Annotated in this window: 57 protein-coding genes (2 of these 57 only partly in view); 21 read left to right on the top strand and 36 right to left on the bottom strand. The window is 68.6% G+C overall.

Annotated elements, in window-relative coordinates:
* Both ACZ3HV_RS37095 and ACZ3HV_RS37090 read right to left on the bottom strand, forming a co-directional pair.
* On the bottom strand, positions 1-1,049 hold the 5' portion of the coding sequence (locus tag ACZ3HV_RS37095) for an ArsR/SmtB family transcription factor (protein ID WP_465691495.1). It extends 7 nt beyond the left edge of the window; only the first 1,049 of its 1,056 coding nucleotides appear in the window; it begins with the start codon at positions 1,047-1,049; the stop codon falls past the left edge of the window.
* Positions 1,050-1,523: a GyrI-like domain-containing protein gene (locus ACZ3HV_RS37090; RefSeq protein WP_465691494.1), complete on the bottom strand. Its 474-nt coding sequence runs from the start codon at positions 1,521-1,523 to the stop codon at positions 1,050-1,052.
* A gap of 173 nt (positions 1,524-1,696) precedes the next feature.
* Between ACZ3HV_RS37090 and ACZ3HV_RS37085 the strand changes: the two genes are divergently transcribed.
* A complete protein-coding gene (locus ACZ3HV_RS37085; protein ID WP_465691492.1) occupies positions 1,697-2,989 on the top strand; it encodes a glycoside hydrolase domain-containing protein in 1,293 nt (430 codons plus the stop codon).
* Positions 2,990-2,993: 4 nt separating this feature from the next.
* Here the strand turns inward: ACZ3HV_RS37085 and ACZ3HV_RS37080 are convergent, their stop codons facing one another.
* Complete coding sequence (locus ACZ3HV_RS37080) at positions 2,994-3,365, bottom strand: cupin domain-containing protein (RefSeq protein ID WP_465691490.1); 372 nt, start codon at positions 3,363-3,365, stop codon at positions 2,994-2,996.
* 63 nt (positions 3,366-3,428) lie between these two features.
* Here ACZ3HV_RS37080 and ACZ3HV_RS37075 point away from each other — a divergent pair, with 63 nt between their 5' ends.
* The gene (locus ACZ3HV_RS37075; protein ID WP_465691488.1) at positions 3,429-3,893 is read left to right on the top strand and encodes a MarR family winged helix-turn-helix transcriptional regulator; all 465 of its coding nucleotides are present in this window, start codon (positions 3,429-3,431) and stop codon (positions 3,891-3,893) included.
* Here ACZ3HV_RS37075 and ACZ3HV_RS37070 read toward each other — a convergent pair.
* From ACZ3HV_RS37070 to ACZ3HV_RS37060, 3 genes are all read right to left on the bottom strand, one after another.
* Positions 3,890-5,161, bottom strand: a complete 1,272-nt coding sequence (locus ACZ3HV_RS37070) for a serine hydrolase domain-containing protein (RefSeq protein ID WP_465691486.1) — start codon at positions 5,159-5,161, stop codon at positions 3,890-3,892. The two genes, ACZ3HV_RS37075 and ACZ3HV_RS37070, sit on opposite strands and share 4 nt — an antisense overlap.
* A 72-nt stretch (positions 5,162-5,233) precedes the next feature.
* The gene (locus ACZ3HV_RS37065) at positions 5,234-8,050 is read right to left on the bottom strand and encodes a DEAD/DEAH box helicase (RefSeq protein WP_465691484.1); all 2,817 of its coding nucleotides are present in this window, start codon (positions 8,048-8,050) and stop codon (positions 5,234-5,236) included.
* 90 nt (positions 8,051-8,140) lie between these two features.
* Complete coding sequence (locus tag ACZ3HV_RS37060; RefSeq protein ID WP_465691482.1) at positions 8,141-9,040, bottom strand: alpha/beta hydrolase; 900 nt, start codon at positions 9,038-9,040, stop codon at positions 8,141-8,143.
* Positions 9,041-9,130: 90 nt separating this feature from the next.
* On the opposite strand from ACZ3HV_RS37060, the gene ACZ3HV_RS37055 reads away from it, so the two are divergent.
* A complete protein-coding gene (locus tag ACZ3HV_RS37055) occupies positions 9,131-9,619 on the top strand; it encodes a MarR family winged helix-turn-helix transcriptional regulator (protein WP_465691480.1) in 489 nt (162 codons plus the stop codon).
* Between the two features lie 55 nt (positions 9,620-9,674).
* On the opposite strand, the gene ACZ3HV_RS37050 is transcribed toward ACZ3HV_RS37055, so the two are convergent.
* From ACZ3HV_RS37050 to ACZ3HV_RS37030, 5 genes are all read right to left on the bottom strand, one after another.
* The gene (locus ACZ3HV_RS37050) at positions 9,675-10,502 is read right to left on the bottom strand and encodes a chitosanase (RefSeq protein ID WP_465691479.1); all 828 of its coding nucleotides are present in this window, start codon (positions 10,500-10,502) and stop codon (positions 9,675-9,677) included.
* A gap of 108 nt (positions 10,503-10,610) precedes the next feature.
* The gene (locus ACZ3HV_RS37045; protein WP_465691476.1) at positions 10,611-11,483 is read right to left on the bottom strand and encodes a diacylglycerol/lipid kinase family protein; all 873 of its coding nucleotides are present in this window, start codon (positions 11,481-11,483) and stop codon (positions 10,611-10,613) included.
* Positions 11,484-11,601: 118 nt separating this feature from the next.
* The gene (gene tatC, locus ACZ3HV_RS37040) at positions 11,602-12,357 is read right to left on the bottom strand and encodes a twin-arginine translocase subunit TatC (RefSeq protein ID WP_465691474.1); all 756 of its coding nucleotides are present in this window, start codon (positions 12,355-12,357) and stop codon (positions 11,602-11,604) included.
* Between the two features lie 85 nt (positions 12,358-12,442).
* The gene (locus ACZ3HV_RS37035; RefSeq protein WP_360368394.1) at positions 12,443-12,736 is read right to left on the bottom strand and encodes a twin-arginine translocase TatA/TatE family subunit; all 294 of its coding nucleotides are present in this window, start codon (positions 12,734-12,736) and stop codon (positions 12,443-12,445) included.
* A gap of 60 nt (positions 12,737-12,796) precedes the next feature.
* A complete protein-coding gene (locus ACZ3HV_RS37030; RefSeq protein ID WP_465691472.1) occupies positions 12,797-12,988 on the bottom strand; it encodes a hypothetical protein in 192 nt (63 codons plus the stop codon).
* A 136-nt stretch (positions 12,989-13,124) separates the two neighbouring features.
* Here ACZ3HV_RS37030 and ACZ3HV_RS37025 point away from each other — a divergent pair, with 136 nt between their 5' ends.
* Complete coding sequence (locus tag ACZ3HV_RS37025) at positions 13,125-14,333, top strand: winged helix DNA-binding domain-containing protein (RefSeq protein ID WP_465691470.1); 1,209 nt, start codon at positions 13,125-13,127, stop codon at positions 14,331-14,333.
* Here ACZ3HV_RS37025 and ACZ3HV_RS37020 read toward each other — a convergent pair.
* Positions 14,330-15,301, bottom strand: a complete 972-nt coding sequence (locus ACZ3HV_RS37020; RefSeq protein ID WP_465691468.1) for a helix-turn-helix transcriptional regulator — start codon at positions 15,299-15,301, stop codon at positions 14,330-14,332. The genes ACZ3HV_RS37025 and ACZ3HV_RS37020 overlap by 4 nt on opposite strands.
* Positions 15,298-16,254 (bottom strand): helix-turn-helix transcriptional regulator, encoded by a 957-nt coding sequence (locus ACZ3HV_RS37015; protein WP_360368382.1) that lies wholly within the window; start codon positions 16,252-16,254, stop codon positions 15,298-15,300. The genes ACZ3HV_RS37020 and ACZ3HV_RS37015 overlap by 4 nt, the downstream gene beginning before the upstream one ends.
* Before the next feature lie 87 nt (positions 16,255-16,341).
* On the opposite strand from ACZ3HV_RS37015, the gene ACZ3HV_RS37010 reads away from it, so the two are divergent.
* The 3 genes from ACZ3HV_RS37010 to ACZ3HV_RS37000 all read left to right on the top strand — a co-directional run bounded on the left by ACZ3HV_RS37010 (position 16,342) and on the right by ACZ3HV_RS37000 (position 18,945).
* Positions 16,342-17,415 (top strand): DUF3866 family protein, encoded by a 1,074-nt coding sequence (locus tag ACZ3HV_RS37010; RefSeq protein WP_465691466.1) that lies wholly within the window; start codon positions 16,342-16,344, stop codon positions 17,413-17,415.
* On the top strand, positions 17,412-18,404 hold the full coding sequence (locus ACZ3HV_RS37005) for a hypothetical protein (protein ID WP_465691464.1): 993 nt from the start codon (positions 17,412-17,414) through the stop codon (positions 18,402-18,404). Before ACZ3HV_RS37010 ends, ACZ3HV_RS37005 begins: the two co-directional genes overlap by 4 nt.
* A gap of 76 nt (positions 18,405-18,480) precedes the next feature.
* The gene (locus tag ACZ3HV_RS37000) at positions 18,481-18,945 is read left to right on the top strand and encodes a hypothetical protein (RefSeq protein ID WP_465691462.1); all 465 of its coding nucleotides are present in this window, start codon (positions 18,481-18,483) and stop codon (positions 18,943-18,945) included.
* A 33-nt stretch (positions 18,946-18,978) separates the two neighbouring features.
* Here ACZ3HV_RS37000 and ACZ3HV_RS36995 read toward each other — a convergent pair whose 3' ends face one another.
* From ACZ3HV_RS36995 to pafA, 3 genes are all read right to left on the bottom strand, one after another.
* Positions 18,979-19,950 carry an FKBP-type peptidyl-prolyl cis-trans isomerase gene (locus ACZ3HV_RS36995; protein WP_465691460.1) on the bottom strand — a complete coding sequence of 324 codons (972 nt, stop codon included), beginning with the start codon at positions 19,948-19,950 and terminating at the stop codon, positions 18,979-18,981.
* A 146-nt stretch (positions 19,951-20,096) separates the two neighbouring features.
* Complete coding sequence (locus ACZ3HV_RS36990) at positions 20,097-21,392, bottom strand: GNAT family N-acetyltransferase (protein ID WP_465691458.1); 1,296 nt, start codon at positions 21,390-21,392, stop codon at positions 20,097-20,099.
* 52 nt (positions 21,393-21,444) lie between these two features.
* Positions 21,445-22,806: a Pup--protein ligase gene (gene pafA / locus ACZ3HV_RS36985; protein WP_465691456.1), complete on the bottom strand. Its 1,362-nt coding sequence runs from the start codon at positions 22,804-22,806 to the stop codon at positions 21,445-21,447.
* Between the two features lie 150 nt (positions 22,807-22,956).
* Between pafA and ACZ3HV_RS36980 the strand changes: the two genes are divergently transcribed.
* From ACZ3HV_RS36980 to ACZ3HV_RS36965, 4 genes are read left to right on the top strand one after another with little or no spacing between them, the layout of a single operon-like run.
* Positions 22,957-23,874 (top strand): hypothetical protein, encoded by a 918-nt coding sequence (locus ACZ3HV_RS36980; RefSeq protein WP_465691454.1) that lies wholly within the window; start codon positions 22,957-22,959, stop codon positions 23,872-23,874.
* Positions 23,875-23,934: 60 nt separating this feature from the next.
* Positions 23,935-24,603: a response regulator transcription factor gene (locus ACZ3HV_RS36975; RefSeq protein ID WP_465691452.1), complete on the top strand. Its 669-nt coding sequence runs from the start codon at positions 23,935-23,937 to the stop codon at positions 24,601-24,603.
* A complete protein-coding gene (locus ACZ3HV_RS36970; RefSeq protein ID WP_465691450.1) occupies positions 24,600-25,979 on the top strand; it encodes a CHASE3 domain-containing protein in 1,380 nt (459 codons plus the stop codon). The genes ACZ3HV_RS36975 and ACZ3HV_RS36970 overlap by 4 nt, the downstream gene beginning before the upstream one ends.
* Before the next feature lie 23 nt (positions 25,980-26,002).
* Positions 26,003-26,404, top strand: coding sequence for a response regulator transcription factor (locus ACZ3HV_RS36965; protein ID WP_360368356.1), 402 nt, complete (start codon positions 26,003-26,005; stop codon positions 26,402-26,404).
* Between the two features lie 39 nt (positions 26,405-26,443).
* Here the strand turns inward: ACZ3HV_RS36965 and ACZ3HV_RS36960 are convergent, their stop codons facing one another.
* Genes ACZ3HV_RS36960 through ACZ3HV_RS36950 form a run of 3 tightly spaced genes read right to left on the bottom strand, consistent with a single transcriptional unit; the run spans position 26,444 to position 29,588 of the window.
* The gene (locus ACZ3HV_RS36960) at positions 26,444-27,718 is read right to left on the bottom strand and encodes a sugar ABC transporter permease (RefSeq protein WP_465691448.1); all 1,275 of its coding nucleotides are present in this window, start codon (positions 27,716-27,718) and stop codon (positions 26,444-26,446) included.
* Complete coding sequence (locus ACZ3HV_RS36955) at positions 27,715-28,485, bottom strand: ATP-binding cassette domain-containing protein (protein WP_465691446.1); 771 nt, start codon at positions 28,483-28,485, stop codon at positions 27,715-27,717. The genes ACZ3HV_RS36960 and ACZ3HV_RS36955 overlap by 4 nt, the downstream gene beginning before the upstream one ends.
* Positions 28,482-29,588 (bottom strand): sugar ABC transporter substrate-binding protein, encoded by a 1,107-nt coding sequence (locus ACZ3HV_RS36950; protein WP_465691444.1) that lies wholly within the window; start codon positions 29,586-29,588, stop codon positions 28,482-28,484. The genes ACZ3HV_RS36955 and ACZ3HV_RS36950 overlap by 4 nt, the downstream gene beginning before the upstream one ends.
* A 185-nt stretch (positions 29,589-29,773) precedes the next feature.
* On the opposite strand from ACZ3HV_RS36950, the gene ACZ3HV_RS36945 reads away from it, so the two are divergent.
* Positions 29,774-31,423 (top strand): APC family permease, encoded by a 1,650-nt coding sequence (locus ACZ3HV_RS36945; protein ID WP_465691442.1) that lies wholly within the window; start codon positions 29,774-29,776, stop codon positions 31,421-31,423.
* Between the two features lie 206 nt (positions 31,424-31,629).
* On the opposite strand, the gene ACZ3HV_RS36940 is transcribed toward ACZ3HV_RS36945, so the two are convergent.
* The 7 genes from ACZ3HV_RS36940 to ald all read right to left on the bottom strand — a co-directional run bounded on the left by ACZ3HV_RS36940 (position 31,630) and on the right by ald (position 38,438).
* The gene (locus tag ACZ3HV_RS36940) at positions 31,630-32,364 is read right to left on the bottom strand and encodes a pseudouridine synthase (protein ID WP_465691440.1); all 735 of its coding nucleotides are present in this window, start codon (positions 32,362-32,364) and stop codon (positions 31,630-31,632) included.
* On the bottom strand, positions 32,354-33,718 hold the full coding sequence (gene scpB / locus ACZ3HV_RS36935) for an SMC-Scp complex subunit ScpB (protein ID WP_465691438.1): 1,365 nt from the start codon (positions 33,716-33,718) through the stop codon (positions 32,354-32,356). Before scpB ends, ACZ3HV_RS36940 begins: the two co-directional genes overlap by 11 nt.
* Positions 33,715-34,686 (bottom strand): segregation and condensation protein A, encoded by a 972-nt coding sequence (locus tag ACZ3HV_RS36930; protein ID WP_465691436.1) that lies wholly within the window; start codon positions 34,684-34,686, stop codon positions 33,715-33,717. The genes scpB and ACZ3HV_RS36930 overlap by 4 nt, the downstream gene beginning before the upstream one ends.
* 2 nt (positions 34,687-34,688) lie before the next feature.
* Complete coding sequence (locus ACZ3HV_RS36925; protein ID WP_465691435.1) at positions 34,689-35,042, bottom strand: hypothetical protein; 354 nt, start codon at positions 35,040-35,042, stop codon at positions 34,689-34,691.
* Positions 35,039-36,082, bottom strand: coding sequence for a ParA family protein (locus ACZ3HV_RS36920; RefSeq protein WP_465691433.1), 1,044 nt, complete (start codon positions 36,080-36,082; stop codon positions 35,039-35,041). The genes ACZ3HV_RS36925 and ACZ3HV_RS36920 overlap by 4 nt, the downstream gene beginning before the upstream one ends.
* Positions 36,083-36,381: 299 nt before the next feature.
* Positions 36,382-37,317 (bottom strand): site-specific tyrosine recombinase XerD, encoded by a 936-nt coding sequence (gene xerD, locus ACZ3HV_RS36915; protein WP_465691568.1) that lies wholly within the window; start codon positions 37,315-37,317, stop codon positions 36,382-36,384.
* Between the two features lie 5 nt (positions 37,318-37,322).
* On the bottom strand, positions 37,323-38,438 hold the full coding sequence (gene ald, locus ACZ3HV_RS36910) for an alanine dehydrogenase (RefSeq protein ID WP_360368332.1): 1,116 nt from the start codon (positions 38,436-38,438) through the stop codon (positions 37,323-37,325).
* A gap of 356 nt (positions 38,439-38,794) precedes the next feature.
* On the opposite strand from ald, the gene ACZ3HV_RS36905 reads away from it, so the two are divergent.
* From ACZ3HV_RS36905 to ACZ3HV_RS36895, 3 genes are all read left to right on the top strand, one after another.
* Positions 38,795-39,541 carry a phosphotransferase gene (locus ACZ3HV_RS36905; protein ID WP_465691431.1) on the top strand — a complete coding sequence of 249 codons (747 nt, stop codon included), beginning with the start codon at positions 38,795-38,797 and terminating at the stop codon, positions 39,539-39,541.
* Positions 39,542-39,646: 105 nt separating this feature from the next.
* Positions 39,647-40,477 carry an LLM class F420-dependent oxidoreductase gene (locus ACZ3HV_RS36900; protein ID WP_465691429.1) on the top strand — a complete coding sequence of 277 codons (831 nt, stop codon included), beginning with the start codon at positions 39,647-39,649 and terminating at the stop codon, positions 40,475-40,477.
* A gap of 127 nt (positions 40,478-40,604) precedes the next feature.
* A complete protein-coding gene (locus tag ACZ3HV_RS36895; protein ID WP_360368323.1) occupies positions 40,605-41,300 on the top strand; it encodes a hypothetical protein in 696 nt (231 codons plus the stop codon).
* Between the two features lie 42 nt (positions 41,301-41,342).
* On the opposite strand, the gene ACZ3HV_RS36890 is transcribed toward ACZ3HV_RS36895, so the two are convergent.
* Both ACZ3HV_RS36890 and ACZ3HV_RS36885 read right to left on the bottom strand, forming a co-directional pair.
* Positions 41,343-41,762, bottom strand: a complete 420-nt coding sequence (locus tag ACZ3HV_RS36890) for a cupin domain-containing protein (protein WP_465691427.1) — start codon at positions 41,760-41,762, stop codon at positions 41,343-41,345.
* Positions 41,763-41,766: 4 nt separating this feature from the next.
* Positions 41,767-42,135, bottom strand: a complete 369-nt coding sequence (locus tag ACZ3HV_RS36885; protein ID WP_360368317.1) for a BlaI/MecI/CopY family transcriptional regulator — start codon at positions 42,133-42,135, stop codon at positions 41,767-41,769.
* A 142-nt stretch (positions 42,136-42,277) separates the two neighbouring features.
* Between ACZ3HV_RS36885 and ACZ3HV_RS36880 the strand changes: the two genes are divergently transcribed.
* Positions 42,278-42,895 (top strand): hypothetical protein, encoded by a 618-nt coding sequence (locus tag ACZ3HV_RS36880; RefSeq protein ID WP_465691425.1) that lies wholly within the window; start codon positions 42,278-42,280, stop codon positions 42,893-42,895.
* Here the strand turns inward: ACZ3HV_RS36880 and ACZ3HV_RS36875 are convergent.
* The 3 genes from ACZ3HV_RS36875 to ACZ3HV_RS36865 are packed head-to-tail and all read right to left on the bottom strand — an operon-like array spanning position 42,850 to position 45,705.
* Complete coding sequence (locus tag ACZ3HV_RS36875) at positions 42,850-43,800, bottom strand: AAA family ATPase (RefSeq protein WP_465691423.1); 951 nt, start codon at positions 43,798-43,800, stop codon at positions 42,850-42,852. The two genes, ACZ3HV_RS36880 and ACZ3HV_RS36875, sit on opposite strands and share 46 nt — an antisense overlap.
* The gene (locus tag ACZ3HV_RS36870; protein ID WP_465691421.1) at positions 43,801-44,226 is read right to left on the bottom strand and encodes a ribulose bisphosphate carboxylase small subunit; all 426 of its coding nucleotides are present in this window, start codon (positions 44,224-44,226) and stop codon (positions 43,801-43,803) included.
* Positions 44,227-44,244: 18 nt separating this feature from the next.
* Complete coding sequence (locus ACZ3HV_RS36865; RefSeq protein ID WP_465691420.1) at positions 44,245-45,705, bottom strand: form I ribulose bisphosphate carboxylase large subunit; 1,461 nt, start codon at positions 45,703-45,705, stop codon at positions 44,245-44,247.
* Between the two features lie 99 nt (positions 45,706-45,804).
* On the opposite strand from ACZ3HV_RS36865, the gene ACZ3HV_RS36860 reads away from it, so the two are divergent.
* On the top strand, positions 45,805-46,707 hold the full coding sequence (locus ACZ3HV_RS36860; RefSeq protein ID WP_465691419.1) for a LysR family transcriptional regulator: 903 nt from the start codon (positions 45,805-45,807) through the stop codon (positions 46,705-46,707).
* A 35-nt stretch (positions 46,708-46,742) separates the two neighbouring features.
* Positions 46,743-47,738 carry a class I fructose-bisphosphate aldolase gene (locus ACZ3HV_RS36855; RefSeq protein ID WP_465691418.1) on the top strand — a complete coding sequence of 332 codons (996 nt, stop codon included), beginning with the start codon at positions 46,743-46,745 and terminating at the stop codon, positions 47,736-47,738.
* Position 47,739: 1 nt separating this feature from the next.
* On the opposite strand, the gene ACZ3HV_RS36850 is transcribed toward ACZ3HV_RS36855, so the two are convergent.
* Together ACZ3HV_RS36850 and ACZ3HV_RS36845 are read right to left on the bottom strand one after the other, a co-directional pair.
* Entirely contained in the window at positions 47,740-48,891 is a 1,152-nt protein-coding gene (locus ACZ3HV_RS36850; RefSeq protein ID WP_465691417.1) for a GAF domain-containing sensor histidine kinase, read from the bottom strand.
* A complete protein-coding gene (locus tag ACZ3HV_RS36845; RefSeq protein ID WP_465691415.1) occupies positions 48,888-49,544 on the bottom strand; it encodes a response regulator in 657 nt (218 codons plus the stop codon). Before ACZ3HV_RS36845 ends, ACZ3HV_RS36850 begins: the two co-directional genes overlap by 4 nt.
* A 136-nt stretch (positions 49,545-49,680) precedes the next feature.
* Here ACZ3HV_RS36845 and rpe point away from each other — a divergent pair, with 136 nt between their 5' ends.
* The 3 genes from rpe to ACZ3HV_RS36830 are packed head-to-tail and all read left to right on the top strand — an operon-like array spanning position 49,681 to position 52,987.
* Positions 49,681-50,391, top strand: a complete 711-nt coding sequence (gene rpe / locus ACZ3HV_RS36840) for a ribulose-phosphate 3-epimerase (RefSeq protein WP_465691413.1) — start codon at positions 49,681-49,683, stop codon at positions 50,389-50,391.
* A complete protein-coding gene (gene tkt / locus ACZ3HV_RS36835) occupies positions 50,391-52,304 on the top strand; it encodes a transketolase (protein ID WP_465691411.1) in 1,914 nt (637 codons plus the stop codon). The genes rpe and tkt overlap by 1 nt, the downstream gene beginning before the upstream one ends.
* Positions 52,301-52,987: an HAD family hydrolase gene (locus tag ACZ3HV_RS36830; RefSeq protein WP_360368285.1), complete on the top strand. Its 687-nt coding sequence runs from the start codon at positions 52,301-52,303 to the stop codon at positions 52,985-52,987. The genes tkt and ACZ3HV_RS36830 overlap by 4 nt, the downstream gene beginning before the upstream one ends.
* A gap of 49 nt (positions 52,988-53,036) precedes the next feature.
* On the opposite strand, the gene ACZ3HV_RS36825 is transcribed toward ACZ3HV_RS36830, so the two are convergent.
* The 3 genes from ACZ3HV_RS36825 to ACZ3HV_RS36815 form a co-directional block, all read right to left on the bottom strand.
* Positions 53,037-53,525 (bottom strand): MSMEG_0572/Sll0783 family nitrogen starvation response protein, encoded by a 489-nt coding sequence (locus ACZ3HV_RS36825; protein WP_360368282.1) that lies wholly within the window; start codon positions 53,523-53,525, stop codon positions 53,037-53,039.
* A 72-nt stretch (positions 53,526-53,597) separates the two neighbouring features.
* Complete coding sequence (locus tag ACZ3HV_RS36820) at positions 53,598-53,855, bottom strand: hypothetical protein (RefSeq protein ID WP_360368280.1); 258 nt, start codon at positions 53,853-53,855, stop codon at positions 53,598-53,600.
* Between the two features lie 9 nt (positions 53,856-53,864).
* Positions 53,865-54,878, bottom strand: partial view of an FAD-dependent oxidoreductase gene (locus ACZ3HV_RS36815; protein ID WP_465691408.1) — the 3' portion only. Its footprint extends 309 nt past the window's final position; 1,014 of the gene's 1,323 nt are visible here — the last part of the coding sequence; the start codon falls outside the window, past its right edge — the gene reads right to left on this strand; its stop codon occupies positions 53,865-53,867.

Below are 54,878 nucleotides of genomic sequence, written 5' to 3'. Positions count from 1 at the left end.
ATGATGAGGGTGAGGAGGTCTGTGCCGAGGGTGGTGAGGGCGGACTCGTCGAGGCGGTAGGCGACGAAGCGGCCTTGGCGTTCGGCGGTGACGAGGCCGGCTCGGGTGAGGGCGCGCAGATGGCGGGTGACCTGGGTGGGGTGAAGGCTCCAGAGAGCAGCGATCTCGCCGGCGGTGCGAGGTTCGCTGGCGACTGCCCGGCAGACCTGGAGGCGGTCGGGAGCAGCGAGCGCCTCCAACCGAGCGCGCACCTGCTGCGCGGTAGGTACGGCGGCCCCGCGACCACCCGCGGGATAGATGATCGTGAGCGGCTCACCTGGGATCTCGCCGAGGAACAGATGCGGTGCGATGAAGTTGCTCGGCACAAGCAACACCGACCGCGAGGCCAGCTCGATGCGCTTGCTCTGCACCTTCTGCACCACCACGCTGTCCGGATCGCGTACGGCGACGGACCCGTCCAGCGACCGCAGCATCGCCCCGACCCCGTCCCGCACCGCCAGGTCCCGGTCCTGCCGCCCACGCGCCGCCAGCGACTCCCGCGACTCCTCCCACACGTCCCGAAACCACTCGACCCAACAAGCGTCCAACAGCTCGACAAACCGACGTACCGGCTCGGCCGGCTCGGTCAGCAACGCCTCGACCAGCGAAGCGACACCGCGACCCCGGCTACGTGCCCAGTGCAGTACGGCGTCCGCGTCCGTGGTCCGACTGCTCAACGGACGACCCCGCAACGGCCGGACCAGCTCAGCAGCCAACTCGGCCGGCGAACGCGAGCGCAGTGCGCGAAGCTCGTCCTCCCACGAGGGCACGCCGGTCGCGCCACTGGTCGCGAAGAACCGAGCGCGGACAGCCCGCACAGTCCAGGTCCACTGCGCCAACTCCGAGCGCAGTACGGCGGGCAGACGGACCGCGGCCGCCCATTCGACCCGATCGTGGTGCCGGGGCTCGGCCAGCACATGCAGCGCACACCCGAGCTCGATCAGCGGTGAGGCGACGTGCCGGATCCGCTCGGGGTCGAGCCGGCTCAGCCCCGCGAGAACTGTGGGCACTTAGTCCTTCAGCTTGAACTGGAGCTCGGTGTCCCAGTCGGCCATGTCCGGGACCTCGCGGGGATCGGATTTGTAGATCTCCAGGCGGGCGGTCCAGTTGTCGCCGTGCGCGTCCCACTCCAGCCCCTCGGCGGCAGCCCAGTCGAGCAGGTCGCGGGTGGCGTTGAGGAGGCCGTCGGGGTGGCCGTGGTAGTTCACGCTCGCGTAGCGGCCGGCCGGGAGTACGCCGGTGACGATCTCCCCCTCGCCGTGGTGCAGGTCGTCCACCGGGAAGCCGATCTCCATCACCAGCCCGGCTTCCATGTCGACGACGTCGTACTTGAAGAACGGCGCGTCGTTCGGCGCGATCTCGCGCGCGGCGAGCCAGTCGATCACCTCGCGCATCCGGTCCGCGAACGCCGCGATCCCGTCCATCGCGACCTTGCTCCGCAGCGCCACGTACGGGCGCTCTCCGACTTCCACGATCTCCGGCATGCGATCCTCCCAACTCGGCGTTGGCCTCAACCTAACGCCTACTGGATCGCATACGTGTCCTGGTACTCGCGGCCACCCCTCAGTCAGCCCGTCCCGCGGGGCCGCCGGCGGTGATCTTGAGGGGTCTTGCCGCAGTGGACGACTGAGCGTCTACTGAGAACTGAGGTGGCGCCATGGTCAAGGTGAAGATTGTCGTAGCTGCTCTTGCCACACTGGTGGCAGGCCCGTCCATACCCGCTGTGGCCGAGCCGATCACTCCCCTGCCGTACCCGGCCGGTACGACGGCCACGAGGTTCACAGGACTCGCATTCGACACGTGTACGGCGCCCACTCTCGCGCAAATGACCGCGTGGAAAGCCTCACCCTACAAGGCGATCGGCATCTACCTGGGCGGAGTGAACCGGAGCTGTGCACAGCCACGCCTCACCCCGAGCTGGGTTACGGCCGTCACCGCGATGGGCTGGCGGCTCATCCCGATCTACCTCGGACTGCAGGCGCCGTGCAGCACCCGGGCCACTGCGGTGAAGATGTCGGCGACCTCCTCCAACCGCCAGGCAGTGCGCGAGGCAGCCGATGCGGTCGCGAAGGCGAGGGCGTTGGGACTCCTGCCAGGCAGTGCGATCTACAACGACATGGAGCACTACGACAACACCAACGCCGCCTGTCGTTCCGCCGTACTGCACTACTTGTCGGCCTGGACTCGCGAGGTGCACCGGCTGTCGTACCTGTCCGGCGTCTACGGACATCAGAACTCGGGTGCGCCGGACCTGTCCGCCGCTTACAACTCCACGTCGTACGCGCGACCGGATGCACTGTGGATCGCCCGCTGGGACCTCAGCAGCTCGCTGACCGGGTGGCCGACCGTCCCCAACACCTTCTGGGCGGTCGGCCAGCGCGGCAAGCAGTACCGGGGCGACCACACCGAGACGTATGGCGGAGTGACGCTCAACATCGACAACGACCGCTTCGACGCACCGGTCGCGTCGGTCGGGTACAACTACACCGTCAGGACCGGTGTCTACGCCTATAGCGGCCCGTCGACGGCCTACCCAGTCCGGGCGACTATCGCCAGGAACGCGACAGTGCGGATCGCATGCCAGACCTTCGGACCGAAATTCGGCAACACCACCGTCTGGGACCAGCTCACCAACGGGACCTATGTCACGGACTACTTCGTCAGGACGCCGAACAAGCCCGGCTACAGTCCACCCATTCCGGGCTGCAGCCTCCCGTTCCAGACAACCATCAACAACCTGACCCGACGGCACGGCCCGGGCACGTCGTTCGCGGCGTACCCAGGCCGGCTGCCGATCGGCTCACTCGCGTGGGTGACGTGCCAGCGAGCGGGAACGAAGGTCGGCACCACCAGCGTGTGGAACCGGCTGTCCGACGGAAGCTGGGTCACCGACTACTACGTCGCCACGGCGAGCAACACGACCTACACCCCACCGATCCGGCGCTGCTGACCGACTATTGCGCCCAGGGCGGCTGGATCGTCGTCCCGTCGGCCATCGTGCCGGTGAAGCCGGCCGTGATGGCGACGTACAGCTCGGCGGTGCCAGAGCCCAGGTTGGTCAGCGAGATCGGCTCGCCGGCCGGTACGACGACCGCGTCGCCGGCACCGAGCTTGTCGCCGTCCGGGGTGATCTGGACCGTGCCCGTGAGCACCATGAACACCTCGTCCCGGTCGAGCGTGTGCGCTTCACCGCCGCCGTGGCCGGGATCGACGGTGAGCTTCCAGGTGCAGAGGCCGGCGGACCCACGGCTCGGCGCCGCCAGTCCGGTGAACTCGACGCCGTGCAGCTGGAATCGCGGCGCCTCGGCCGCGCGAATGACCTGCATGATTCCCCCCATTCCGAATAGTCAAGCTGACTTGACCAAGCCAACTTGACTATCATCGCCTGCATGACGCGATCGGGCAAGCCGGATTTCGGGATCTTGTTACTGCTGGCCGACCAGGAGTTCGTCCGTGCGCTGCGGGCGGCCACGTCCGAGCAGGGGTTCGACGACCAGGGCCGGTCGGACGGATTCGTGCTGCGCACGCTCGGCGCCGGGCCGACCACGATCAGCGGGCTCGCCGAGCGGCTCGAGATCACCAAGCAGGGCGCGAGCCAGATCGTCGACGACATGGAGCGCCGCGGGTACGTCGCACGCCACCCCGACCCCGCCGACGCCCGCGCCAAGCTGCTGCACCTCACCGCCAGAGGCGAGGCAGCATTACAGGCCGCGCGGAAGTTCCACCAGTCCTACGAACGCAAGCTCCGCAGACGGTTCGGCGACGACGCGATCGACACCGTGCGCGGCGTACTGACCGAGATGGCCGGCGAGGCCCAGATCAGTACGCCGCACTTCCGCGCGTTGATGTTCTAAACGAAGTACTTCGGGAACTGGTCGGTGGTTGGCCAGGCCTTCACGCCGTTGGCCGCGGTCCACAGCGCCGCGTCGATGTCGCCGTACGACTTGCCGCTGGCGTCGTCACGACGGTTGAACAGGGCGGCCCAGCTCATCCCGTTGTAGGTCCGGACCACGATGGTGAACGTGCCCGGCAGGCTTCCGGTGTGCCAGGTGTTGCGTCCTGTGCCGCCCGACGTGACCGGACGGACCTGCCAGCCGAGGCCGTAGTACCAGCCGTCCGGGTTCACACCGGTCGAAGGCTTCGACCAGAAGTGGCTGAGCGAGGTGCTGTTCAGCACGCTCGTCGGCGCGTCGAACATCTTCGCCCACCGGACCAGGTCCGGAGCGCTGGCGATCCAGCCGCCGTTCGCGTCGTGGAGCCGCATGCTGAACGAGCCGTACGGCGCGGCGACGGTCTTTCCCGACATGTCCAGCACGGTCGGTGCGGTGTACTGCGACTCGTACGACGTCTCGCCGGAGTGCTTCGCGATCGTGTAGCCCTGCGCCATCCGGGTGATCTTCAGCGGCGCCATCAGCTTCTGCTTGACGTAGTTCTCGTAGCTCAGGCCGCTCAGCTTCTCGATCACGCGGCCGGCCAACAGGTACCCGAAGTTCGAGTAAGCGACCTTGGTGCCCGGAGCGAAGTCCAGCTTCTGTCCGGCCATGTACTTGATCACGTCGGCGTGCTGCAGCTCCATCGGTACGCCGAGCGTCCGGGAGATCACCGCGTCCTTGGCCAGCGGGTCACCGGAGACGTCCCGGTCCCAGCCGCCGAGGTGCTGCAACAGCTTCCACATCGTGATCGTCGACCAGCGCGAGTCCCGGGTCAGGCCGGTCGCCGGCTTGATGTCGAGAATGCTGGTGACCGGCGTCGACAGGCTCAGCTTGCCGTCCTGCACCAGTTTCACGATCGCGGCGGCGGTGAACGACTTCGTCAGGCTCGCGACCCGGAACAGTGAGGTCGGGTTGACGGTCAGCGCGGTCGACGTACTGTAGCCGCGGGCAAGCACCAGCCGGCCCTTGTAGGTGACCGCGAGCTGGCCGGCCGTCACGCCGCGGGCCTGCATGAAAGTCTTCATCTGGTTGTCGAAACCGGCCAGCGCCGAGACCGCGGTCCCGGTCGTCGTCCAGGTGGTGGCGGCATCGGCGGAACGACTCAGGGCAGTGCCCACTCCGGTTCCGGCGGCGGCGACCGCCCCGGTGGCGACAGCAAGCTTGCCGAGGTTCCGGCGCGTCAGCTCCACAGACGTGTTCTCCTTCAGGTGTTCAAGGCAGGGGGTAGTTCCTGAGGAGTCTCTCACCGCAGAGGTTCGTTCTCAGACCTCGTCGACCATAGACGCGTAGGAGATGACTCCACGACGGATTTCGTCGACGACGGATCGAGCAGTGGAGCGCAGTGGCGTCGCTCCGGCGGCATCGGCAACCTGCTCGGTCAGGTCGATCAGTTGCTTCACCCAACGAACGAAGTCACCCGCGGCCAGGTCGGATTCGTAGAGCACCTCGGCCAGTGACGCGCCCGACGCCCACCGGAACGCGGGCCAGCAGAACCCGAGGTCCATCGACCGCAGGAAGTCGACCCGCATGTCCCGCTCGAGCGCGGACAGGTCGCGCCAGATCGCACCCATCCGCTCCAACGCCAGCCGTACGTCGCCACGCGGCAACCGCGGTGACGTGGGCTCGTCCTTCGACCGCGCCTCGTACACCAGTGCCGCCAGACACGCCGCGAGCTCAGGCACCGTCAGGTCGTCGAAAACTCCTTGCCGAAGGCACTCAGCCGCGACCAGGTCGAGTTCGGTGTAGATCCGCGCCAGCCGGTCACCGGCCTCGGTGGTCTTGTCGCCGTCGAGGTAGTGCAGCGCGTCGAGGACCTGGCAGACCCGGTCGAACTGGCGGGCGATCGTGTTCGTCCGCTGCTCGATCTTGCGCTGCACGTCCCGGTTCTCCCGGTCGAGCCGGAAGTACCGCTCGGCCCACCGGGCGTGATCCTCGCGGTCGGAGCATCCGTGGCACGGGTGCGCACGGAGCTGAGCCCGCATCTCCTGCAGCTCCGGATCGTCGGCATGCGGGACGGCATCGCGGCCGCGGGTGCGCGACGGCGGGCCGTCCTCGCCCAGCATGTCGGTGCGGCTGCGCAGAACCTGCGCCAGCTCACGCCGCTGCTGCGGGTTGCGCGGGTTGAACTTCTTCGGGATCCGCAGCGTGCTGATCGCCTCGACGGGCGTCGGGAAGTCGACCATCGACAACTTCCGCACCTGACGATCCAGAGTCAGCACGGTCGGCCGCGGGCCTTCGCGCTCCGAGCGCATGCCGGCGTCGAGCACCAGCGCCCAGCCCGCGCTCCGCCCGGCCGGGATCCGGATGACGTCGCCGATGCGCAACTTCTCGATCGACTCCTGCGTCTCGATCCGCCGGTCCTGTTTGCGCGCCTTCGAGCCCGAGGACTCCCGATCCCCGATCCGCCGGCGCAGAGCGGCGTACTCGAGGAAGTCGCCGAGGTGGCAGTCAATGGACTCCTTGTAGCCCTCGAGCGCCTCGGTGTTGCGCTGCACCTGCCGGGCCAGACCGACGACGGCCTGGTCGGACTGGAACTGCGCGAACGATAGCTCGAGCATGTCACGGGCCCTGGTCCGCCCGACCTGGCGGACCAGGTTGACGGCCATGTTGTACGACGGGGAGAACGACGAGCGGAGCGGATACGTACGGGTGCTCGCCAGACCGGCCACGGCCCGCGGGTCGAACCCGGGCTGCCACAGCACGACCGCGTGCCCCTCGACGTCGATGCCACGACGCCCGGCCCGGCCGGTCAGCTGGGTGTACTCCCCCGGGGTGATGTCGACGTGCGCCTCGCCGTTCCACTTCGAAAGCTTCTCCAGCACGACCGTACGGGCCGGCATGTTGATGCCCAGGGCAAGCGTCTCGGTGGCGAACACGACCTTGATCAGGCCGCGCGCGAACAGCTCCTCGACGACCTCCTTGAAGGCCGCCAGCATACCCGCGTGGTGCGCCGCGATCCCGCGGCTGAGCGCCTCGGCGAAGTCGTGGTACCCGAGCACGCCGAGGTCCTCGTCCGGCAGGTCCGCGGTCCGCTCGGCCAGCACCCGCTTGATCTCGTCCCGCTCCGACGGCTTGGTCAGCCGCAGCCCCGACCGCAGGCACTGCAGCATCGCGTCCTCGCAGCCCTTGCGGGAGAAGATGAAGTAGATCGCCGGCAGCAGCGCGCCCGCGTCCAGCTCCTCGACCACATCGGACCGGTACGGCGTGAAGTGCGTCCGGGCCGGCCGGCTCTTCGGGAGGTCCCGGCGCCGGCGGGGTTTGCGCGAGTCGTCGCGAAAGATCCGGTTGTCGTCGCGGGCGATCCGGACCAGCTGCGGGTTGACCAGGTCCTTGAGGTCGACCTGGTTGGCCTTCGCGGGGTTCCCGGACTTGTTCGCGGGGGCGCCGACCCGGGCGGTCGGCGCCTCACCGGCGAACAGGTCGTGCAGCCGCTTGCCCACCATCACATGCTGGAACAGCGGCACCGGCCGCTTCTCCTCCAGGACGACGACGGTGTTGCCGCGGACCGTCTCCAGCCAGTCGCCGAACTCCTCGGCGTTACTCACGGTCGCGGACAACGAGACCACCGAGACCGAGTCCGGCAGGTGGATCAGCACCTCTTCCCACACCGCGCCGCGAGCCCGGTCGGCCAGGTAGTGCACTTCGTCCATCACGACGTACGACAGACCGAGCAGCGTGCTCGAACCGGCGTACAGCATGTTCCGCAGGACCTCGGTCGTCATCACGACGATCGGGGCTTCTGAGTTGATCGAGTTGTCGCCGGTGAGCAGGCCGACCTTGTCGGAGCCGTAGCGGCTGACCAGGTCGGCGTACTTCTGGTTGCTCAGGGCCTTGATCGGGGTCGTGTAGAAGCACTTCTGCCCGCGCTGCAGGGCCAGGTGGACGGCGAACTCGCCGACCAGCGTCTTCCCGGAGCCGGTGGGCGCCGCGACCAGCACCTGGTGACCGTCCTCGAGGGCGGCACAGGCGCGCAGCTGGAAGTCGTCCAGCTTGAAGTCGTAGAGCGCCCGGAACTCCTTCACGGCGGGATGCTCCTGGTCCGAGCGGAAGACGGCATATTTCTCGGACGGGGTGCTCATCCACGTCCTCGCTTCGCTCCGGGCGCGGATGAGACACGACATGCGCTGTGCTTGATGGTGATCTCGCTCCGCTCGCTCACGCCCCCCAATCTATGCGACGCCACCCCCAGACTCGTCCCGGAGGCGGTTCTTGATGAACGTCGCGGCGTGATCGAGCGCCTCTTCGGCTTCCGGCATCATGCCGGCGAAGTACTGGTACACGTGCGGGGCTCCGGCGACCACGTCCAGGCTGACGTCGACCTCTTGCTCGGCGGCACGGGCGACGAGCCGCAGCGAGTCGTCGAGCAGGACCTCGGCCGAGCCGACCTGGACCAGCAGCGGCGGCAGACCGGTCAGGTCCGCAAACACCGGGCTGGCCAGTTCGTTGCGCGGGTCCGCGCCACCCAGGTACAGCGCGGCGGACTCAGCCATGTGCGCCCGGCTGAAGAGCGGGTCGTAGTCACCCCGGGTGTCCATGCTCGCGCTGGCCAGGGTGACGTCGGTCCACGGCGAGAACACGACCGCACCGGCAGGCTGCGGCAGTCCCTCCGCGCGAGCGGCCAGCAGAGTCGCGAGCGCGAGTCCACCACCGGCCGAATCCCCTGCGATCACGACGTTCTGGCCGGCCTCGCACAGCTCCCGGTACGCCGCCACCGCGTCGTGGACGCCCGCGGGGAACGGGTGCTCCGGCGCGAGGCGGTACTCCAGCGAGACCGCCGGCACGCCGGACCGGCGCGCGAGTGGAGCGGCCAGGTTGGCGCCCGTGCGGGCCGAGCCGATGACGAAGCCGCCACCGTGCAGGTACAGGATCACGCCCTTACCGTCCGAGCCGTCGACGTGCACATCCAGCGCCTGTACGCCGCCAAGCCTGCGCTGGGTCAGCTTGACGTCCGCACCGAGCGGCAGCTCGGCGAACTGGTCGTCGAAGTCGGCGCGCTGCTGGACCGGTGACCGCCCGAGCTCGCCCTTCTGCATCGTGCCGCGGGCCATCTCGCGTTCTACTCGACTCATCGTCAATCTCCCAGTGATAGATTCCGAGGAATATAGTTCGCCATAACTAGATTCCGAGGAATCCAATTCCGTGATTGGCTGGATCTGCCTGTGACTGATCTCACATCATTGTTCACGGACCTGGCCCGGCTGGAGACCCGGCTCTACAACGTGCTCGACGCCCGGCTGAAGGCGGAGCACGACCTGCCGCTCGGCCAGTTCGAGTTCCTCCGCCTGATCGCGGCCCGTGGGACCGCGCGGGTCTACGACCTGGCCCACGACATCGCGATCACGGTCGGCGCCACCAGCAAGGCCGTCGACCGCATGGAGTCCGCCGGCCGCTGCCGCCGTACGGCGAATCCGCACGACCGGCGCTCCTCGCTGATCGAACTGACGCCGGAGGGCGAGCGCATGCTCGCCGCAGCGACCCCGACGGTCGAGGCTGAGCTCAACACCTGGGTCGGTTCGGTTCTCCCGGCCGAGAACCTCGAACAGCTCGCCACGATGCTCTCGATGCTGCGCCAACGCGCCGAATCCGACCACCGCACCGACCGCGTCGACCCGGCGACGGCCCCGCGGCCGGAATCGCCCCGGACATGACGCAGCCGGGCTCCCTTCCCTGGTGGTCAATGGGAGTCCGGCTGCGGGTCTCGGGTCAGCCGATGTGGTACGGGTCGCCGTACACCTTCCAGTCGAGCGGAGTGTTCAGGTCGAAGTTGCCGTTCCGCAGGAAGACGCGCTGAGCAGTGTCGACGCGGCTGGTGTCGCTGTGCGCTTCTTCCTGCTTCATAGCCCAGACGCGGGCGTCAAGGAAGGCGTTGAGGTAGGTCGTCTCGTTGCCACCCTGCGACGGCGGCTTGGCCTTCCCCAGCGCGCGCTTGCGAATCCCGCCGAAGCTGGTCGAGTCGCTGCCCGGGCCGTGCATGACGATGGCGTCGTAGTAACAGAACTGACCGAGCGTACGGATCCCGTCGGACTCGCCCTGGGCGACCGCCGGGTTGAAGTAGACCCGGTCGCGCTCGTCGTTCTGGCACTGCTGGAAGACGCTGTCCTGGGCGGCGGTCCTCCAGTCCTTGGTGTAGTTCGGGTCCAGGCCGGAGTGTGAGTCGCTGCCGTTCACCCGGCGCAGGGCCGGCAGGTACTTGTGCAGCACGTTGTTCGGCTTGCGGTCGGCGTACAGCTCGACCAGCTCGAGCATGTCGCCGGTGCCCGAGCAGAACCCGATGATGCCGGCGGTGTAGCCGCGGCCGTCGTCGATGTCCTCGATGTACTTGTACTGCGCCTTCCAGTCCAGCGAGGAGTTCTCCGCGCTGCAGACGATCTTCATCGCGATCTCCTTCTTCGCGGGATCGTCGAGGCCGGTCGCCTGGATCGCCGCATCGGCGTGCGGTGCGTAGCGGGTGGCGACCAGAGCGGTCGCCGGGGCGGCCGCGAGGGTCAGTCCGAGCAGGAGTGTGGTCCTGCGAGTGGGGCGGTTCGGCACGATCTCCTCCGGTGGGCGTCCGAGAGATGAACTGTTAGGAAGCTTTCCTATCAGACCAATCTCAGCACGACCAGAGGTGAGAGAGCTTCAGAATATGAAGGTTCTATGTCAGGCGAAGACGGTGAGCGCACCGGGCGCGATGGTGACGTCGACCGGGAGCGGGCCGAGGATCTCGCCGTCGGCGTACGCCGTGATGCCCGCCGACTCGATCCGGACCGAGCGGCCGCGCAGCGCACGGACCCGCGGATGGCCGACGTGGGTGCCCTTGGACAGCTTCGGGAACAGCTGCAGCAGGGTCAGCCGCGAGACCGGCTCGATGATCGTGATGTCGAGCAGGCCGTCGTCGATCTCGGCGCCGGCGCAGATCTGCAGTCCCCCGCCGTACGTCGGCCCGGTGCCGACCGCGACCAGCATGGCCTTGGTCTCGATCACCTCGTCGTCGACGGTGACGACGTACTCCAGCGGGCTGAAGGTGCGCAGCTCGGCGAGCGTCGCGAGCGTGTAGCGGGAGTTTCCCTTCGGCCAGCTCATCGCGTTGGCGCGCTTGTTCACCAGGGAGTCGAAGCCGCCGGCCACGACCGTGGTGATGAACTTGCCCTCGGCCACCGCGAGGTCGACCGTCCGGGTCTTGCCGGCCACGATCAGGTCGGCCGCCGCGGCCGGGTCCTTCAGCGGTACGCCGATACCGCGGGCGAAGTCGTTCCCGGTGCCGGCCGGGATCACCCCGAACGGCATCCCGGACTTGGCCAGCACCTGCGCGCCGAGGTGGATCGTGCCGTCACCGCCGATCAGCGCGACCGCGTCCGCACCGGACGCCACCACCTCGGCCGAGATCTTCCCGACGTCCTCCGCACACGTGGTGGCATGGACGTCGACCGTCAGCCCGGCGGCCGCGAGCCGCTCCCGCACCACGGGGGCGATTCGGGCACCCAGACCCCGGCCGGAGGTCGGATTCACCACCAGCGCGACACGCCTGGTCATGGGGCCTCGCGGCCTGGACTGAGGAGTGAAGGGAGCGAAGCGACTCGAACGACAAGGGAAGGCCTGGAGTCAAAGCCCCATGACCCGCCGCGCCGGAGGTGCGGCAATGACACAGCCATCAGTCGGCCAGGAGTTCCTCGGTGTGGCGCGCGCGGCGCTTGTCGTTGACCCGCGAGATCACCTCGGCGGCGAAGAACAGCAGGCACATCGGGACCGCCAGCAGGCACATCGTGAACGGGTCACCGGACGGCGTCGCGACCGCGGCGAACACGAAGATCACCAGGATGATGTAGGGCCGGAACTTGCTCAGCGCCTTGGCCGGGACGATGCCGACCATGTTCAGCAGCACCACGACCAGCGGAATGAGGAACGCGACGCCGAAGACCAGCATCGTGCGGATCACGAAGTCCAGGTACGTCGGCAGCTCGATCAGGTTCTGGATGTCGAGCGGCGTGAAGCTGATCAGGATCGCGATGCCCTTCGGCAGCGTCCAGTACGCGACCGCCATGCCGCCGGCGAACAGCGGTGCCGCGATCGCGGAGAAGATGTAGGCCCACTTGCGCTCGTTGCGGTGCAGACCGGGCGCGACGAACGCCCAGAGCTGGTACAGCCAGACCGGGCTCGCCAGCACGAGGCCGAACAGCGCGGAGATCTTGATCCGGAACGTCAGCGCGTCACCGACACCCGGGAACGTCAGGATCGGCTCCTTGCCCTGCTCCCGGGCCAGGTCGCCGACGCTGGTGTGGAACGGCTGGGTCAGGAACTTGAAGGCGTCGTTGTAGAAGATCCAGCCGAGCACCGTGCAGACCACGATCGCGAGCACGCTGATGAGCAGCCGGTTGCGCAGCTCGACAATGTGCTCGCGCAGGGTCATCCGACCCTCGTCGTCTTTCGGGAGACGCTCTTTCTTTTCCTTACGCCGCCCGAACTTCACCATTGACACAAGCGGGGCGCTTGGCTCAGTTGGCCGTGTGGGTCGGCGGCAGGCCGTCGCCCGGCGCCTGGCCGTTCACCTGGTTCGGCTGCTGGGCCGCCTGCGGCTGGGCCTGCGGGGCCGGCTGCTGGGTCGTCTCCTGGGTGCCTTCGGTCAGCTCCTGGTCCTTCTTCTTGGGGCCGACCTCCTCTTCCCAGATCTTCTTCGACTTGCCGAGCTGCTTCACCAGGGCCGGCAGCTTCGCCGATCCGAACAGCAGCACGACGATCGCGAGGATGACGAGCCACTCTGCGCCCTGGGGCATGCCGAGGAGTGCCATGTCGATCTCCCTTTCACAAACATCTACTCGTGGCTCAAGCGTGAGAACGTGGGCCGAATACTACGCCGGAGTGTGCTCGTCCTGGCGGGTCTGTCCAGACCCGGCCGCGGACTGTGCGGCGTCCAGCTTGGACTGGGCGGCGACCAACTCACGCGTCAGCGCCTTGCCCTGGCCCCAGACCTTCTTCGCGAGGAGGGCGAGGACCAGAAGCCACACCGCCAGCACCGCCAAGAAGAGCAGGAACCAGTACATACCCAGGAGCCTAGCCGGTCACCGGCCAGAGCCCACGCCCCGTGGGGAGTCTCAACGGACAACGGTGTCGGAACGTGATGGTAAAACCGTGTGTCCGCGGAGTCTGTCCGCGCGGCGAGGGTTCGGTGGGTATTCGGTGAGCAAGGGGCTGCGGATGTTGCGGATCGGGGTGGACGAGCGGCGGGCACGGCTCGGGCGGCGGCATCGGCTCGGTTCGGGCTGCCAGGCGGGCAACCCGGTCGAGGCGGCCACCTCGCTGGTCGCGCTGCACGCCACCGACCCAGCCACGGTTCACCTCAGTGTCGCCGCGCGAGTACCAGGTAGTGACGTCGCGGACACAGAGCGTGCGCTGTACGACGATCGCTCGCTGATCCGGATGCTCGGGATGCGCCGGACGGTGTTCGTCGTACCGACTGCGTTCGCGCCGGTCGTGCAGGCGGCGTGCACGGACGACATCGCGATCAAGCAGCGGAAACTGCTGGTCAAGCACCTGACCGAGGCCGGGGTGGCGGCGGATGCGGACGCGTGCGGGAAGTGGCTGCGGGCGGTCGAGGAGTCGACGGCAACCGCGCTGGCGCTGCGTGGATCGGCGACCGCGCAGGAGCTGTCCGCGGACGAGCCGCGATTGCGGACCCGGCTGAGCATGGCCGAGGGCAAGGCGTACGCCGCTCAGCCGTACGTGACCAGCCGGGTCTTGTTCCAGCTGTCGGCCGACGGTCGGATCGTGCGTGGCCGGCCGCTGGGGACGTGGCTGAGCGGTCAGCACCAGTGGTCACCGGCGGAGAACTGGCTGCCCGGCGGCCCGAGCGACAAGCCGACGGCCGACGACGCGCGCATGACGCTGGCGCGTGCGTGGCTGTCGTCGTTCGGCCCGGGTACGGCGGCGGATCTGCAGTGGTGGGCCGGGTGGACGGCCGGTCAGACGAAGAAGGCGCTGACCGCGGTCGAGGCGGTCGCGGTCGACCTCGACGGGCAGGTCGGCTACGTACTCCCTGGCGACGAGGCCCCGGAGGTGCCGGTGGAGCCGTGGGTCGCGTTCCTGCCCGCGCTCGACCCGACCCCGATGGGCTGGAAGGAACGCGACTGGTACCTGGGCGCCCACAAGGCCAAGCTCTTCGACAACACCGGCAACATCGGACCCACCATCTGGGCCGACGGCCGCATCGTCGGCGGCTGGGGCCAACCCGAGTCCGGCGAAGTCCGCTACCAACTCCTGGACGACGTCGGCACGGAGACCACGGCCCTGATCGACGCCGAGGCCGCCCGCTGGACCACCTGGCTAGCCGGCGTCCGCGTAACCCCCCGCTTCCGCGCTCCCCTGGAAAAGCAACTCAGCCAGAGCTAGTCGTCGTAGGCCGAGAGGGCTTCGCGGGCGGTGGCGGCGATCTGGGTGGTGAGGTTGGGTGGGTCGAGGACGGTGGCGGCGCCGCCGAGGCGGAGGACGAGGCGCTGCAGCCAGGCGGTGTCGGCGACGCGGAGTTTGACGATGAGGGAGTTCTCCGGACCCTCTTCGACGGACTCGTTGGGGTAGTACTCGGCGACCCAGCGAGCCGGCGGCGCCAGGCGGACGGTCGCGAGCAGGTCGCGCTCGGACGGTTGGAACATGCCGTTCGAGAGATCGCGCGGGGTCGCTTCGGGCGGCGGTTCGCTGGGGAGGTCGAGCAGTTTGACGGCGGCGATCCGGTCCAGGCGGAACAGCCGGACGTCCTCGGCCAGCCGGCACCAGGCCTCGAGATAGGTCCGGCCCTCCGACACGACCAGGCGCATCGGGTCCACGTCCCGCTCGGTGGTCTCGTCGCGCGACGGGACGTCGTACGTGAGGTGCAGCCGCCGTTGGCCCGCGAGGGCTCGGTTGACCGTCTCGGCGATCTCCGGATCGGCCGGCTCGACGTGGACGTGCGCCGCCGCGCCCTCGCTCGCCGCGGCCGCCTCCCCCGCGGCGCGCTCCAGCTTGGCGATCGCCCGGTCGACCGCGTCCCGGTCCTGCCCGGCGGTCACCTCGCGCAGCGTGCGCAGCGCGGTCAGCAGCGCGAGCGCCTCGTCGGCCGCCAGCCGCAGCGGGCGGGCCAGGTAGTCGGCGTTGTTGAGGTGGATGACGCCGTCGCCCTCGGCCGCCTCGATGTCGATCTCGATCAGATCGCCCATCTGCGCCCCGGGCAGACCGCAGAACCACAGCACCTTCAGGTCCGCGATGATCTGCTTCGGTCGTACGCCGAACTCCGCGGCCACGTCGTCGACCCGGGCACCGTCGTTCTCCCGGAGGTAAGGCACCAGCGCGAGAAGTCGCTGCACCTGGTCACGGGCGTTACTCATACGCCGGCCACCGTCCGGAGCCTCCAGAGCACTCCGTCGAGCACGTCACCAGGTCCCTCGACGACCGCATCCGGGCCGTACGACGCGATCTCTTCGGCCAGGACGCCGGAGTCGGCGTACGGGACGTGCAGCAGGTCCCAGCCCTCCTCGTACGGCTCGATGGCGTTGGCGCGGCGGCGCAGGCTCACACAGGACCCGGTGCGGGCCCGGACCTTCGCCTCCGACGTCGGCCGCGGCGGCCCCAGCTCCGACACCAGCGAACGCAGGTCGGTCCCCTCCGGCACGGTGAACGCGCCGGCTTCGCCGACCGTCTTCACGTCCCCGCCGATCCGCGACAGCCGGAACATCCGGGTGGCCTGACGGTCCCGGTCGCGGCCGACGACGTACCAGCGGCCGTGCCAGGACACGATGCCCCAGGGCTCCAGGGTCCGCGTGGTCGGCTCGGACGCGCCACTGCGCAGGTGCTGGAAGCGCACCACGGTCCGGCTCACCACAGCCGACCAGAGTGGGTCGAAGGCAGGCTCCGACGCCCCTACGTGCGGCTCGATCGCGCTCAGCGCGGACTGGTCGGTCTGGATCCCGGCTGCCTTCAGCTTGAGCACTGCCGACGTGGTCGCCTCGGCCAGGCTGGCGTGCTGCCAGACCCGGGCTGCGACGCCCAGTACGGCGGCCTCGTCCGGCTCCAGATGCACCTCGGGCAGCTCGAACACGTCCCGGCGGATCCGGTAGCCGACCTCGTCGGAGAAGAACTTGTCGATGGTGCCCATCTCGATCGGGATGCCGAGGTCGCGCAGCTCGTCCTTGTCCCGCTCGAACATCTTCTCGAAGGCGTCGTCGGTCTGGCCCGCGTACCCCTCGACCACCTCGCGGATGCGTTCCTTGGTCACGTAGGTGCGCGCGACCAGGAGGCAGATGACCACGTTGAGCAGTCGCTCACTCTTCCGCGCCGACACCCGACCACCTTACGGCCTGAGAGCGTCAAAACCCGCCTTCCCGCACCGACAGCTTCGAACACGGGTTCGAGGCGCTAGTGTCGGCGTGTGATTCGGTGGCGGGACGGTGTGGTGCGTGAGGTCGGGCGGAGCTGGGCCGGCGCGGTTGAGCTGACTGTGACGGTCGGAGCGCAGACTGTGCGCGCTCTGGCTTACCCGGAGCTCGTTGGTACGCCGGTCGCCGGCGACCGGGTGCTGCTGAACGTCGGTGCGCTGGATCGTGGCCTGGGAACGGGCGGTTACGCGCTGGTGGTCGCCGTACCGGATCGGCTGCCCGCTGACCCGCCGGAGCACGGCCATCTGGTGAAGGCCCGGTACACCCCACTGCAGACGATGGTGATGGGCGCGGACGAGCAGGACTCACCGGATCACGACGTACTGCGGGATGCGGACGACCTGTTCGGTACGCCGGTGGTCGTGGCGGACCTGCACTCCGCACTACCCGCCGTACTGGCCGGGGTGTACGAGGCTCGGCCGACAACCCGGGTTGTGTATGTGATGACGGACGGTGGGGCGCTGCCGCTCGCGTTCTCGCGCACTGTGGCTTCGCTACGCGACAGTGGCTGGCTGAGCGGCACAGTGACCGTCGGACAGGCGTACGGCGGGGACCGCGAGGCGGTGACGGTTCACACCGGGCTGTTGACCGCCGTCCACGTGCTGTCGGCGGAGCTCGTCGTACTGACGCAGGGGCCGGGCAACCTGGGCACTGGGACTCGCTGGGGGTTCTCCGGTGTGCAGTCGGGTGAGGCGGTCAACGCGATCGGGACGCTGGGTGGACGGGCTGTCGCATCGCTCCGGATCTCGGAGGCCGATCCGCGACCGCGGCATCGGGGGATCTCGCACCACAGCCTCACCGCGTACGGACGAGTCGCATTGCACTCGGCGGATGTCGTCGTACCCGATCTGGAGGGTGACTTCGGTGATGCGGTCCGGGACGCAGCGGAGCCGCTCAAGGCGCGGCATCGGGTCGTACGGGTCGGGGTGGACGGGTTGTACGAGGCCATGCTGGCCGCGCCGGTGAAGCTGTCCACCATGGGCCGCGATCTGGACGGCGACCGCTCGTACTTCGAGGCCGCGGCCGCCGCGGGCAGACACGCGGCCGGCCTCGTGGATGTGCCGTGATCATCACCGCCGCGAGCTTCCCGACGCCGGACCTGATCAAGAAGACGAGCAACCCGGCCCTATGGGATCAGCAGGGCCGATTCGCCGAGTTCCAGGCCGCTGCCGCCAACCAGGCACTGGAGTGGCTCGGGCCGAAACTGGACACCGCGACGACCCCGGCCGAGCGATCGGCCCTCTTCATCCAGCTGTACCGGAACCTCGCGGAGTGGCGGTTCCAGCTCGCGCATCATGCCGAAGGCCGGAGCCCGAACTCCGAGCTCGAGCAGTACCGCACGCCGATCGCCGCGACGCGGTCGATGGTCGACAAGTTCGGTCGCGGCATGCGCAGTGAGGGTGGCCGGGTCAACACCGAGACCGGCGTGATCACCAGCGGTATCGAGACACCGGCGAGCCGGCTGTCCGCCCGGCTCGCGACGATCATCGAGGCACGGTTCGCGGCCGAGGCGCCGGACAGCGACGTACTGCAGAACTGGGTGAAGGTGCCGAGTGGCGAGACCATCGCCGGGAACCAGCTGATCCGCGGCGGGCTCGCGGCCTCCGCGTCCGGCTTCGAGCGGCCGATCGAGGGGTTCTACGCGACGGTGACGGGCGAGCAGCGCGACCGGCACGCGTTGCAGCGCGAGGCGTTCGGCATCCTCGCCGATCTCGAAGGGGAGCGAGCGGAGGGGCGGACCGACCTGTTCGCCGATCGCTCCAAGCGGCTGGCGTTCGTGGAGGCGCAGTACTTCCTCTACCAGGGACCGGAGTACGAGCGTGGCGGCGATGCGACGATCCGGACGCTGCTGGTGACGTCGCACGCGCGGGTGTTCGGGGAGGCGTTGCGGTTGCCGCAGGACATCGACGTGATGGCGTACGCCGCCGGCCAGCAGGCGTTCTACGAGCACGTCGGACGCACCCAGTCGACCGTGACGGGCGCCCCGACGCCGGTCGCACCCGGCCAGGCGGCCGTACGGACGCAGGACCGAGTCACCGGGCTGGAGCGCGGCTGAGCGGTGGATGTACCACCACCCGGAGTGGGGTCCCAGTACTCCTGATCCGGACGGCTTTCGCGGCGACGCTGGAAGCATGGCAACCATTGCTCCTGCAGAAGCCCCACTTACCGCCCGGTGGGCCACCTCTCTCTGGCTCGTCGCTGTCGGGGCGGGGGTCGCGGAGACGGTGGTCCAGGTGGCCGGCGCGCACGCCGACGGCGCTTCGATGTCGTCGCTGGCAGGGCAGATCGCCGTACGCGCGGTGATCTATGGCGCGCTGTTCGTGGTGATCGACCGCTACTTCCGGCGTGGGGTGCGCTGGTCTCGCTATCTGCTGGCCGGGTTGCTGGGGACGGTCGGCGTCGCTTCGCTGGTATCGGAACCCATCAGCTGGATGATCCAGAACGGCGATCTCTCGACCATCGACTGGTCCGTCAGCCTCTTCACGATCGCCGCCCTCCGGTGGATCCACCTGACCGCAGTTCTCACCGCCCTTGCCCTGACCCTCCACCCCGAGACGGCCCGCTGGTTCACAGCAAAGGGCCGATCCCCCAGGTAGGAGACCGGCCCTCGGATGACGTGCTGCTTGCTGTTACTGGCCCGTCTGCTTCGGGGCCGGGAAGGCGTTCAGGATGTCGATCACCGCGAAGGCGTTGACCACCTTGCCCGCTTGGTCCTTCGACGCCGGGAGCTCGACCAGGACGCGGCTGCCGACCGGAACCCCGGCGAGGCCGTCGAGCGCACCGGTCTGGCCGCTCGGGCCGGGGCCGACCTGGAGCTGGTCGGTCGGAGCGCCCGGCTGCGCGGGGCTCTGCGCGGTGGCGGGCTGGCCGTCCCAGGTGCTGGCCTGCTTCTTACCGGTGTAGTCGTACACGACGTACCGACCGATCAGCTGGCTGCCCTTCTCGATCGGCTTGCCCTTGCCGAGCGCGAACACGACCGGCTTGCCCGGCTTCGCCGGCGGCTTGGTGCCGGCCGCGACCGTCACCTTCGGCTCGGCGTTCAGCGGACCGCTGACGGAGATCTTGGTCGGCAACGACGGCGTCACCGCGTTCGCGTCCAGCGGGGTGTCGTTGGCGGACGCACCGACCAGGTCGACGACGAAGATCAGCGTGTCGTCACCCTTGATCCCGGCCTGCTCGTTCCCGGTCTCCTTGTAGCCCTTGTCGGACGGGATGGACAGCATCACGCGGCTGCCGATCTTCTTCCCGACCAGACCCTCGTCCCAGCCGGAGATGACGCCGCCGACCCCGATCGGGAACGACGACGGCGCGCCGCGGTCGTAGGAGTTGTCGAAGACCTTGCCGTCGCGCCAGATCTGGCCGAGGTAGTTCGCGGTGAGCAGCTCACCCTTCTTCACCTCCGGCCCGTCGCCCTCCTTGAGGACCTCGGTGACGAGGGTCTTGTCCGGGTCGCCGTCGCGATGGGTGACGGTCGGCTTCTGGCCGAAGTCCGAGGTCACCTTGATCCCGCCGGCCCCGAACTCGGCCTTCTTCTCGGAGCCGCAGGCCACCAGGGAGGACCCCAGGGCCGCAACCACGACCAGACTCAACAACTTGCGCACGAAACCAGCACCTCGATACATCCCGACGCGGTCCGCGCCGATCGACTCAGGGGGCAACAACAACGGCCCACCCTAGCCTGCGCACCCAACCCCGCCACCGCCCGCCCGCGTCACCGTTACATCACACCACGCACAGTCACCCAGCCTCAGAAGCCGACGGCGTTGTGCGGAGCTCGGTCCTGCCGGAACATCGCGTCCACCAGCGACAATACGCCGGTGCCGTGCTCAGTGATCCGTCCAGCCTGTCCCAGTACGGTCGCTCCGACTCCACCGAGGTACAGCGAACCCAACTCGTTCACGCTCAGGCTGATGTCTGCTGCCGCATCCGACGGCGAACAGCTCGCTCCATCCGGCGAAGCATCCAGCCGCCATCGCCCGGCATTCCACCGACACAGGTCGTCCGACACATCCAGCACGAGCGATCCGCTCGCGGTGTACGTGCGTGCTTCCAAAGCCGCGCGTACGTCGAGAATCCGCAGCCAGAGGTTGTCACGCGTACGAGTGACCTTCAGCACGCGTGGATTCGTCAACATCCAGCGCAGTGGCTCATCAACCGGCCGCTTGGCCGCGACCACGCGCGTCGTGAGATCGAAGTCGAGCAGCAACCCCCACAGCGCCCGGTAGGCATCAAACGTGAGCGCTTCGAAGGCCTCAACCTGCAGTACGCCGGCCTGCTCGGCATCCGGCGACCATGGCAACCGGAACAACGCCGCACCATCGACATCGCCGTCAGCATTCCGGTGCACCAGATGATGCGCCGGTCCGGAGCCGTCCGCGGGCATTCCGGCTGTTCCGAGCCCATCCCACTTGCCCGGAAGCGCACTGATCTCGCCCACCCGCACCGCGCGCACCTGCTCATGCAACACCGGCCACACGCCAGCCGCGACCACTCCATCCACCAAGTCGAGCGAACCCGAGTCGCTGAAGTCCGCGCGGAACACAGCGTCGGTACGACGGACCTCCCACCGGTGCTGGAAGGTCGCCGGCGAAAACCCATACCGCCCGTAGATCGTGCCCTCACTCGCACTCAACCCAGCCAAGAACTCACCGCGCTGCCGGCAGTCGTCGAGCATCGCGGTCATGATCTTCCGCAGCAGCCCCCGCCGCCGGTACGTCGGCAACACCGCAGTCGACGTGACACCGCCGAGCGGCACCCGCGCCCCACCGGGAAGGGTGACCTGAACCGACACGATCGCCGAACCGCCGGCGATCCTGCCGTCCACGAACGCCGCCTGCGGACGGAACCAGTCGCTCTGCGCCTCCTCGACGTACCGATCGAGCTGCTCCTCGGTCGCCGGGACCTGCGGCGGCCAGGCGGCCCGACCGGCGTACCAGGCTGACGGTTCGGGCTCCTCCTGCGGGAAGCCGTTCACGTACGGCAGGACGCGCAGGTACTCCCTGGTCTCGGCCCGGGTGACCGGCCTGACCTCGATGATCGCCATGTCACCGTTTCTACGGACAGGCGGTCAGGCCGGCACTCCATTTAGGCGAGCTCTACATGCTGGCGATGAGTTTTTCGACTCGTTCGTCGTGGGACTTGAAGGGGTCTTTGCAGAGGACGGTGCGTTGGGCCTGGTCGTTGAGCTTCAAGTGGACCCAGTCGACGGTGAAGTCGCGGCGGCGCTCCTGCGCTCGCTTGATGAACTCACCGCGGAGCCGGGCCCGGGTCGTCTGGGGCGGCACCGACTTGGCCTCGAAGACGCGCAGGTCGTCGACCACGCGGGTGACGGCGCCCCTGCGCTCGAGCAGGTAGTACAGACCGCGGGGGCGGTGGATGTCGTGGTAGGCCAGGTCGAGTTGCGCGACCCGCGGGCTGGCCAGGCCGAGGTTGTTCTGCTGGCGGTAGCGCTCGATCAGCCGGTACTTGATCACCCAGTCGATCTCGCGCTCGATCCCAGTCAGGTCGCCGGACTCGATCGCCTTCAGCGTCCGCTCCCACAGCGACAGCGCCCGCTCCACCGCCGGCGTCCCGAGCTCGCGGCGGTCGACGAAGTCGCGCGCCTTCGTCAGGTACTCACCCTGGATGTCGAGGGCGCTGGCCTCGCGCCCGTTCGCCAGCCGGACCTCGCGGCGGCCGGTCATGTCGTGGCTGATCTCGCGGATCGCGCGGATCGGGTTGTCCAGGGTCAGGTCGCGCATCACGATGCCGGCCTCGATCATCCGCAGCACCAGGTCGGTGCTGGCCACCTTCAGCAGCATCGTGGTCTCGGACATGTTCGAGTCGCCGACGATCACGTGCAGCCGGCGGAACCGCTCGGCGTCCGCGTGCGGCTCGTCGCGGGTGTTGATGATCGGGCGGGACCGCGTGGTCGCGCTGGAAACGCCTTCCCAGATGTGCTCGGCCCGCTGCGACACCGAGTAGACCGCGCCGCGCGGCGTCTGCAGCACCTTGCCGGCCCCGCAGATCAGCTGCCGGGTGACCAGGAACGGGATCAGCACGTCGGCGAGCTTGGCGAAGTCGCCGTGCCGGCTGACCAGGTAGTTCTCGTGGCAGCCGTAGCTGTTGCCGGCCGAGTCGGTGTTGTTCTTGAACAGGTACACGTCGCCGAAGATGCCCTCGTCGTGCAGCCGCTTCTGCGCGTCGACCAGCAGACCCTCGAGGATCCGCTCACCGGCCTTGTCGTGCGCGATCAGGTCGGTGACCGAGTCGCACTCCCCGGTCGCGTACTCCGGGTGGGAGCCCACGTCGAGGTAGAGCCGCGCCCCGTTGCGGAGGAAGACGTTGCTGCTCCGCCCCCAGGACACGACCCGCCGAAACAGGTACCGCGCCACCTCGTCGGGGGTCAGTCGGCGCTGACCGCGAAACGTACAGGTGACGCCGTACTCGTTCTCCAGACCGAAGATTCGCCGGTTCACATCACCCACACTACGGCGCCCTTCCGACAACCGGGTCATGTCTCAGGCGCGCCGTCGTCCGGTGTTATCCCTTTGATGTCAACCAGCGCCCAACTTTCCGGCCGTCACCTGCATCGTGCTCGGTGACTACAACGTCGTTCTGGAGGCCGGATGAAGAAGACGCGGACCACCGCGGCACTGCTCGGTACGGCGCTGCTGGCGGCCGTACTGACGCCCGGATCGGCGCAGGCCGATGCCGGGCGGGCGACTGCGACCTGCGGGCTCACTCTCGGGGCGGTGACGAGCGCGGGCGATCACAAGTTCCAGAGGATCACCGCGACCTCGCCTGTGACCACGACCAAGCCGGCCGTCGGACCGGCCGGGCTGTTCCCGGTCGACCAGGTCCGGCTCGCCGGTGCGGTCGGGCAGCAGCTGGATCCGCCGTCCGGTCTGGCGCGCAGTGGGTACGTGACCATCGTCAACGAGCTGTACGGGTTCGACTACGTCGTCGACCAGACCACCGGTCAGCTCGACCCGGACTCGGTCAAGCAGTGGCGGGTCGGCGGCGGCTGGACTCCCGGGTACACGTACTTCGAGGAGTCGAGGTACTCCGACCCCGGTTACTCGCGGACCAACACCTACGCATTGCAGGGCGGCGTCATCTGGCGGTGGACCGTGGACAAGCTGGCGTGGCGCAGCAAAGCGGCGTACCAGGGCTTCTCGACGCTGAAGACGATGACTCTGATCAGCCAGACCCGGACCTACGACACCTTCCTGGCCAGTACGCGCGGTGGCGCGCTCTACACGATCCGGATCCCGGTGACCGGCACTCCGGTGGTGAAGAAGGTCCGCACCGCCACCTGGCAGGGCTTCGAGACCTTGATCGCGGAGAGGTGCGGCAGCCAGAGCACTCTGCTGCTGGGTATCGACAAGGACACCCGGATCGCCTACCTGTACGCCGTCAGCCACGCCAACGGCGCCGCAACAGTGATCAAGGGTCTGGGCCAGGTAGGCACCGAGTTCGCCGACAAGACGTACTTCCGCTTCTACGGCGACGCTCCGGAGGCCCCGAAGCTCTACGGCGAGTGAGCACCCGCCACCTTTGTTCCTGATTTTCGGGTGTAACACTGGCCGGTGGAGGTATTGACCATGGGCCTGACTCGGGTGGCGATCGCGGACGACGATGTGCTGCTGCGTGAAGGGCTGGCCAGTCTGCTGGAGCGGTCCGGGTTCTCGGTCGTGGGGCAGGCTGGGGACGGGCCGGAGTTGCTGGCTGTGGTGCGGAGTCAGGGGCCTGATCTGGTCATCGTCGACATTCGGATGCCGCCTCTGCATTCGACCGAGGGGCTGGATGCGGCCGACGTCATCCGGCGCGAGTACCCCGAGACCGCCGTACTGCTGTTGTCGGCGCATGTGGAGGTCGAGCATGCGATCCAGCTGATGGCGGCCGGCCATGGCGTGGGCTATCTGCTCAAGAGCCGGGTGACGGACGTCGAGGAGTTCCTCGAGAGTCTGCGGCGGGTCGCCCGCGGTGGGTCGGTGGTCGATCCCGCTGTGGTGCAGGAGCTGGTCGACACCCGGCACCGCCACGACCCGCTGGAGGCCCTCAGCGATCGCGAACGGGAGGTACTGGCGCTGGTCGCGGAAGGCCGTTCGAACGCCGGTGTCGCCCGCCGGCTGTGGGTCACCGAGGGGACGGTCGAGAAGCATGTCCGCAGCATCCTCACCAAGCTCGACCTGCCCGAGGCCGACGACGATCACCGCCGCGTCCTCGCGGTCCTGACCTACCTGGGCGGCACTCACCGCAGGTCGACGTGAGCGGCGGAGTCGCGCGCCGGGTCGCCATCGCCAGCGGACTGCTGATGCTGCTGGTCGGCACCGGGTTCGCAGTACTGCTCTTCTCGGTCCAGGACCTCCGTGGGTCGGAGCAGCAGGCCAGGCATTCGGCAGCGGTTCTCACCAATGCTCATCAGGTGGAGCGGTTGGTGTCCGACCTGGCGTCCGGGCAGCGCGACTTCGTCATCACCGGTCAGGAGAAGTTCCTGCAGCCGTGGCAGATGGCCCAGTCGGAGTTGCCGGCGCAGACGTCAGCGCTGGACCAGTTGGTGGCGGGCAGCCCGGGCCAGCTCACCCGCGCCGAGGAGGTCAGCCAGGACGTGACCTCCTACCTGCGCGACTACTCGCTGCCGCAGGTCGAGGCGGCCCGGCGGAACCCGACGTCGGCGCGGACCGAGGCCGTCATCGCCGAAGGCGCTCGCCGGGTCACCGCGATCAGATCGGTCCTCGACCAGCTGATCGGCGCGGAGCAGCAGGCGTCGGCGGCCGAGCAGTCGCACTCGGATACGATCGCCGGCCGGGCTGCGCTGGCTGCCACGACTGGTCTCGTCGGTTCCGTGGTCCTCGTCCTGGGCTTCACGATCTACCTCACCCGGGCGATCGTCCGGCCGGTGCTGGTGACGGCGGCGATGGCGGACCGGCTGGCCGCCGGCGACCTCGACGTACGCGTTCCTGAAAAGGGTGTCGGCGAGATCCGCACGCTGGAGCGCACGTTCAACACGATGGCCGACTCACTGGGCGAGGCCACCGCCGATCTGGCTGCGTCCCGGGCACGCCTCGTCAGGGCGGCAGACGAGACGCGCCGGCGGATCGAGCGGGACCTGCACGACGGGATCCAGCAACGCCTGGTCTCGTTGGCTCTCGACGTACGAGCGATTCAGGCGGACAGCCCGGATTCGCTTCCGCAGCTCGACGAGGTCGCTGATGGCCTGTCTGTCACCCTGGACGAGCTGCGCGAGATCGCGCGTGGCATTCACCCGGCGATCCTGTCCGAGGGCGGCATCGGTCCGGCGGTGCGCACGCTCGCGCGCCGGTCGAAACTCCCGGTCGAGGTCGAGGTGGACTTCGCCGACCGCCTCCCACCACCGATCGAAGTTGCCGCGTACTACGTGGTCTCCGAGGCCCTGACGAACGCGGCCAAGCATGCGAGCGCGTCGTACGCATCCGTCGAGGCCCACCTCGAGGACGGTCGGCTGCGACTGTGCGTCCAGGACGACGGCGCCGGCGGCGCGGACCCGACGAAGGGTTCCGGGCTGATCGGGCTCGACGACCGCGTGCAGGCACTCGGTGGAACGCTCGTGGTCGAAAGCCCTGTAGGAGAAGGCACAACGCTCTCGGTGTCCCTGCCGATCACTTGAGCGACATTGTGCAGGCAGCAGGAATGTCAGCGGGGTCGAGCACTGCGATGCTGGTCAGCATGGTGCGGTGCCTGATCGTTGATGACAGCCGGCGCTTCCTCGATTCGGCGCGCGGACTGCTGGTGCGCGAGGGGGTCGCCGTCGTCGGTACGGCGACAACCTCAGCCGAAGCCACCGACCTGGTCGAGCGGCTGCGGCCCGACGTCGTACTGGTCGACATCGACCTCGGCGGGGAGAGCGGCCTCGACCTGGTCACGCGGCTGCGCTCGGCCGGCTCGGCGACGCCGATGATCCTGATCTCGACCCATGCCGAGCAGGACTACGCGGACCTGATCGCGGCGAGTCCCGCGATCGGCTTCGTGGCGAAGTCAAGGCTGTCGGCCGGCGCCATCCAGGGACTACTGAACGATGCCACCGGCAACTGATTGCCGGTGGCATCGCGGTGTAGTGCCTGACAGGCCTGCTCAGCCGGATCGGCCGCGCCGGACGACCGCGTCGAAGCCGGCCGCGAGCAGCAGCACCGCACCGGTGACGACCCACTCGTAGCCCGAGGAGTTCGCACCCTGGATCAGGTCGCTCATGCCATTGATGATCACGGCAACCACCAGACCGCCGAGAACGGCGTCGATCATCCGGCCACGGCCACCGAACAACGAGGTGCCGCCAATCACCGCAGCGCCGACCGCCAGCAGCAGCGTGTTGCCCGCGCCGGCGTTCGACTGGACCGACTGCAGCAGCGAGGCCGCCACCACGCCGGAGATCGCGGCCATGCCGGAACAGATCACGAACACGGAGATCCGGATCTGCGACACGGCCACACCAGCACGCCGGGAGGCCTCCTCGTTGCCGCCGACGGCGTACACCCGCCGGCCGTAGCGGGTACGGCTCAGCGTGAAGTGCCAGACCACGAACAACAGCACCAGCAGGACGACCACCCACGGTTCGCCCTGCGCTTTGTTGCTGAAGAACGCGTTCGTGATCAGGTTGCGGTTGATGCCCATCTCGTAGGTGAACGCGCTGCCGAGCACCGCCACCACAACCACCTTCGCCACGATCACCGGGACCGGTGTGGCAGAAAGCCCGGTACGGCGTCGGCCGCGGGCGTCGGCCAGTTTGATCGCCGCGTAGCCGAGGACGAATACCGCGAGCAGGGTCCAGCCCAGCCACAGCGGGAGGAAGCTGTTCTCCAACGCGATGATCGGCGAGCCGCCCGGCAGGATCACCGAACCCTGGCCGCCGACGAGGATGAGCGTCGCCCCTTGGAACGCCAGGAACGTCGCCAGCGTGATCACGAACGACGGGATACCGGCGCGGGCGCGGAGCCACCCCATCACGAACCCGATCACCAGTCCGACCGCGAGGCCGGCGAGGACTCCGAGCCACCAGGGCGCGCCGTGCCGCAGCATCAGCACCGCCATGATCGCCGAACAGAGACCGCCGGTGGTGCCTGCCGACAGGTCGATCTCCCCCAGCAGCAGAACGAAGACCAGCCCCATCGCCATCACGATGATCGGTGCGGCCTGGATGACGAGAGCCTCCAGGTTGTAGGCGCTCAGGAAGCCCTGGTGCACGATCGCGAAGAAGGCGGTGATGACTACCAGGCCCACCACGGCCGGAGCCGACCCGAGCTCGCCACCTCGTAGGCGGGCCAAATAGTCCCGCACATAGGCGCTGAGCGCGCTCGGGCCCTTGACCGGTTTGCGTTCCGGCGCCTCGGCTTCGACGACCTGGGCATTCACGTGGTCGCTCCGATCTCAGTAGGCAACCCGAGCTCGCCCGAACGGCCGGTGGTGATCAGCTCGACCACCTGCGTCTGGTTCACATCGGTACGCCGTACCTGCGCGGCCATCCGGCCCAGGAAGAGGACCGCGATCGAGTCGGCCACCTTCAGGACGTCATTCATGTTGTGCGACACGAGGACCACGGCAACCCCGCGATCGGCCAGCCGGCGGACCAGGTCGAGCACCTGCTCGGTCTGGGCCACGCCGAGCGCCGCGGTCGGCTCGTCGAGGATGACGATCTTCGAGCTCCACAGCACGGACTTGGCGATCGCGACGGTCTGCCGCTGGCCGCCCGACAGGCTGGCCACTCGTTGCCGGACCGAACGGACGGTCCGGACCGACAGCGCGGCCAGGGTCTGCTGGGCCAGCTGCTCCATCGCGTTCTCGTCGAGCGTGTGCAACCGGGTGATCTTCTCGCGGCCGAGGAACATGTTGCCGACGACATCGAGATTGTCGCAGAGCGCCAGGTCCTGGTGGACGATCTCGATGCCGAGCTGCGCCGCGTCCCTCGGTTCGTGCAGGTGCTGCGGCGTACCGTCGATCCGGATCTCGCCCGCGTCGATGCGGTGGATGCCGCCGATGCACTTGACCAGCGTCGACTTGCCCGCACCGTTGTCGCCGACCAGGGCGGTGACTTCACCTGCCGCGGCGTCGAAGTCGACGGCCGACAGCGCCAGGACCGGGCCGAACGACTTGCCGACGCCGCGCAGTTCGAGAGTCGTCACGGGGTGTGGATTCCGTTCTCCGCGCACACCTTCACGAGCGCGGGAGTCGGGCAGACCGAGGTTGCGGTCTCGTAGCCATCGGTGACCGGCAGAGCGACGTTCTTCTTGGTGATCACGGTCGGGTCTGCCAGGTACGACGGGACCTCGCGACCGGTCGTCGGGTCCTTGGTCGTCGCCGGGGCGGTCGGCTTCTGGCCGGCCAGGATCTGACCCGCGAGCTTGATCGCGACGTCGGCCTCACCCGCGACGGGCTTGTAGATGGTGAAGCACTGGGTGCCGGCCATGACGTTGTCGAGGCCGCCGGCGGTGGAGTCCTGCCCGGACACCGCGACCTTGCCGGCCAGGCCCTGTGACTTCAGTACGTTGATGACGGACTGCGCCATGGTGTCGTTGGCCACCATGACCGCGCCGAGGTTCGGGTGCTGGCCCAGCATCGTGGTGAACACGGTCTGTGCGGTCGCGGGATCCCAGTTGCCGGTCTGCTCGGCGAGCTTCGTCCAGCCGGGCTGCTTCGACAGTACCGAGTTGTAGCCCTGGGCAAACAACGTCGCGTTGTTGTCGGTCGGTGCCCCGTCGACATCGACGTACCCGACCGTGGTCTTGCCCTGCACCTGCGGGCACTGGGTCAACGCGGTGCCCTGGTCCTCGCCGACCTTCACGTTGTCGTAGGAGACGTAGTACTCGGCGGTGCCGCCGGTGGTCAGGCGGTCGTAGTCGATCGTGACCACGTTGTGCTGCTTGGCGAGCGACTCGATCGCCTTGCCGGATCCCGAGTCGAGGTTCGTCACCAGCAGTACACCGACGCCTTGGTTGATCAACGCCTGGGCCTGCGCCTCCTGCGTGGTCGCGCTGGCGTTCGCGTTGTCGATGTAGCAGGTGAGCTTGTTGTCGGCGCATTGCTTGCGCAGCTCGTTGGGATCGGCGGAGACCCAGCGCGGCGAGGACGCCGTGTCGGGCAGCAGGATGCCGACCTTGGTGTTGGCCGGCGGAGCGCTACTGCTCGTCGACGGGTTGTTGTTATTGCCACAGGCAACTAGTCCGGCCAGCAGCACCGTGGTCAGCGCCACGGCCTTCACTGGTGTTCGCAACGTAGGTGTTCGCATCGTGGGTCCTTCGGCTCGCCGCAGGTTTCTCCCGTCAGCATGCGATCTACCCGGCGGGAAATCGTCGCCGCTGGCATCCATCCGCGTTGGCTGCCAGCAGCAACCCGCCGTACCGGCTAGCGGGGGGTCCGGGACTGCAGTCAGCGTTACTGCCGCACCGGTCCAAGCCGCGTCATGGTGCTGCCATGGCCATTTCTGCGGCAACACCCTCGGCCCGGCAGAGCCGGCCGGGGCTGAAGCGGGACATCGGTTTCGTCGGCTTGATCTGGGCCTCGGAGGGATCGATCATCGGCTCCGGCTGGTTGTTCGGAGCGCAAGGCGCACTGTCCACGGCAGGCCCCGCGGCGATCATCTCCTGGGTGATCGGCGGCGCCGCGATCCTGATCCTGGCGCTCGTGCACGCCGAGCTGGGCGGCATGTATCCGGTCTCCGGCGGTACGGCCCGGTTCCCGCACTACGCCTTCGGCGGCGCGGCCGGCGCTTCCTTCGGCTGGTTCTCCTGGCTGCAGGCGGCAACGGTGGCGCCGATCGAGGTGCTCGCGATGATCACCTACGGCCAGCACTACTCGTGGGCGAACGGCTGGCTCAAGACTTCCAACGGGCAGCACATTCTCACCGGGAGCGGGATCGTAGTGGCGATCCTGCTGATGGCGGCGATCACTGCGATCAACTTCCTCAGCATCCGGCTGCTCGCCCGGACCAACAGTACGGCGACCTGGTGGAAGGTCGGCATTCCGCTGCTGACGATCTTCGTGCTCGCGATCGCCCAGTTCCACGGCAGCAACTTCACCGCCGCGGACGGCTTCAACCCGTACGGCGCCAAGGGCATCCTGTCCGCGGTCTCGACCAGCGGCATCATCTTCGCGCTCCTCGGGTTCGAACAGGCCGACCAGCTCGCCGGCGAGAGCAGCAATCCGCGGCGGGACATTCCGCGCGCGGTGATCGGCTCGATCGTGATCGGTGCGGTCATCTATGTGTTGCTGCAGATCGTGTTCATCGCGGCGCTTCCCGCGGATCAGGTCAAAGGCACCTGGTCTACCGCGGCTTTCGGCGCGCTGACCGGTCCGTTCGCGCAGCTCGCGTCGCTGCTCAGCCTCGGCTGGCTGGCCGCGATCCTCTACATCGACGCTATCGTCTCCCCCGGCGGCACCGGTCTGATCTACATCACGGGCAGCTCGCGTGTGTCGTACGGACTGAGCCGGAACGGCTATGTGCCTTCGGTTTTCGAGCGGACCAACCGGCGCGGTGTGCCGTGGGTCGGGCTGATCGCGGCCTTTGTGATCGGGTGCATCTGCTTCCTGCCGTTCCCGAGTTGGCGGTCGCTGGTCGGGCTGATCACGAGTGCGAGTGTGTTGATGTATGCCGGTGCGCCGTTGTCGCTGGGGGTGTTCCGGAGTCGGTTGCCTGAGGCCTATCGCCCGTACCGGCTGCCTCGCGCCAGTTGGTTGTCGCCGCTGGCGTTCGTGGTCGCGAACCTGCTGATTCTCTGGTCGGGGTGGACGACGGACTGGAAGCTTGGGGTCGCGATTCTGATCGGGTACGTGATTCTGATCGGCAACCGGGTGTTCAAGCTGAACTCGATCACGCCGCAGCTCGACCTGCGGGCGGCGCAGTGGCTGCCGGTGTATCTGGTTGGGATGGGGTTGATCGTCTATCTGAGTGACTTCGGGCCGTTGAAGCACCCGTGGTTCCCGCTGTGGTGGGACATCGTGGTGGTCGCTGTCTTCAGTCTGGCGATCTACTTCTGGGCGATCGCGGTGGCGCTGCCGGCCGAGCAGATCCAGCACATGGTCGACCAGATCGTCGTACCGGAGGAGGCGGACCTGGCGTCGTGAGCGGGCGGACCTCCCGCACTCACCAAGCGCCGATCAGGGGCGGCCGCGGTCGCCGGGCGAGCGTGATGTGACCCCGCCACGCGACGTTGGTGAGTGGCGGGGGTCCCAGCAGCCTTCGGCCCGGTGGCGGGGGCTTGGAGGGGTTCGCGGGGGCTGGGACACGGTATGACGTGTCTCAGCCCTCGGGTTCTTGTGTCAGGTCCCGGCTAGAGGTCGACCAGGTCCAGGAGTTGGCCTAGTTCCTTGGGGTCCAGGGGGCGGAGCTCGCCGGTGTGGAGGTTGCCGCGGCGGACCGGGCCGATGGCGGTACGGGTGAGGCGTTTGACCGGGTGGCCGATGGCGTCGAACATCCGGCGGACGATGCGGTTGCGGCCCTCGTGCAAGGCGATCTGGATGAGGGTGCGGCCGCGGATGCTGGAGATGACCTTCACCGTGTCCGCCTGCGCCGGGCCGTCGTCGAGGTCGACACCGTCGAGGAGTCTGCGCAGTACTCCCGGTTTAACGTTGCCTTCGACTTCGGCGACGTACGTCTTGGAGACCTCGTACGACGGATGCGCGAGACGGTGCGCGAACTCACCGTGGTTCGTGAGCAGCAGCAACCCCTCGGTGTCGGTGTCGAGCCGGCCGATGTGGAAGAGGCGCTCCGAGCGATCCTGCACGTAGTCGGCGATACAGGGCCGGCCTTGGGGGTCGGCCATCGTGGTGACCACGCCGCGGGGCTTGTTCAGTACGAGGTAGACGTGGGCGCTGACCGGCGGAATCCGTTCGCCGTCCACCCGGATGACCGACACCTCAGGATCCACTCGCACCCCGAACTCGGTCACCACCGCGCCATCAACCTCGACCCGGCCCTGCTCGATCATCAGCTCAGCATTCCGCCGACTGGCCACGCCGGCCTGAGCCAACGCCTTCTGCAACCGAATCCCAGCTTCATCCCCCATCCCGCACCTCCTCCCGGGACCCCGAATCCCCATCAGCCCCGCGATCCGCCCCAACCAACCCGTCAGCCCCACCCGCCGGCCCTACACCCACAGACCCATCCGCGGGTTCTGCTCCCGCGGTGCCGTCCTCGGGGTCTGCTTCATCGGCCAGCTCGTGTTCGAGGTGCTCGGCGCCGTCCGCCGGCTCCGATTGGCCGGCCAACTCGTCCGCCGACTCCACCCGATCCGAGTCTGCACCCGCCCCGATCCCATCCGCACCCTCGTCGACGTCATGCTCCTCATCGACATCGAGGTCGGCCGGCTCGCCGGCCCTCAGGTCGCCGTCGATGCCCGTGTCAGCGTCATCCGACTGGTCCGCCGATAGCTCGTCTGCGTCAGCCTCGTCGGTGGGCGGCGTACTTGGCTCGTCAACGGCCGCCTCGTCGGTGGGCGACGTACCTGGGTTGTCTTCGGTGGGCGTGGCTTCTGGCGAGGTGGGGGGTGGGAGGGTTTGGGCGGCTAGTTCGTCCTCGATGTCGTCCATGTCGGGGAGGTAGGGGGCTAGTTCGGGGAGGTCGTCGAGGGAGTGCATGCCCATGCGCTCCAGGAAGTACGACGTGGTGCGGTAGAGCGTTGCCTGGGACTCGGTGTCGGAGCCGGCCTCCTCTACCAGGCCGCGGGCGACGAGCGTACGCACGACGCCGTCGACGTTCACGCCGCGGATGGCGGAGACTCGGGCTCGGCTGACCGGCTGTTTGTAGGCGACTACGGCCAGGGTTTCGAGCGCGGCTTGGGTGAGCCGGGCCTGCTGGCCGTCGAGGACGAAGCGTTCTACGTACGGCGCTGCCTCGACGCGGGTGTAGTAGCGCCAGCCGCCGCCTACCTCGCGGAGATCGAAGCCGCGGCCCTGATCGGTGTACTCCTCGGCCAGGGTGCTCAGCGCTGCTGACACGTCGCCTGTGGGGCGGCCGACCGCGCGCGCCAACGTCAGCACCGGTAGCGGCTCGTCCGTCACCATCAGGATGGCCTCGAGGGCGCGGCGCATGGTGTCGTCGTCGATCACCACCTCCTCCCCGACGGGCACCTCGGTCTGCCCGGGCGGGAGGTGGTCCTCGTCCTCTAGTAGGTCGTCCTCAACGTCACTCGGTACGACGTTCTCCACGGAGTCAGCCTCGTCAGCGGAGTCGGCGGAGGTGGTGTCGGCGGCGGACTCGGCTCCCGCCGGCTCGTCATCAGCAGCAGACGCGGACACGCTGTCGGCGTCCTCGGCAGACGGGGCGGCCTGATCTGGCGCACCGGCCTCGGGGTTGACTTCCGCAGCGTCGCTGGACTGGGCTGGGGCGCCGGGGTCGGTTGGGGTGGTTGGTTCGGTCACTGGTTTGCCGTCTCGTTGGGTTCGTGGGGCGGCTGGGGGGCGTCTTCTTCGGTGAGGGACTCGCCCGGTTCCAGGAAGGTGGTGTCGTCGGAGACCGTAGGGGCCTCGCCGTCTTCGGGCGGGGGCTGGGATTCCTCGTCGAATTCGTCGGAGACGTCTACTTCGCCCTCGTCGGAGCCGGTCCAGCGGATGGTTAGTTCGCCGAGCGGCGTTACCTGGTCGAAGGTTACGGCGGCCTCGCGGAAGAGTTCCAGGAGAGCCAGGAAGCGGCAGACGGTGGTGACGGTGTCGGGGGAATCCGACACCAGGGCACGGAAGGTCGTGCTGCGCTGACGACGTAGGCGGTCGACGATCACGACTGCTTGTTCGCGGACCGTCACCGTCGGCGCGTGCAAGTGGGCGAGTGACACACCTTCGGGTACGTCGGTCTTGGGCGCCAGCGCGCGGGCGGCCAGGGCGGCGAGTCCGGCGGGGTCGATGCCGAGCAGTACCTCCGGCAGCAGTTCGGCGAATCGCGGCTCCATGCCGACCGCGCGCGGGAAGCGGCGCGACTCCTGTGCCATTCGCTCCTGCATCAGCACCGCGATCTGTTTGAACGCGCGGTACTGCAAGAGTCGCGCGAACAACAGGTCCCGCGCCTCCAGCAGCGCCAGGTCCTCGTCGTCCTCGACCTCGCCCTTGGGCAGCAGCCGCGCCGCCTTGAGGTCGAGCAGCGTCGCCGCGATCAGCAGGAACTCCGACGTCTGGTCCAGGTCCCACTCCGACCCGAGCGCCTTGATGTGCGCGATGAAGTCGTCGGTGATCACCGAGAGGGCGATCTCGGTGATGTCCAGCTTGTGCTTGCTGATCAACTGCAGCAGCAGGTCGAACGGCCCCTCGAAGTTGACCAGGTGGACGCTGAAACCCTTGCCCTCGGCAACAGCACGAGCATCCCCCGAGGGCAGTTCCAAGGGTAACGAGTCCGACACAGTCACTCCGAGGCCTTGAGCCGCCGTACCAGCACCGAGTCCGGCCCGTGGTCGACGAAGTCGGCCAGCAGTACGTCGATCGCCTCGCGGACGATCCGGCCGCGGTCGGCCATCAACCCGTGCTCGGCCCGGAGCGCGAGTCGTGTCTGTTCCAAGCCGAGTAGCTCCTCCTCCGTCACGTACACGGTGATCTTCGTGTCGTGGCGGATCCGACCACTCGATCTGCGGTCGTCGTCGACGGCCGTGCGGGACCGCACGGAGGCGGTCGACGGTCCATCGGTGGTGGTGCGCTTCTCGGGTCTGGTCTGCTTCGGTGCCGCACCCCCGAAGAGTTCACTGGCACCTGGCAGGCTCACCCGGCGGGACAACGCGCCAGCACCTCCTTGGCAAGATCGCGGTACTGGTGCGCCGCGGACGAGGACGGGGCATACGTCGTGATGGGCTCGCCGACGACCGTGGTCTCGGGGAACTTGACGGTACGCCGGATGACGGTGTGGAAGACACGTTCGTCGAAGGCCTGGACCACGCGGTCGAGGACCTCCCGGGCGTGCGTCGTACGCCCGTCGAACATGGTGCCGAGGATCCCGACGATCTCCAGCTTCGGGTTCAGCCGGTCCTGCACCTTGCCGATCGTGTCGGTCAGCATGGCCAGTCCGCGGAGCGCGAAGAACTCACACTCCAGCGGTACGACGATGCCGTTCGACGCGGTCAGCGCGTTCACGGTGAGCAGACCGAGCGACGGTGCGCAGTCGATCAGGATCACGTCGTAGTGCGGGATGATCGGCTCGAGCACCCGCTGCAGGGTGTACTCGCGGGCGACTTCCTGGACGAGCTGCACCTCGGCCGCGGACAGGTCGATGTTGGCCGGCAGCAGGTCGAGGTTGTCCACCCGGGTCGGCCGGATCACCTCGTCCGGGGTGATGTCGCGCTGCATCAGCAGGTTGTAGACCGACAGCTCCAGGTCGTGCGGCTGCACGCCGAGCCCGATCGAGGCCGAGCCTTGCGGATCGAAGTCGATCAGCAGCACCTTGCGGCCGGTCTCGGCGATCGCCGCGCCGAGGTTGATCGTGGTGGTGGTCTTGCCGACGCCACCCTTCTGGTTGCACATCGCGATCACCTGCGCCGGCCCGGTCTTCGTCGGCGGCTGCGGCACCGGCAAGTCCGGCAACGGCCGGCCGGTCGGTCCGATCTTGTTCCTCGGACCGTGCGCGTCATTCACAGGTGCGATGTCCTCCGCGGTGAGCTTGGCCGTCGGCCTCGGCATCTCCGCATAGTTGTCGGGTGGGGTCAGGTTCCGCTGCGGCTGCGGGGTGGCAACCGGCTGGGAGACCGTCGGCGCGATCGGCTGGGCCGGCGACGGGAACTGCTCGGTGCCCGGGAATGTCGACTCGTTCATGACTCGTCAAACCTTTCAACCGATACGGGCGATCCCAGCGACTGTAAGCGTGCATTCAAGCACTCTCAACCAGCCACTCCGCACCGGGGTGGGGTGGTTTGTCGACAAAGCTCCGGACACGGCCGATCACCCCATCCGGATGACCAACCGTAATCAGATGATCGCACACAGTCCCCGATCATCCAGCACCGGGGCTACAGTTTCACGAGCTCCGCGATTCCCCGAAACTCGGCACGACGAAGCGCCGGACCCCCCGCCGCCGCGGACACGAGCTGCGCGTGCGGCGGCCTGGATGTCGGTCATGAGGAGAGGGCGCGGGGGTGGGAGGTTGCGTAGACCTCGCGGAGTTTGTCGACGGTGACGAGGGTGTAGACCTGGGTGGTGGTGACGGAGGCGTGGCCGAGGAGTTCTTGGACTACTCGGACGTCGGCGCCGCCGTCCAGGAGATGGGTCGCGAAGGAGTGGCGGAGGGTGTGCGGGGAGATCTCCTTGGCGATCCCGGCGCGTTGTGCGGCCCTTCGCAGTACTGTCCAGGCGCTCTGCCTCGACAACCGGCCGCCGCGAGCGTTCAGGAAGAGGGCAGGAGTGCCCCGACCACGAGACACCAACTCCGGACGGCCACGGACCTGGTACGCCGACAACGCCTCGCGGGCGTAGGACCCGACCGGGACGACCCGCTCCTTGCTGCCCTTGCCACGCAGCAGAACCGCATTGGTCTCCAGGTCGATGTCGTCCACGTCCAGCCCGACCGCCTCGGAGATCCGAGCGCCGGTGCCGTAGAGAAACTCCAGCAGGGCAGCATCCCGGGTTGCCAGTACGGCGGGCTCCGCTTCAGCCCCCGCGGCTGCGGCGAGGATCCTGGTCACCTCGTCGACGGACAGTGCCTTGGGCAACCGTTGCGGCGGCGCGGGCGGCTTCACCGCCGCCGCGGGATCCACCGCGGTGAGCCCTTCCCGCAGACAGAACCGATGAAAGCCGCGGACGGCGACCACCGTCCGGCCGGCGCTGGACGCGGTGAGCGGCGGATGGTCGGCGTCGCCCTCGCGCAACCGCATCAGGAAGTCGCTGACCGCGGCCTCCGAGATCCGGCCGAGGTCGTCGATCCCGGCCCCCGCGAGGTAGTCGCCGTACCGGCGCAGGTCACGCCGGTACGACGCCAGAGTGTTCGCGGCCAGGCCGCGTTCCACCGTGAGGTGGTCCAGGTAAGCGCTGACCGCCCGGGCGATACCCGGAATTGTGCTCAGACGAGCACCTCGTCGAGCTTGCGCTGGGACAGGTCGTGCGCCTCGGCGATCGGGCCGTAGGTGACGTGCCCGTCGAAGGTGTTCAGGCCGAGCGCCAGGCTGTGGTCCTGCTTCAGCGCCTCCCGCCAGCCGAGGTTGGCCAGCTCGATCGCGTACGGCAGCGTCACGTTGGTGAGTGCGTACGTCGAGGTGTTCGGCACCGCGCCGGGCATGTTGGCGACGCAGTAGAACAGGGAGTTGTGGACCTTGTAGACCGGGTCGGCGTGCGTGGTGGGACGCGAGTCCTCGAAGCAGCCGCCCTGGTCGATGGCGATGTCGACGAGCACGCTGCCCGGCTTCATCCGGCGGACCAGGTCGTTGCTGACCAGCTTCGGCGCCTTGGCGCCGGGGACCAGCACGGCGCCGATGACCAGATCGGCCTCGAGCACCGCGCGCTCGATCTCGTACGAGTTCGCGGCGATCGTCAGCAGGTGGCCCTGATAGATCCGGTCCGCCTCGCGTAGCCGGGCGATGTTGCGGTCGAACAGCTGGACCTGTGCCTGCATGCCGAGCGCGATCGCGGCCGCGTTCATGCCGGAGACGCCCGCGCCGATGATCACCACGCGGGCCGGGTGCACGCCGGACACGCCGCCGAGCAGCACGCCACGGCCGCCGCCCTGCGCCATCAGGTGGTACGCGCCGGACTGCGGCGCGAGCCGGCCGGCCACCTCGCTCATCGGAGCCAGCAGCGGCAGCGATCCGTCCGGCAACTGGACCGTCTCATACGCGATCCCGGTGATTCCGGACTCCAGGAGCGCGTCGGTGCACTCCCGACTGGCGGCCAGGTGCAGGTAGGTGAACAGGACCTGGTCCTTGCGCATCCGGTGGTACTCCTCGGCCACCGGCTCCTTCACCTTGAGCACCAGCTCGGCTTCTGCCCAGACCTCGTCCGCCGTCGGAAGGATCCGCGCCCCCGCCGCGACGAACTCGTCATCGGGGATCAGCGAACCGCTCCCCGCCCCTTGCTCGATCAGAACCTCGTGCCCGTTGCGCACGAACTCGTGCACTCCGGACGGGGTGATCGCCACCCGATATTCGTGGTTCTTGACTTCCTTCGGAACTCCGACCTTCACAGCTCGCCCTTCTTTCCCGATCCAGGTGTGCGGCCCACGTCGTTGTGTCCGCGGCCCGGCGTGAGGGGTGATGCCAGGTCGCTGCTGAGTGTAAGCCCGCGAAGTTCATACCACTCGACCGGATGGTCTGATCGTTGTACGACTCGCAGAACTGTTGCCCGGCGGTTCGGTTACACTCCTATAAGACGCGGTGGCACCCCGTGACGTTCGCACCGGAATCCCTTGCCTCGCAGGCTTTGCGCAATCTTGACGCAATCTCCACGTCTGTCTTTACACCAGTCTTGCACTGCCCCGAAAAGCCAACGTTCCTGCTCTTCCAGTACCCCCATTCCAATCGTTTGAGGGAAGGTTCTGACATGGACGCTGAGATCGCTCTCCCGGGCGGCAACGTCGGCGGCGCGGTCCGGGTCGGCGACACGGTCCGGCGCGCGACCGGCCCGTGGACGCCGGCAGTTCATGGCCTGCTCAACTACCTCGCGGACGCCGGCCTGACCGGCGTCCCGCGGGTGCACGGTTTCGACGACCAGGGCCGCGAGATCCTCGACTACCTCCCGGGTACGTCGTACGGCCCCGAAGTAGCGGACGAGGTGCTCGCGGACGCCATACGGTGGCTCGCGGACTATCACCGGGTGGTCGCGTCGTACCGGCCCGAGGGCGAGATCGTGTGGCGGACCAGCCGCAGCGAACTCGCGGCCGATCAGATCATCTGCATGCACGACTACGGGTATTACAACTGGATCGGCTCCGCGGACGGGTTCAGCGGCGTGATCGACTGGGACATGGCCGGGCCGGGCGTCCGGCTCGACGACATCGCGTTCACCGCGTGGAACACGGTCCCGCTCGCCGTCCCGATGGACCCCGCCTACCAGGCCGCGCGACTGCGCCTGATGGCCACCTCGTACGGCGGTGACGTGTTCACGCCGCGGCAGATCCTGGACGGCGCACCGATCCGGGCGCAGCGGTCAGCACGCGTCATCCGCGCCGGACAGGTCGCCGGTGACCCGGGCATGCTCAATCTCGGTACGGTCGGTGAACCCGAACGCACCGAGCGTCGACTGAAGGACCTGCAACGTCGCGTTCCGGAGATCGGCGCCCACCTCTGACGTGACAGCCATCATTGACGGACCTACCGGCCGGTCAGGGATGCTTGGAATGGAGCCCGCCCGCTCCCAGTTGCACCCTGGCAAGGACGACGAGAGGAGTACGGCGTGGCGGTCGAACTGGGACGGTACGGCGTCTGGCACGGACCTCAGCACTGGGGACCGGAGCTGGCGGCGGGTCTGGAGCGGGCCGGGTACGGAGCGTTGTGGCTGGGTGCCTCTCCGGAGGCCCACCTGCGCGAGGCCGAAGTGTTGCTCGCGTCAACGAACTCCGTTGCCGTCGGCACCAGCATCGTGAACATGTGGAAGACGCCGGCGGCCGCGGTGGCCGAGTCGTACCACCGGCTCGAGGACGAGCACCCGGGCCGGTTCCTGCTCGGCGTCGGCATCGGTCACCCGGAGCGCACCGGCGAGTACCGGTCGCCGTACGAGACGATCGTGGGCTACCTCGACGACCTCGACGATGCGAAGGTCCCGGTCGACCGGCAGGCGCTGGCCGCCCTCGGCCCGAAGGTGCTGCACGTGGCCGGCACGCGCACCGCGGGCGCGCTGCCGTACCTGACGACACCCGAGCACACTCGCGAGGCACGCCGTACGCTCGGCGGCGGCGTGCTGCTCGCACCGGAGCAGAAGGTCGTGCTGGAGACCGACCCCGAGATCGCCCGCTCGACCGGTCGCGACTACCTGGCGTCGTACCTGCAGCTCAGCAACTACGTGGCGAACCTGAAGCGGCTCGGGTTCACCGACGACGACATCGCCGACGGCGGCAGCGACGAACTGGTCGACGCGCTGGTGCTGCACGGCTCGGCAGTGGAGATCGCCGCGGGGCTGAAAGCCCACCTGGACGCGGGCGCCGACCACGTCGCCATCCAGCAGCTGGGGCGCGAGGGCATCGATCTGCTGCCCGGCTACGAAGCCCTGGCAACCGTTCTCCAGTAGGGGTTCGCGAAGCCGTCCGACGACGCGCCTGTTCGCCGGACGGCACCCCTTGACGACCGCTTCAAGCGGAGGAATATCAGCAGTAGACGCACCCTGCGTCGGGGTGCGCGCACTGGAGGTGTTCCCCATGACTGAGCGACATGAGTTGCGTTGGGGTGGCTTCGCCGGACTGGCCTTCGTCGTCCTCGCACTCCTGGGCAGGTTCCTGCCCGGCAGTCTCCCCACGGTCGACGAGTCCGAGGGCACGATCACGAGTTTCCTCAACGACACCCGGACCTCGATGCTGATCTCCGCGCTGATGTGGAGCGCCGCGGCCGGATTGATCATCTGGTTCGCCGCGGCCTTCGCCGAGGCGATCCGGGAGCGGAACGAGCGCAGTGACGTGCACCTGGCGATCCTCGCGGGCTCGGTGCTGGTCGGCGCCGCGATCTTCGTGAACGCGTGCCTGATCGCCGCGACCGCCTTCAGCATCGACGGCCGGGACGCCGCGATCACCGTCATGCTGTACCAGCTGACCGCGGTGATGACGACGATGATCGGGTTCGCCGCCGTCCTGCCGCTGGCCGCGGCCGGGATCGGTGTCCTGCGCACCCACGTGATGCCGAACTGGCTCGGGTACCTCGCCCTGGCGGCTGCCGTGGTGTCGTTCGCCGGCGCGTTCGGCGTGTTCGCCACCGACGGTTCGTTCGTGGCCGGCGGCTTCCTGATGACCGGCATCCCGTTGCTGCTGTCCGCGGTCTGGATCGCCTGCGCCGGCGGCTACATGGTCCGCGAGCACCTTCCGGAGGTGAGCACCGGCGAGTCCGTCGTACCGCAGACCTGAGGACTCACAGCCCGGATTCAGAGCCGGATTCAGAGTCCGGATTCAGAGCATGGTGAAGTCGGCGAAATCGAAGCCGGGCGACACCACGCAGGACACCAGCACCGCCTGATCCCCGGCCGGTCGCGCCGCCTGCCAGGCACCGGCCGGGATCACCACCTGGGGTTGTTGCCCCGCGCCCACATCCGGTCCGAGGGTGACCGCGTCGGCTTGTTCCGGCGTCTCGCCGTACTGCAGTGTGAGCGGCCCGCCGGAGTGCCACAGCCAGATCTCGGCTGATCGGACTCGATGCCAGCGCGATTCCTCGCCCGGTCCGAGCAGGAAGTAGATCGCGGTCGCGCTGGCCCGGACCCCGCCGTACCCCTCGGGTTCGAACTCGGCGTCCGACCGCCACGTCTCCCGGTACCACCCGCCTTCCGGATGCGGCTCCAGGTCCAGCAACTCCGCCGAGTCAGGCTTCTCCATGCGCTCATTGTCGCGTGAGCAAGGCTCGCAGGACGGCGGCGTCAGCGGCATCCAGCGAGGCGACGAAGCGTCGCAGCACCTCCGTTCGGTCTGATCCCCAGCCCAGTGCCGCATGCATCTGCTCCGCCGCGAACTCGGCTGCGTTCTTGGTCGCGCGGTAGCGAGCGCGGCAGCCGGTCGGAACCCGGGCGACCAGTCGTTTCCGGCCGAGCCGGACCAGGATGGTGTGCACGGTGTTGTAGGCCAGATCGCCGGCCATCGCGGCCTGTACCTCGACCGGAGACAGCGGTCCCTCGGCAGCCCACAACGTCGCGAGTACGGCGCTCTCGAGCTCGCCCGACCCGCGTCGCGACGAGCCGATCCGTCTGTCCACCACCTACTTCTACGCCGGTGTCCAGCGCCTTCCCTGACCCACAGGGGTGAGCGCCCGGGTGAGCCGAAGATCAACCTTGTGCGCTTGTGAATCGACCCGGAGACTCGGAGCTCCCAGCCCCGAACTCGCGAGGTGGTCCCCGATGCAAACCCTCTTGAGCGAAGTCGAAGAACGCCACGCCGCCCTGCTGAACCTGCTACGGACAGCCGCCCACCGCGGGGCGCCGGCCAAGCCCGGCGACGCACGGATGAACACCGACCGGTTCCTCGCCCAGGCCAGTCGCCACACGGCCGCGGCCACCCGGGTCCTGCTGCCGTCGGTCGTGCAGTACCTCCCCGCCGGACGGGCCGAGGTTCGCGACCACCTGCAGGCGATCCGGCGCCTCGAGCACACGCTGGTGAGGGCCAAGGCGAAGGAGTACGGCCAGGCCCAGACAGTCCACATGCCGTGGGCCTCGGTCTGGGGCGGCGTCCACAACCACCTCACCCGGACCATCGCCGCCGAGCGACGGCTCGCGGCGATGCTCGGCGAGCACCTCGACTCCGACGACGAGGCTCGCGTGCGGGAAAGGTTCACGCGAGCCGTCGTCGCCGCACCGACGCGTCCCCACCCACATCTGCCCCACACCGGCTTCCCCGGCCACGTCGCGCGGACGCTGTGCGCGAAGCTCGACGCACTCTGGGACGAGGTGGAGGGCAGGGTCACGTCGGTGGCCTACTGTGACTCGGCCGGCTCCGCGACGAAGACGCTGCTGCCGTAGATGTCGTCGGCCGTCAGCGTGACGAGATCCTCCTTGCGCAACGGCCGGCGCAGCTCGACCAGCCGCCGGGCCTGGCGGAGCCGGGACCGTTCGATCGCGTTGCGCACACTGCGCGCGTTGGAGAACCGCGGCCGCCGCATCCGCCGGGTCAGGTACTCCGAGAACGCGGCGTGCGCGGCCTCGTCGAAGCGGAAGTTCTCCGACGTCAGCATCAGGTCGGCGATCTGCACGAGCTCGGCGTGGTTGTAGTCCTCGAAGGCGATGTGGTGCGGGACCCGCGAGCTCAGGCCCGGGTTCGCCGAGAAGAACGTCGCCATCCGGTCCGGGTACCCGGCGAAGATGACGACCAGGTCGCCGCGCTCGTTCTCCATCTCGGTGAGCAGGATCTCGATCACCTCCTGCCCGTAGTCCCGTTCGTTGTCGGGCCGGAACAGGTAGTAGGCCTCGTCGATGAACAGCACCCCACCGGCCGCCCGCGCGATCGCCTCCTTGGTCTTCGGCGCGGTATGCCCGATGAACTGGCCGACCAGGTCGTCACGGGTGACCGTGTGCACCCGCGGCGCCCGGATGTACCCGAGCGCGTGCAGGATCGCGGCCATCCGGAGCGCCACCGTCGTCTTCCCGGTTCCGGGCCCGCCGGTGAAACTCATGTGCAGGGTCGGCCGGGACGACGTCAGCCCGAACTGACCACGCGCGCGGTCGACCAGGAGCAGCGAGGCGATCTCGCGCACCCGGCGCTTGACCGACGCCAGCCCGACCAGCTCCGCGTCGAGGGCGGCCAGGGTGTCCTCGACCCTGGCCACGGCCTCGTCCACCGAGAGATCGAGCTCGGCGTCGTCGGTCAGCAGCACCGGTTCCGCGACCTCCTCGGGCTCCGCCGGACGAGGTACGCCGAACCCGCTCATCTATCCGTCCCCGTAGCGGGTTCCGGCCGGGCGCGTGGTGGCGTACGGCGATACGGCATAGCGCTGGGTCCGGTCCGGGCCTTCGACCCGGGCCAGCAGGAATCCGGGTTCGTCGGCGGGCCGCTGCACCAGGAAGTGCATCGCGGTCGTCTGCCGGCCGAGGCTGGCGTCGTACGCGAGTACTCGCACGTAGTGGTTCGGGTACGTGGCGCGGCACTCGTTGATCTGGGCAAGGACCCCGTCCGGCTCGTCCAGGTCGAACAGCGGCAGCCCCCACATCTCCCAGTAGACGTTGCGCGGGTGTGGGTCGTCGGTGTATTCCACCGAGACCGGCCAGCCGTGCCGCAGGGCGTAGCGGATCTGGTCGGCGATCTCGTCGTCGGTGAGGTCGGGCAGGTAGGAGAAAGTCCCGTGACGCAGTTGCATGATCGTGCTCCTCGGGTGTCAGACGGAGGCCGTCGCGGTCGGGACGATGTCGGGGGCGTCCGTACTGGTGTAGTCGAAGGTGACGTCGCCCCAGGTGGACAGCGCGGCCTCGAGCGGAGCGCAGGACCTGGCGGCGACCCGCAGGACATCGGGTCCTTCGCGGAGCAGGTCGCGGCCCTCGTTGCGGGCCTTGACGATGGCCTCGAGCGCGACCCGGTTGGCCTCGGCTCCCGCCGCGATGCCGAACGGGTGGCCGATGGTGCCGCCGCCGAACTGCAGGATGACGTCGTCGTGGAACAGGTCGAGCAACTGGTGCATCTGGCCGGCGTGGATACCACCGGAGGCGACCGGCATCACCCCGGGCATCGAGGCCCAGTCCTGGTCGAAGAAGATCCCGTTCCCGAGGTTGGCCGGCACGTGGTCGTCCCGCAGCGTGTCGTAGAAGCCGCGGGTGGTGGCCGGGTCGCCCTCGAGCTTGCCGACGACGGTTCCGGCGTGGATGTGGTCGACCCCCATCAGCCGGCACCACTTCGCGATCACGCGGAAGCTCACGCCGTGCGTCTTCTGGCGGGTGTACGTCGAGTGACCCGCGCGGTGCAAATGCAGGAGTACGCCGTTCTGCCGGGCCCACAGCGCCATCGACTGGATCGCGGTGTAGCCGATGGTCAGGTCGATCATCACGACGACACTGCCCAGCTCCTTGGCCAGCTCGGCCCGGTTGTACATCTCCTCCATCGTCCCGGCGGTCACGTTCAGGTAGTGGCCCTTGATCTCGCCGGTCTCGGCCGTCGCCTTGTTCACGCCTTCCATCGCGTAGAGGAAGCGGTCCCGCCAGCGCATGAACGGCTGCGAGTTGATGTTCTCGTCGTCCTTGGTGAAGTCCAGGCCGCCGCGGCAGGCCTCGTAGACGACGCGGCCGTAGTTGCGGGCGGACAGGCCGAGCTTCGGCTTGATGGTTGCTCCGAGCAGCGGACGCCCGTACTTGTTGAGCATCTCGCGTTCCATCACGATGCCGTGGGCGGGACCCTGGAACGTCTTGACGTAGGCGACCGGGATGCGCAGGTCCTCCAGGCGCAGGGCCTTCAGCGGCTTGAAGCCGAACACGTTGCCGATGATCGAGGAGGTCAGGTTGGCGATCGACCCCTCCTCGAACAGGTCGATGTCGTAGGCGATGTAGGCGAAGTACTCCCCCGGCCGCCCGGGCACCGGGTCCACCTTGTAGGCCTTGGCCTGATAGTGGGTGTTCGCGGTCAGCCGGTCCGTCCAGACCACTGTCCAGGTCGCCGTCGAGGACTCGCCGGCCACGGCGGCCGCGGCCTCGATCGGCTCGACGCCGTCCTGCGGCGTGACCCGGAAGACCGCGAGGACGTCGGTCTCCTTGGGCTCGTAGTCGGGATTCCAGTACCCCATCCCGGCGTAGCTCTGCACACCCGGGTCCCAGCGCTCCTTGGGCTTGTGGCCGTTCTCGCTCGTCGTCATCGGCTGCTCCTTCCGGTTCGTCGAGTCACCAGCGTGCGCCCAGCAATGCATCAACTACAATTGAAACTTCTTCGCTGACTGTTAAGTGATAGGTGCACAATGACTGATCTGCCGGCGGCGGCGACCTGGGGACGGCTCCAGACCTTCCTGGCGGTCTACGAAGGCGGCAGCATCCGCGCGGCGGCCGAGAGTCTGCACGTCACCCCGCCGGCGGTGTCGGCGGCGATCTCGGCACTGGAGTCGGCCCTGGGCACCGCGCTGTTCAGCAAGTCCGGCCGGGGCATCGTCGCCACGGACGCCGGCGAGACCTTCGCGACGTACGTGCGCAAGCTGCTCGGGCTGCTCGCCGAGGCGGCCGGCGCCGTGCACGACGCCGATCGGGGCCGGCTGCGGATCGGCGCGGTGGCGACGGCGAGCGAGTACGTCCTGCCCCGGCTGATGGCCTCGTTCGCCGACGAGCATCCGCAGGTCGAGCTGTCGTTGTCGGTCCTCCCCCGCGACGAGCTCTTTGCCCTGGCTCGGGACCACGGGGTCGACGTCGTTCTCGCCGGCCGCCCACCACGCGGGTCAGGTCTGGTCACACGCGCCCGCCGGGCCAATCAGCTGGTCCTCGTCGGCCGGCCCGGCCGCGACGACGACCCGCTCACCGCGACCTGGTTGCTCACCGGCCAAGGGTCGGGCACGCGCGACACAACGCTGTCGTTGCTGACCCGGCTGCAGGCGGCGCCACCCCTACTCACCCTTGGGACGTCGGGGGCTGCGGTCGCGGCTGCGCGGCAGGGTCTCGGCCTGACCTTGGTCCACGAGGAGGCGGTGCTCGGTCAACTCGACGCCGGCGAGCTCGCGCGGTACGCCGTACCCGGGACTCCGGTCGATCGTCCGTGGCACCTGTGCACCACCGCGGATCCCACCGCGGCGAGCCGGCTGTTCCTGCGGCACGTCTGCGATCCGGACCGGGTTGGTACGGCGGCGTTTCACACCCGGTCTCGCCCACAGGGGTGAGTACGGCGCTGCCGAGCGCACGCATGCTCCTCTGCATGACCACGACTCTGCGTACCGACCTTCCCACCCTGGCCGAGATCGCCCGTCGGATGACCCACGCCGGTCGCGGCATCCTGGCCGCCGACGAATCCATCAAGACCATGTCGTCCCGGCTGGAACAGGAAGGCATTGCCTCGAGCCCGACCGCACGACGCGATTACCGCGAACTGCTGATCACCGCCGAAGGGCTCTCGGACTGGGTCAGCGGTGTGATCTGGTCCGACGAGACGTTCGGGCAGGATCTCAGCGACGGCCGCCCGTTCCCCCAGCCCGCGCGTGAGCTGGGCATCCTGCCGGGCATCAAGGTCGACACCGGCACGAGCAAGCTGCCGGGCGGAGGTGGCGCGTTGATCACCGAGGGCCTCGACGGCCTCGGTGACCGACTCGCGTCGTACGCCGAGCGCGGGGCCGCGTTCGCGAAGTGGCGTGCGGTGTTCGACGTCGCCACGATCACGCCGTACTCGGCTCGGGCCAACGGTCACGCACTCGCCCGGTACGCCGCTCTCTGCCAGCAGCACGGCATCGTGCCGATCGTCGAGCCGGAGGTCTTGTGCACCGGCGACCACGATCTGGGGGCATCCGCGCAGGCCTCGAGCCTGGCGCTGCGCAGCGTCTTCGACGAGCTCGTGCAAGCCGGCGTCGACCTGGCCGGCATCGTGCTCAAGCCGAACTTCGTGACTCCCGGCCTGGATGCCTCACCGGCGACCGCGGGAACCGTCGCCGCCGCCACCTTCGGCGTCCTGTCCGACTCGGTGCCCGCGGACGTGGCCGGCATCGCGTTCCTCTCCGGAGGCCAGCCGACGGCGGACGTCTGCGAGTCGCTCCGTGAGCTGCACCGCCTCGGCGAGCGCCCCTGGCCGGTCACCTTCTCCTTCGGGCGTGCCCTGGTGAGTGAGGCCCTGCACACCTGGGGTGGCGACGTCCGGAACGTGCCCAGCGCTCAGCAGGTCCTGGTGCACAACTGCCGTCGGGCCGCCCAGGCGATCCGCTGACTCAGAACGGCAGCTCCACCAACACCGTCGTACCTCGCTGGGGGACCGACTCGATCCGCAGCGAGGCTTCGATCAGGGCGCACCGTTCCGCGATCGAGCTGAGTCCGAAGTGCTGCGCACCGTCTGCATCGCCCGCACGGACGGTACGCCGTTCCGCGGGATCGAACCCTTGGCCGTCGTCGGCGCAGCCGAGCACGATCGAGTCGCCGACGCGCCGCAGCGACAGTACGACGCGGTCGGCCTCGGCGTGCTTGACCGCGTTGGCCAGCGCCTCCTGCGCGATCCGGTAGAGCGCGGCGGCGACGTGGTCGGGGATGTCGTCCAGCGCGGCGGCGGGATCGACCAGCAAGTCGATCGACGGAGCACCCTCGCCGCTGGCGGCCGTCTGGACCAGGGACTCCATCGCCGCGACCAGCCCGAGGTCGTCGAGCACGAGACTGTGCAGACCGGAGATCGCCGCCCGCGTCTGGTGGTAAGCCAGATCGGCCAGCTCCCGGGCACTCACGAGCTCTGCCCGGGCTCGCTTGAACTGGTCGTCCGCGGCCGCGTCGCGCGCCGCCAGCTCGGAGACGGTCAGGTCGGCGGCCGAGAGGTGGAAGGCCATCGACGCCAGGGCTGTCGTGACGCCGTCGTGCAGATCGAAGGCGATCCGCCGGCGCTCGGCCTCCTGCGCCGAGATCGCCTGTTTGATCAGGCGGTCGCGTTCGGTCCGGTGCCGGTTCACCGCCAGCCACAGCTGTTCGGCATCCAGGCGAAGCCCGAGCAGTGCGGCGTACGGCGCGGCGAGGGCGAGGTCCTCGGGACCGAACGGCGTCCGCGGACTGCGATGTGCGGCCAGGACCCCGACGATGCGATCTTCCAGCCCGCGCAGCGGCAAGCACATCCGGGTGACTGTCTGCCTGGGCTCGAGGCGCAGCAACTGGCGGTGCAAGGCGTTGCGCGGCGAGTCGGAAGCAAGGATGACCGGCGTGCCGTTCCGAGCCACCAACCCGGTCACCCCGAACCCCACCGGCATGGTCAATGCCGCAGTCGACGGGTGCGGCGGCCACAGATCGGCGACTGTCAGCTCCCGGCCGTCACTGGCGAGCAGCAGCACGCCATCGGCCTCGAGGATCTGTGCAAGCTCCTCTGCGGTGGGTGCGGTGCCGGTCAACGGAACAGACCCTCACGGAGTGCGACAGCGATTGCACCACTGCGGTCGGAGACGCCGAGTTTGCGATACAGGCCGCGGATATGAGTCTTCACGGTGTCCTCGCTGACGACGAGCTTGCTCGCGACGCCCTTGTTGGAGTGCCCGGAGACGAGCAGCTCCAGCACCTCCGACTCGCGTTGCGTGAGCCCGAGATGCGCACCCGGCCAGAACTCACCCGCGCTGAGCCGGGCAGCCGACAGCGCCACCCGTCCCGCGAGCGCATGGTCGATGACGGTCTCGCCGTCCCGCACCCGGCGCAGATGCGCCACCAGCTCCTGGCCGTCGATCCGCTTGAGAATGTAGCCCGAGGCACCGACTCGTAAGGCCTGGAACAGGTAGTGCTCGTCGTCGTACACCGTCAGCAGCACGACCTTGGTCTCCGGGTACTGCGAGGTGATCTGGCGGCACAGATCGAGTCCGCTCTCCTTCCCGATCCGTACGTCGCACAGCACGACGTCGGGACGTTCGTCGGCCACCAGGGTGAGTGCCGCCGCGGCCGTCGTCGCCTGCCCGGTGATCACCACCTCGCCGGCGAAATGACCGAGCATCGCGACGAGCCCGTGCAGCACCATCTCGTGATCGTCGACGAGGACGAGTCGCAGCGGGGTCGGCATAGACCAAGAATAGGCGGACGACAGCCGGAATCCTCGCGTTCACAGGGGATTTCACCCACCCGTCCACCCGGCCGGGTGAGTGCGCGACCGGCGTGACGCGGTGGGCTGGAAGTCTCCGACCAGGAAGGCCGCACCCATGTCCGAGCCCACCCCTCGCGTTCCCCCGCCGCTCATCGTTCCCTCCGTCCTGCCCGCGGACTTCGCGCGTCTCGGTGACGAGATCCGGGCGCTGTGTGACGCGGGCGTCGACCGGATCCAGTGGGACGTGATGGACGGGGTGTTCGTCCCCAACCTCACCTTCGGACCCGACGTGATCGCGGCCGCCCAGCCGCACAGCCAGGTCGCCTTCGAGGCGCATCTGATGGTCGTCGAGCCGGACGACCTGCTGCCTCGCTACGTCGAGGCGGGCTGTGAGCTGATCATCGTCCACGCCGAGGCCTGCACTCATCTCCACCGCACGCTGGGCCGGATCCGGGATCTCGGCGTACGCAGCGGGGTCGCGCTGAATCCGCACACGCCTGCCGACGTGGTGGAGCACGTACTGTCCGAGACGGACCTGGTGCTGGCGATGACGGTCAACCCCGGCTTCGGTGGTCAGGCCTACATCCCCGCGGTGGAGAAGAAGGTCGCGCGGCTGCGGCGGATGATCGACGAGGCCGGCCTGCCGATCGAGCTCGAGGTCGACGGCGGAATCACCGCCGAGACCATCACCGGCGCGGCAGCCGCGGGCGCGGACGTCTTCATCTCCGGCTCGTGGATGTACGCGCACGCCGACGGAAAGGCAGCGGCCGTCCGGCAGCTGCGCACGGCTGCGGCCAACGCCGCACGCAACGAGGAGGCTGCCTGATGACTGAACTCCTGCAGCGATCGGCAACGCCGTACGTCGAAACCGACCGGCTGGCCGTGGACACCTTGCGCTTCCTCGCCGTAGACATGGTGCAGGCGGCCAACTCGGGACATCCCGGGCTGCCGATGGGCGCCGCCCCGATGGCGTGGGCGCTCTGGAGCCGGCATCTGCGCCATGACCCCGCCGCACCGGACTGGGCGGATCGCGACCGCTTCGTGCTCTCGGCCGGACATGGCTCCGCGCTCCTCTACGGACTGCTGCACATCTTCGGCTACGACCTTCCCGAGGCCGAGCTGCGCGGCTTCCGGCAGCTCGGGTCGCGCACCCCCGGGCATCCCGAGTTCGGCCACACAGCCGGCGTCGAGTGCACGACGGGTCCGCTCGGGCAAGGGCTGGGCATGGCGGTCGGGATGGCGCTCGCGGAGCGGATGGCGCACGCGCGGTACCCGGAGATCACCGACCACCACACGTACGCGATCGTCGGCGACGGCTGTCTGATGGAAGGTGTCAGCCACGAGGCGGCCTCGCTGGCCGGGCATCTCGGCCTGGGCCGGCTGGTCGTGCTCTGGGACGACAACTCGATCACCATCGACGGCGCGGTCGGCCGGTCCTCCAGCGACGACCAGATCGCCCGCTTCGCCGCGTACGGCTGGCATACGCAGGAAGTTGCCGATGGCACCGATGTGGATGCCGTCGACGCCGCGATCGCGCGCGCCAAGGCCGACCCGCGTCCCAGCCTGATCGCTGTCCGGACCATGATCGGCCACGGCGCGCCGGGCGTCGCGGGTACGTCGAAAGCACACGGCTCCCCGCTTGGGGAGGAGCTGGCCGCGGAGGCCAAGCGGCTGGCCGGCTGGGAGCATCCGCCGTTCAGCGTGCCGGAGCCGGTGCGGGCCGCTTGCAAGGAGCTGGCTCTGTCCGGTGCGCGCGAACGCGCTGCCTGGAACGCAGCTGTCGCGGCCTTCGAGGTCGACGCCCCGCGGCGGGCAGCGGAGTTCCATCGCAGTCTCGCACGGCGACTGCCGGAGGGCCTCGGCGATGCGCTGCTCGCGGTCTCCGGCGATGCGCCTCGGGCCACCAGGCAGTCGTCCCAGGCTTGCCTCAAGGCTGCGACGGCTCTGATGCCGGAACTCGTCGGCGGATCGGCTGATCTCGAGGGTTCCACCGGGACCGCGACCGGCGGTGCTGTGGTGACGCGGGACGACTACTCAGGTTCCACGATCGCCTTTGGGATCAGGGAGTTCGGGATGGCCGCGATCATGAACGGGCTCAGCCTGCACGGCGGGTTCCGGGCGTACGGCAGCACGTTCCTGGTGTTCGCCGACTACCTGCGCCCCGCGCTCCGATTGGCCGCGCTGATGCGGCAGCCGGTCGTCTACGTACTGACGCACGACTCGATCGCGGTCGGCGAGGACGGTCCCACTCACCAGCCAGTCGAGCAGATCGAGTCCTTGCGAGTCATCCCCGGACTGCAAGTATTGCGGCCAGCCAACGACGCCGAGACGGCCGAGGCCTGGAGGCTCGCGCTGGAGCGGACCGACGGGCCGACCGCGTTGATTCTGTCCCGCCAGACCCTCCCCCAGACGGCGCCAGTCCCTGCTTCGAATGTCGCGATCGAGATCGTGGCGACCGGATCCGAGGTCGCTCTGGGTGCGGAGGTGGCGGAAGCGCTGACCTCCGACGGGTACGACGTTCGCCTGGTCTCGGCGATGGACCGGTCGACGTACGTGCCGGATCCCGCCGCGTTCACCGTCAGCCTGGAAGCCGGCAGCACCGTGGGCTGGCGCGGCCTGGTCGACCTCGCGATCGGAATCGACGAGTTCGGCACGTGCGGTCCGGGTGGCGAAGTGATGGCGCATCACGGGTTCACCGCCACGGCGGTCCTCGCCCGGATCCAAGAGCACCTGCGGTGAACCGGCTGGCCGCCGTCGTCTTCGACGTCGACGGCACGCTGGTCGACAGCGAACGCGACGGCCACCGGGTTGCCTTCAACGCCGCGTTCGAGGAGGCCGGACTGCCGGATCGCTGGGACATCACGACGTACGGCGGGCTGCTGAGGATCACGGGTGGGGCGAGGCGGCTGGCGTTCTGGTTCGAGAACGCCGGCCGCTCGTCCGGTGAAGCACGGGTCCTGGCGAAGCGGCTGCATACTCGCAAGACGGCGATCATGCGGGACTTGATCGCGGCCGGGCAGATCCAGGCCCGGCCGGGGGTTCACCGGCTGCTCGACGAGCTCGACGCGGGCGGCGTACCGATGCATGTGGCAACGACCGGGACTCGCGCCTGGGTCGAGCCGCTGCTCGACCGGGTCTTCGGGCCGCGCTTCCAGACCGTTGTCACCGGCACCGAAGTGACCGACCTCAAGCCGAGTCCCGCCGCGTACCAGGAGGTGTTGCGGCGGACCGGCTGCCCAGTCGATCGGACCGTGGCGGTGGAGGATTCGCAGAACGGCGTACGCGCGGCAGTCGCGGCCGGACTGCGGTGCGTTGCCGCCCACAACGACTACACCAAGGACGACGATCTGTCCGGCGCGGCGCTCATTGCCGACGGGCTCGACGATCCAGCTTTCGTCAGGTGGTTCCGCCAGTACCTCTGAGCACGACGAAGCCCCGCAGCGATTCCGCTGCGGGGCTTCGTCGTGGTGTTCAGACCGTCCAGGTCGCGAGCACCAGGGCCTTGTCCCGCCAGGCCTGGATGTTGGCGTCCAGCACGTCGAGCGGGTTGAACGGGGTGACACCCTTGATCAGGTCGTCCTCGCGCATCCCGTACAGCGCACCCATCGCGAACCGGCACGCGTAGACCTTCGCGCCCTCGTCGATCAGGGTCCGCAGCTGCTTGTTGTACCCGAGGTTGCCCGGGAAGCCCTCGTTGCCGACGGCCGGGTAGCCGCGCGCGGCTGAGGCCATCAGGACGCCGGGACCGTAGAGGATGAAGGTGAGGTCGAACCCCTTCCGCTGCAGCCGGGTGGCCGTGAGCATGTTGACCAGGCCGACGGAGCCCTCGAAGGGGACCGTGTGCATGAAGACATACGCTTTGTCGCCTTCGTTGGCCTGGTAGTCGGGGAAGACCTTCTCCTCGACGTTGAACAGGATGTCGCCCTCTTGGGGCGGCTCGATGGTGACCGTCTTCGGCATGATGCTGACTCCTTCGAGGTGTTGACGGTACGGAGCTGGTGGGATGACCTGCGCCCGGTCGGGAACAGGGGTTCAGTGGTCGCCGGGCGGGAGGTACTCCGGCTTCGGCCAGCCCATCCGGTGACTGCCGGGCATCGCCTGCATCACGGCCCGGCGCAGGCCCCAGGGGAGAAACCGGTAGACGGGCGCGAAGATCTGGCGCCACCAGCGGTCCTCCAGGCCGTGCGGCCTGGCCGGCGGGTTGGCGTCGTACTTGGCGGCGATGCGGCGTTGCGCATCACGCAGCAGGGCGTGCTCGGAGTTCGAGCGAAGCCAGCGGAAGAAGGGCATCCGGGCCCCTCAGAGTTTCGCGACGAGGGCTTGGGCCGCCATCGCGATGGGCTCGTTCAGGGCGCCGATGGCAGGTGAGTAGACGTTCTCCATCGTGGCCAGCGTGTCGATGGTGACGCCGGTCCGGGCGACGATGCCGAGGAAGTCCGCGCGTTCCTTGATCCCCTCGCCACCGATCATCTGGGCGCCGATCAGCCGCCGGGTCTTGGGGTCCGCGAGCAGCTTGACCTTGATCGGCTTGACCCCCGGGTAGTAGCGCGCCCGGGTGATGCCGTCGGCGACCCCGGTCACGAACGGCAGGCCGAGCGCGGTGGCCAGGGTCTCGCCGAACGAGACACCGCCGATCATCCACTGCCCGGCGAGCATGCCCCACGGCACGTACACCGGGTTGTGCAGGCGGTTGCCGCCGGCCGCGTTGATGCCGGCGGTCTTGCCCTGCGCGTAGGCGTGGCTCCCCGACAATCCCTGCAGCGGAACGTTCGAGACACCGTGCGGGATCTCGGCGCAGTCACCCGCGGCGTAGACGTTCGGGTCGGAGGTGCGCATGTGCGGGTCGACCGCGATGCCACCGGTGCTGCCCAGCTTGATGCCGGCGGATCCCGCCAGACCGGTGTTGGCCACCTTGTGGCTACCGATCACGGCCAGTTGGGCCTCGACGTCGCCGAAGGTCGTGCTCACGTGGGTGAGCGTGCTGGTGCCCCGGAAGGCGGTCACGTGCTCACCGAACTTGAGCGTGACGCCCGAGTCCTCCCAGTCCTTGCGGACCGGTTCGACGATGTCGGGGTCGATCACGTCGGCCATCGGCCACGGGCCGGGATCGACCAGCGTGACCTTGATCCCGCGGTGCTGCAGGGCCGAGACCATCTCCATCGCGATCGGGCCGGACTCCACCACCACGGCCGACTCGACCGAGTCCAGGTACTTGTCCCACTCCATCGCGGCGCGGATGTTCTTGACGTGGTAGATGCCGCCGAGCTCCGCGCCGGGGATGTTCGGGGTGTCGTAGTTCCAGCCGGTCGCGAG

The sequence above is a fragment of the Kribbella sp. NPDC020701 genome, assembly GCF_055562215.1.
Note: the sequence above shows the minus strand (reverse complement) of the source record. Positions and strands in the feature narration are given on the sequence as shown.

Coding starts and splice junctions, on each gene's coding strand:
- rpe (WP_465691413.1), top strand. CDS start 49,681: ATGTCCGAGCCCACCCCTCGCGTTCCCCCGCCGCTCATCGTTCCCTCC.
- ACZ3HV_RS36895 (WP_360368323.1), top strand. CDS start 40,605: ATGACTGAGCGACATGAGTTGCGTTGGGGTGGCTTCGCCGGACTGGCC.
- ACZ3HV_RS37060 (WP_465691482.1), bottom strand. CDS start 9,040: ATGAGTCGAGTAGAACGCGAGATGGCCCGCGGCACGATGCAGAAGGGC.
- ACZ3HV_RS36945 (WP_465691442.1), top strand. CDS start 29,774: ATGGCCATTTCTGCGGCAACACCCTCGGCCCGGCAGAGCCGGCCGGGG.
- ACZ3HV_RS36975 (WP_465691452.1), top strand. CDS start 23,935: ATGGGCCTGACTCGGGTGGCGATCGCGGACGACGATGTGCTGCTGCGT.
- ACZ3HV_RS36870 (WP_465691421.1), bottom strand. CDS start 44,226: ATGCAACTGCGTCACGGGACTTTCTCCTACCTGCCCGACCTCACCGAC.
- ACZ3HV_RS36855 (WP_465691418.1), top strand. CDS start 46,743: ATGACCACGACTCTGCGTACCGACCTTCCCACCCTGGCCGAGATCGCC.
- ACZ3HV_RS37035 (WP_360368394.1), bottom strand. CDS start 12,736: ATGGCACTCCTCGGCATGCCCCAGGGCGCAGAGTGGCTCGTCATCCTC.
- ACZ3HV_RS36825 (WP_360368282.1), bottom strand. CDS start 53,525: ATGCCGAAGACGGTCACCATCGAGCCGCCCCAAGAGGGCGACATCCTG.
- tatC (WP_465691474.1), bottom strand. CDS start 12,357: ATGACCCTGCGCGAGCACATTGTCGAGCTGCGCAACCGGCTGCTCATC.
- ACZ3HV_RS37080 (WP_465691490.1), bottom strand. CDS start 3,365: ATGCAGGTCATTCGCGCGGCCGAGGCGCCGCGATTCCAGCTGCACGGC.
- ACZ3HV_RS37030 (WP_465691472.1), bottom strand. CDS start 12,988: ATGTACTGGTTCCTGCTCTTCTTGGCGGTGCTGGCGGTGTGGCTTCTG.
- ACZ3HV_RS36865 (WP_465691420.1), bottom strand. CDS start 45,705: ATGACGACGAGCGAGAACGGCCACAAGCCCAAGGAGCGCTGGGACCCG.
- ACZ3HV_RS37000 (WP_465691462.1), top strand. CDS start 18,481: ATGGCAACCATTGCTCCTGCAGAAGCCCCACTTACCGCCCGGTGGGCC.
- ACZ3HV_RS36980 (WP_465691454.1), top strand. CDS start 22,957: ATGAAGAAGACGCGGACCACCGCGGCACTGCTCGGTACGGCGCTGCTG.
- ACZ3HV_RS37090 (WP_465691494.1), bottom strand. CDS start 1,523: ATGCCGGAGATCGTGGAAGTCGGAGAGCGCCCGTACGTGGCGCTGCGG.
- ACZ3HV_RS36820 (WP_360368280.1), bottom strand. CDS start 53,855: ATGCCCTTCTTCCGCTGGCTTCGCTCGAACTCCGAGCACGCCCTGCTG.
- ACZ3HV_RS36860 (WP_465691419.1), top strand. CDS start 45,805: ATGACTGATCTGCCGGCGGCGGCGACCTGGGGACGGCTCCAGACCTTC.
- tkt (WP_465691411.1), top strand. CDS start 50,391: ATGACTGAACTCCTGCAGCGATCGGCAACGCCGTACGTCGAAACCGAC.
- ACZ3HV_RS37075 (WP_465691488.1), top strand. CDS start 3,429: ATGACGCGATCGGGCAAGCCGGATTTCGGGATCTTGTTACTGCTGGCC.
- ACZ3HV_RS36905 (WP_465691431.1), top strand. CDS start 38,795: ATGGACGCTGAGATCGCTCTCCCGGGCGGCAACGTCGGCGGCGCGGTC.
- ACZ3HV_RS36920 (WP_465691433.1), bottom strand. CDS start 36,082: ATGAACGAGTCGACATTCCCGGGCACCGAGCAGTTCCCGTCGCCGGCC.
- ACZ3HV_RS36940 (WP_465691440.1), bottom strand. CDS start 32,364: ATGGGGGATGAAGCTGGGATTCGGTTGCAGAAGGCGTTGGCTCAGGCC.
- ACZ3HV_RS36845 (WP_465691415.1), bottom strand. CDS start 49,544: ATGCCGACCCCGCTGCGACTCGTCCTCGTCGACGATCACGAGATGGTG.
- ACZ3HV_RS36950 (WP_465691444.1), bottom strand. CDS start 29,588: ATGCGAACACCTACGTTGCGAACACCAGTGAAGGCCGTGGCGCTGACC.
- ACZ3HV_RS36890 (WP_465691427.1), bottom strand. CDS start 41,762: ATGGAGAAGCCTGACTCGGCGGAGTTGCTGGACCTGGAGCCGCATCCG.
- ACZ3HV_RS36875 (WP_465691423.1), bottom strand. CDS start 43,800: ATGAGCGGGTTCGGCGTACCTCGTCCGGCGGAGCCCGAGGAGGTCGCG.
- ACZ3HV_RS37020 (WP_465691468.1), bottom strand. CDS start 15,301: ATGAGTAACGCCCGTGACCAGGTGCAGCGACTTCTCGCGCTGGTGCCT.
- ACZ3HV_RS37065 (WP_465691484.1), bottom strand. CDS start 8,050: ATGAGCACCCCGTCCGAGAAATATGCCGTCTTCCGCTCGGACCAGGAG.
- ACZ3HV_RS36990 (WP_465691458.1), bottom strand. CDS start 21,392: ATGGCGATCATCGAGGTCAGGCCGGTCACCCGGGCCGAGACCAGGGAG.
- ACZ3HV_RS37085 (WP_465691492.1), top strand. CDS start 1,697: ATGGTCAAGGTGAAGATTGTCGTAGCTGCTCTTGCCACACTGGTGGCA.
- ACZ3HV_RS36965 (WP_360368356.1), top strand. CDS start 26,003: ATGTCAGCGGGGTCGAGCACTGCGATGCTGGTCAGCATGGTGCGGTGC.
- ACZ3HV_RS36880 (WP_465691425.1), top strand. CDS start 42,278: ATGCAAACCCTCTTGAGCGAAGTCGAAGAACGCCACGCCGCCCTGCTG.
- ACZ3HV_RS37045 (WP_465691476.1), bottom strand. CDS start 11,483: ATGACCAGGCGTGTCGCGCTGGTGGTGAATCCGACCTCCGGCCGGGGT.